We start from the raw sequence: 44843 nt of genomic DNA, 5'->3' as shown, positions 1-44843 counted from the left end.
TTGCGCTGTTCGATGACGGACGGCTACGACTGCTACCAGAATGCGCTGGCCGAGCGGGTCAACGGTATCCTCAAGGGGGAGTTCTTGCTGCAGCGTCCTGCTGATCTCGAGCAGGCCGCCAAGATGGTCGAACAGTCCGTGCACATCTACAACCATGAGCGGCCACACGCCGCCCTGGAATACAAAACGCCCGATGCGGTGCATCGGGCGTTCTAGCGTCTGGATACTGTCAACCTATTCCAGGACTTGACACTCGGCAAGCGCGGCCGAACCGGCTTGGGCCGCATGTGCGGCCCGCGTGCCGGTCAGATTTCGATCTTGGTGCCGAGCTCGACCACGCGGTTCGCCGGGATCGAGAAGAAGTCGGTGGGCTTCGCCGCGTTCTGATGCATCCATGCGAACACGCGTTCGCGCCAGATCGACATGCCGGGCAGATGCGTCGGCACGACCGTTTCGCGCGCGAGGAAAAACGACGTATCCATCAGTTCGAACGTCATGTCATGGGTGCGGCCGAATTCCTCGAGCACTGCCTTCACGTCCGGCGTCTCGTTGAAGCCGTATTCGGCCTTGACGATGTACAGGCCGCCGCCCGCGTCGCGCGCACTCAGGCGCTTGTCGTCGCGCACATACGGGATGTCACGCGTGACGAACGTCAGGAAAATGGTCCGCTCGTGCAGCACCTTGTTGTGCTTCAGGTTGTGCAGCAGGCTGACGGGCACGAGCTTGTCGTTACCGGTCAGGTAGATCGCGGTGCCCGACACACGGTGCGGCGGATGCGCGAGCAGCCCCTGCAGGAACGGCTCGAGCGGGATACCGTCGGCAGCCGTACGCTCCTTGACGATGTGGCGGCCCGTGTACCAGGTCATCAGCAGGAAGAACAACAGCGCGCCGATGCCGAGCGGCAGCCAGCCGCCCTGCGCGACCTTGAGCAGGTTCGCGCCGAAAAAGCCCAGGTCGACCGCGAGGAACACCGCGATGATCGCGCCGACGAGCAGCCGGTTCCACTTCCACACCTTCACCATCACGACGGCCGCGAGCACGGTCGTGATCACCATCGTCGCCGTCACCGCGATACCGTATGCTGCGGCGAGGTTGTCGGAGCTCTTGAAGCCTATCACGATGCAGAGGATCACGAACAGCAGCAGCCAGTTCACGACCGGCACGTAGATCTGGCCGATCGCCAATTCGGACGTATGCAGCACCTTCATGCGCGGCACGTAGCCGAGCTGGATCGCCTGCGACGTCAGCGAATACGCGCCCGAAATCACGGCCTGCGAAGCAATCACGGTCGCAACCGTCGACAGCACGACGAGCGGCAGCAGCGCCCATTCCGGCGCCAACAGGAAGAACGGGTTCTCGATCGCCTTCGGGTTCTGGATCAGCAGCGCGCCCTGGCCGAAGTAGTTCAGCACGAGCGACGGCATCACGAGCCCGTATGCGGCGAGGCGAATCGGCTTCGCACCGAAGTGGCCCATGTCCGCGTAGAGCGCTTCCGCGCCGGTCAGCACCAGCACGACCGAACCGAGCACGACATAGGCCTGCAGCACATGCTCCGACATGAACGACGCCGCGTAATACGGGTTGATCGCCGCGATGATGCCCGGCACGCGCACGATGTGATACACGCCGAGCGCCGCGATCGCGATGAACCACAGCACCATGATCGGCCCGAACAGCTTGCCGACCATCGCGGTGCCGTGACGCTGGATCCAGAACAGCGCGATCAGAATCACGATCGTGATCGGCATCACGAGATGGGACAGGTGCGGCGTCGCGATCTCCAGACCTTCGACCGCCGACATCACGGAAATCGCCGGCGTGATCACAGCGTCGCCGTAGAACATGCACGCGCCGAAGATCCCGAGCGCCATCAGCGCGCCCGCGACGCGGGTTTTCGAGTCGAGCGGCCGCAGCGACAGCGCCATCAGCGCGAGCACGCCACCCTCGCCGTTGTTGTCGGCCCGCATCACGAACAGCAGATACTTGATGCCGACCACCAGGATGATCGCCCAGAACAGCAGCGAGATCACCCCGAGAATCGAGCCTTCGGTGAGCGGAATGCCGTGTGCGGGGCTGAACGCCTCCTTCAGCGCATACAGCGGGCTCGTGCCGATGTCGCCGAACACGACGCCGATGGCCGCTATCGCAAGCGCCCGCATCGAGTGTTGGTGCGTCGAATGCGCATGGGCTGCGTCGGTCGCCTGGATCGTGTCGTTCATATGAAGCTTAATAATCGGGTCCGGTTCGGACAAAACGAGCGCTATTCTACTCGCGCCCCCCTGAAAAACCGTCCTGCCCTGTTGCCCTGAAGCCACGTGATCCACGCCGCGCATGCAATCCCGCGCAAGCTGTGGCAGGGCTGCCATCATAGCCGGGGCCGCGCCGTCTGCCTACCGCGAACACCGATTGTGGCGCTCACCGGCCCGCTGCTGCAATAAAAAACGGCGCCGCAAGCGGCGCCGTACAAGGCTTTCCTTCGATCGACCGGCCGCTCACGCGCCCGAGCCGTCGCGCTGCGCGCGACCGCGCTTGATCCACGCCTCGAGATTGTGAGGACGAACCGTGTCCCACTCTTCGAACGGCTGATGAATCCACGGATTCGTCGGCAGATACTGCGTGTGATAGTCAGGCTTGACCTTCGAGCAACCCTTGTACCAGAGCACCGCCGAGCGCACGGCCTTGACCGCCGGATAGCGCTCCTTCAGGTGCTCCTGCACGCGCGCGAGCGTAACGCCCGAATCGACGAGATCGTCGACCAGCAGCACGTTGCCCTCGAGGTTGCCACGGGTCATCGTGATGTACTGCGCGATGTCGAGCTCGCCCTGCTCGGTGCCGGCCGCTTCGCGATACGAACTCGTCGCGAGGATCGCGAGCGGGACGTCGTAGATGCGCGACAGTTGATCGCCGACGCGCAGACCGCCGCGCGCGAGGCACAGGATCTGGTCGAACTTCCAGCCCGATGCATGCACCTGGAGCGCAAGCAGCTCGATCAGACGATGGTATTCGTCCCAGCCTACCCACAGGTTCTTGTCGTCGTTGCGCGGATCGGTCATCAAGTCTGCCGCCGTCATCGTGATTTGCTGCGTCATGCTGAGAATTACACCTTGAACGGATGGCGAAGCAGGATCGTCTCGTCGCGATCCGGCCCCGTCGAAACCATGTCGACCGGCACGCCGGCCACTTCCTGGACATGGGTCAGGTATGCCTGAGCATTCGCCGGCAGCGCGTCCCACGTCTTGATGCCGACGGTGCTTTCCTTCCAGCCGGCGAACGTTTCGTACACGGGCTCGCAGCGCGCGACGTCGGCCGCACCGCGCGGCAGGATGTCCACATCCTTGCCGTCGATCTTGTAGCCGACGCACAGCTTGACTTCATCGAGGCCGTCGAGCACGTCGAGCTTCGTCATGCACAGGCCCGACACGCCGTTGATCTGGATCGAGCGGCGCAGTGCCGCTGCGTCGAGCCAGCCGGTGCGGCGCGGACGGCCGGTGACCGAGCCGAATTCCTTGCCGACGTTCGCCAGCGTAACGCCGATCTGGTCCTGGCGTTGCGGATTGTCCGCGTCGTACAACTCGCTCGGGAACGGGCCCGAGCCGACACGCGTGCAATACGCCTTCGTGATGCCGAGGATGTAGTTCAGCTTCTGCGGACCGACGCCGGCGCCCGCCGATGCCGCACCCGCGACGCAGTTGCTCGACGTGACGAACGGATAGGTGCCGTGGTCGATGTCGAGCAGCGTGCCTTGCGCGCCTTCGAACAGCAGGTTCTGACCGGCGTTGTTCGCGTCGTACAGGCGGCGCGACACGTCGGCCACCATCGGCTTCAGGCGATCGGCATAGCCGAGCATCGTGTCGAGCGTGGCCTGGAAATCGACGGCCGCGCCACCCAGGTACTGGGTCAGCACGAAGTTGTGGAAATCGAGGTTTTCGCGCAGGCGGTCGGCGAAGGTCTTCGCGTCGAACAGGTCCTGCACGCGCAGCGCGCGGCGGCCGACCTTGTCTTCGTACGCGGGGCCGATGCCGCGGCCGGTCGTACCGATCTTGCCGGCGCCCTTGCGCGCTTCGCGCGCCTGGTCGATTGCGATGTGGTACGGCAGGATCAGCGTCGTGGCTTCGGAGATGAACAGGCGATCGCGCACGTTCACGCCGGCCTCTTCCAGCTCGCCGATTTCCTTGAACAGTGCCTCGGGGGACAGGACGACGCCGTTGCCGATGTAGCAGGCGACGCCTTCACGCATGATGCCCGACGGAATGAGGCGCAAGATGGTTTTCTTGCCGCCGATGATGAGGGTGTGGCCGGCGTTGTGACCGCCCTGGAAACGCACGACGCCCTGAGCGTGGTCCGTCAGCCAGTCGACGATCTTGCCCTTGCCTTCATCACCCCATTGCGTTCCCACGACGACGACATTGCGCCCGGGAGTCACGTTCACTGCGCTGGCAGACATGTTGATTCGTTAGCTGGTTAAAAACGTATTCTACCTATGTTCGCGGGCGATTCCGAATTTTTCCGTTTCGCTTCAACGATATGCACGTCGAACGACGGCCCGCGAACCTCTGTTTAACGGGGTTCGACCACCCATGCGCCGTTACGCTCGACAAGCGAACGGTCGCAGGCGAACTCGTCGAGCACGTGGTCATGCCCCGGCAACGCCTGGATCACGACCTCGCCCGCATCGCGCAGCGCCGCAACGGCCGCGCTCAGCGCGTCGTCCTGTGCCCACGGCGCGAGAATCGCGGTACCGCGCGCCTCGATCGGCGAAATCCGCGCAAGCTCGCGCAGATCGAGCGAGAAGCCCGTCGCCGGGCGGGCGCGACCGTAGGCTTGGCCCACGTGGTCGTAACGGCCGCCGCGCGCGATCGCGTTCGGCACGCCGTCGATGTACGCCGTAAACATCGCGCCGCTGTGGTACGCGTAGCCACGCAGATCGGCGAGATCGATCGCCACCTCGACACCCTTCGCCTGCGCCGCGAGCTGCGCGAGATCGTCGAGCGCGCGCGTGATCTCGGGCAGCACCGGCAGGCGTGCACGTGCCTCGTCGAGCACGCTCGCGTCGCCGTACAGATGCGGCAGCGTCCGCAGCGCCGCGCGCGTATCGGCGCCGAGATCGTCGGTGAGTTCGTTCAGCATCGGCACGTCCTTGCCCGACAGCGCGTCGTACAGCGCCTCGCCGCGCTCGGCGGCCTGCGCGTCGCGTGCGAGCAGCGCCGCGAGCACGCCCGCGTGACACAGATCCAGACGGATCCGCGACAGCCCCGCGAGGTGCAGCGCGTCGAGCATCAGCTGCTGGATCTCGAGATCGGCTTCCAGTCCGGCATGTCCGTAGATTTCGGCGCCGATCTGGATCTGCTCGCGCGTCGCATGCAGGCCGCGCGGACGCGTATGCATCACGTGGCCCGCATAACAGAGACGCGTCACGCCCTGGCGGTTCAGCAGGTGCGCGTCGATACGCGCAACCTGCGGCGTGATGTCCGCGCGCAGGCCGAGCGTGCGGCCCGACAGCTGATCGACCAGCTTGAAAGTACGCAAGCGCAGGTCGGCGCCGCCGCTCGTCAGCAGCGACTCGAGATATTCGAGCAGCGGCGGCATCACCATTTCGTAGCCGTACGAACGGAAGCGATCGAGCAGCCTGCGGCGCAGCTCCTCGATCTTGCGCGCTTCCGACGGCAGTACGTCGGCGATATTCTCGGGAAGTAACCAGGTCGACATCGTTACGGTCCTACGACAGGAAACAGGGCGCGACACGCGCGCCGCGAGATGAATCGGAAATCGGAAATCGGGCGGAACGAACGGCGGGTGCGCCGTCCGGATCAGGTGGCGAGCAGCAGCAGGACGAGCCCGAGCGCCATCACGATGAGCCCGCCGATCCGGATATGATGCGGCGGCCGCTCCGCTATTCTACGAAACGTGTCGCGCCAGGCGACGGGAAACACGAAGGGGAACGCCCCCTCGATGATCAGCATCAGTGCTACCGCGAGCAACAACGAGCCAGCCAAATCCATGCGAGCGACGGCGCCGCTCGACGCGGCGCCCCAAGGTCAGTGTTTGCGGGGAGCGGGTGCCGCCGGTGCGGCACCGCCCGTCGGGCTGCGCATGAAACGGAAAAACTCGCTGTCGGGGTCGACGACGATGATGTCGTTGCGCTTGAAGGTATTCCGGTAAGCCTGCAGGCTCGCGTAGAACTGGTAGAACTGCGGATCGCGGCCGAACGCATCGGCGGCGATCGACGCGGCCTTCGCGTCGCCCTCGCCCTTGATCGTCTGCGCGGACTTGTACGCATTCGCGAGCACCGCCTGCTGTTCGCGTTCCGCGTCGGCCTTGATCTGCTCGACATCGGCGGCGCCATCCGCGCGCACCCGTGCGGCCTGGTCGCGCAGCGCGGCAATCATCCGCTGATAGACGGCATCCGTCTGCGCAGCCGGCAAGTCGACGCGCGTCAACTGCACGTCGACCACATCGACGCCAAAGCCCGACGCCTTCGCGCGCACCGCGTCGCGCGCCGCATTGGCGATGTCGCGCTGGCCGCCGAGCGCGTCGTCGAGCGCACGCTTGCCGAACGCGTCGCCGAGTGCGCTCTTCAGCGCGCCGGCCAGACGCTCGGTGGCGGCCGCCGGGTCGCCGCCCGTCGCCGTGAAATACTTCATCGGATCGCTGATCCGGTACTTGACCGCATACGCGACGAGCAGGTCGTGCTTGTCTTCGGTCGCCAGTTGCAGCGGATCCGACGACTCGAGCGATTGCAGGCGCGTGTCGATCAGCGTCGCCGTTTGCAGCGGCGGCGGCAGCTTGAAATGGATGCCGGGGCCCGCGAGTTCGGGTTGCGCGCCGTCGCGGCCCGACAGCACGGCAGTGTGGCGCGGGTCGACGGTCAGGACGGTCGACGACGCCGCGAAAGCGGCGATCACGATTGCGACGACGAGCGCAATGATTCGGTTCATGTTCTGCGCTCTCCGTTACTTCGTATCGTCTTCACGCGAGCGGCTGCGGAACGCTTCGCGCGACCGCAGCACGTCGCTGCCCGGTGCGGGCGCCGCTGCGCCCGAAGCCGCGCTCGCGGGTGCGCTCGACGCAGCGGCGGCCGGAGCCGAAGCCGTGACGGGCGCGGACGCACCGGCAGGCGTCGTGGCATTCGCGGCGTCTTGTCGCCCCTGCTCGACGAGCTTGTCGAGCGGCAGATACACGACGCTGTTGCCACCCTTGTTGCCGACGAACACTTTCGTCGCGTTCGAATAGATTTCCTGCATCGTCTCGAGGTACATCCGCTCGCGGATCACCGCGGGCGCCTTCGAATACTGTGCATAGACCTGCTTGAACCGGTCGGCGTCGCCCTCTGCCTCCGTGACCACGCGATCGGCATACGCCTTCGCTTCGTCGGCGAGTTTCGCGGCATTGCCCTGCGCCTTCGGCAGCAGGTCGTTCGCATAGGCCTGCGCGGCACGCTTCGCGGCCTCGCGATCTTCGCGCGCCTTCGCGACTTCGGCGTACGCGGCCTGCGTCTGCTCGGGCGCCGCGACGCTCTGCATCGTGACGGCCGTGATCTCGAGGCCCGACTGGTAGCGATCGAGATCGCGCTGGATCGCGGCGGACAATTGCTCGCGCAGTGCATCGCGATCCTGGTTCAGCATGTCGGCCGCGCTGCGCGTGCCGACGATCGCGCGCACCGCGGCCTGGGCGGCCTGCGACACACTGCGCTCCGGATCGACGCTGCGGAACAGGTAGTCGGTTGCGGAACGAATCCGATACTGGACGATGAAACGCACGTCGACGATGTCGGCGTCGCGCGTCAGCATCGCCGCTTCCTTCACGTTCGCGAGACGCACGACGTTGTTGCGGCCGATCTCGATCGAACGGACCTGCGACGTGTCGACGATCTCGTGCGACGCGAACGGATACGGCGCGCGCCAGTGCACGCCCTGGCCAACCGTGCCGGACAGCTTGCCGAACTGCAGCACGACGCCCGTCTGGCCGTCCTGCACGACGAACAGCCCGCTGCCCGCGTAGACCGCGACCAGCACGCCGATCACGATGCCGACGCCGACGCGCGCGGCCCGGCCATTGTCGGGCCGGAAGCCGTTGCCGCCCTTGCCGCCGAACAGGCCGCTCAGACGCCGGTTGAAGTTGCGCCACATCTCGTCGAGATCGGGCGGACCGTCACCGTCGCCACCGGGCGGACGCTTCGATTCATTCGCACGCGGACGGGATCCGTCGTTGCCCTTGCCTTCGCCGCGCCCCCAGCGGGGATCGTTGATCGACAGCAAGGCGCGTATCCGCCGCCAGGTACTCCGCTCGTTGTATTCGTTCACCAGAGTTTGTTCACCAGATTAGACGCCGGCGAACCGGCCGGGACCGGTTAGCGCCCGTGTTCGGAAATCGTGTGGTCTTCGTGTGGTTCAGCGGGTGCGCCGTCGAGCGCGCCGTTGGGTAACGTCGCGCCGGAAAGGTGTTCCGCGGAGGCGATCTCGGCGATGGCGGCACGCAACGCATCAAGACCCTGACCGGTGCGTGCGCTCAAAAAGACGCGCGAAATATTACCATACTCGTCCCGCTCGACCGCGTCGCCGCGGGCCGCCAGCTCGGGCACGGCGTCGATCTTGTTGAACACCAGCACCTGCCGGATCGTGTCCGCACCGATCTCGTGCAGCACGCCGTTCACCTGCTCGATCTGTTCGAGCCGCACCACGCTCGACGCGTCGACGACGTGCAGCAGCAGATCCGCATGGATTGTTTCCTCGAGGGTCGCGCGAAACGCGGCAACCAATTGGTGAGGCAGTTCGCGAATGAACCCGACCGTATCGGATACGACAATCTGACCTGCCTCGTCGCCGAGGTACACGCGCCGCGACGTCGTATCGAGGGTGGCGAACAGCTGGTCGGCCGCATAGGCCTGCGCCTTCGTCAGCGCATTGAACAGCGTCGACTTGCCCGCGTTCGTATAGCCGACGAGCGACACCGACATCGTGCCGCTGCGCGCGCGCTGACGACGCTGCGTGCTGTGCTGCCTGCGCAGCCGGTCGAGCCGCGACTTCAGCATCTTGATGCGCTCGCCGATCAACCGGCGGTCGGTTTCGAGCTGGGTTTCCCCGGGGCCGCGCAGGCCGATACCGCCCTTTTGCCGCTCCAGGTGGGTCCACGCGCGAATCAGGCGGGTCGACAGGTATTGCAGCTGCGCGAGCTCGACCTGCAGCTTGCCTTCGTGGCTGCGGGCACGCTGCGCGAAGATATCGAGGATGAGGCTCGTGCGATCGACCACCCGCCTGTTAAGCGCCTGCTCCAGATTGCGTTGCTGGGCCGGTGCCAGTGCGTGGTTGAAGATGACGATTTCGACGTTGTGCGCGTCGCAGGCAAGCCGCAATTCTTCGGCTTTGCCGCTGCCGATGAACATCTTGGCATCGGGACTGGCGCGACGACCTGTGAGGGTGACGGCGGGACGGGCCCCCGCACTGGAGGCGAGAAGACTGAGTTCTTCGAGGCTGGCTTCGAAATCGGTCTTGCCGAAGTCGATGCCGACGAGCGCTGCGTTGATCAAATTATCGGGTGTCAAGATAAGGCGGCTGGCATCGGTCGCTCGCGGCGACCGGACGCCGGCCGCTGCGATGGGTTAGGACGAGGCTTCCGCGTCCGGGTGGAAATTCACCGGGCGCGCCGGCACGACCGTCGAGATGGCGTGCTTGTAGACCATCTGGGTCACCGTATTACGGAGCAACACGACGTACTGGTCGAACGATTCAATGTTCCCTTGCAGCTTGATGCCGTTGACGAGATAGATCGAAACGGGAACGTGCTCTTTGCGCAGTGCGTTCAAAAACGGGTCTTGTAACAATTGCCCTTTGTTGCTCATGGCGTACTCCATCTTTTTTTGCAGGTTGATCTGGATTGGCGACGAAGAAAAAGAGATCCGGCGCCAATCGCTACACTATAGCCGATTTTGCATGCCCCGCCCGGGCGTAGGCCATGCGGCCTATCCCTTGCAGGACATGCTTCAGCCCTTGTCCGCGTACGGGTTGTTCGACGAACGGAACTCTATGCGCAATGGAGTCCCGGTCAGTGAGAAAGTTTCGCGGAATCGGTTTTCGAGGTAACGCTTGTAGGTTTCCGTCACGGCGTCGAGCGCGTTGCCGTGGATGACGATCAGCGGCGGATTCTGGCCGCCCTGGTGCGCGTAGCGCAGCTTCGGACGCACCGGACCGCGACGCCGCGGCTGCTGGAACTCGACCGCCTCGATCAGCGCGCGCGTGAGCTTCGGCGTCGGCAGTTTCGCCATCGCCGCCGCGTACGCGTCGTCGACCGAGCGCATCAGCGCGCCGATGCCGGTCTTCTTCGCGGCCGAAATGTAGTGCGATTTCGCGAAGTCGAGGAATTTCAGCTTGCGGGTCAAATCCGCTTTCGCGCGATCGCGTGCGTGATCGTCGAGACCGTCCCACTTGTTGACGCCGATCACGAGCGCGCGGCCCTGTTCGACGACGAAGCCGGCGATATGCGCATCCTGGTCGGAAATGTCCTGCTGCGCATCCAGCAGAAGAATGACGACGTTCGCGTCCGAGATCGACTGCAGCGTCTTCACGACCGAGAATTTCTCGATCGCCTCGAACACCTTGCCGCGGCGGCGCAGGCCCGCGGTGTCGATCAGCGTATATTTCTTGCCGTTACGCTCGAAGTCGACGTAGATCGAATCGCGCGTCGTGCCCGGCATGTCGAACGCGATCACGCGGTCCTCGCCGATCAGCGCGTTCACGAGCGTCGACTTGCCGACGTTCGGCCGGCCGACGATCGCGATCTTGATGCCGCGCGACGGATCGTCCTCGTCCGCTTCCTCGGGCTGGCCCGCGTATGCGACTTCCAGCGCCTCGTTGATCATGTCGGTCACGCCGTCGCCGTGCGCGGCCGAGATCGCGCGCGGATCGCCGAGCCCGAGCTCGTAGAAGTCCGTCGCGACCGCCGTGTACTTCATCCCCTCGGCCTTGTTGACGACCAGGAAGATCGGCCGGCCAGTCTTGCGCAGGTAGTCGGCGATCGACTTGTCCTGCGGCGCAAGGCCGTTACGGCCGTCGACGATGAACACGACGACGTCGGCTTCCTCGACGGCCTGGCGCGTCTGACGTGCCATCTCGTGCAGGATGCCGTCCTTCGCGACGGGCTCGAAGCCGCCGGTATCGACGACCAGATACGGCCGTGCACCGACCCGCCCTTCGCCATAATGGCGATCGCGCGTCAGGCCCGGCAAGTCGGCGACCAGCGCATCGCGCGAACGCGTGAGCCGGTTGAACAGCGTGGATTTCCCCACATTGGGGCGCCCAACGAGGGCAATGACCGGTTTCATCTGTGTTTTCTACGGTGATGCGCAGCAGCGGGAGGCCCGCTGCTGCGGGCGGCTGCGCTGAATGAAAATATCACGAATTCGCGCCGCGCCGGATGCGCGCGCCGGGCGCGCGTTGCGCGCCGTCGTCTTTCGTTTCGAACTGCCTTTCAAATACCGAGCGGCCGGGGACACCGGCCGCCTTCATGTCGCGCGACCGCGGCGCGCGGGACGAGCCCGCCGCGCCGCGGTCGCGCCTGTTACGTGCGCGTCAGCGCGGACGGAACCCGTACAGACCACCGTCCTTCGTCTGCACGACGAGCGTATTGCCCGCCAGGACCGGCGCCGCGGTGATCGCGCTGCCGTCGGTCTTCATTCGGGCGATGAAGCTGCCGTCCTCGCGCGACAGGAAGTGCACGAAGCCCTGATAATCGCCCATCACGACCGCACGGCCGAGCAGGTAGGGCACGCCGACGTCGCGGCTCTTCAGCTTGTCGTTACGCCAGAGCTGGTTGCCGCTCGCCGCGTCGTAGGCCGTCACGACCGACCAGTCGTCGCCGCCGGCGACGACCGAATCATCCTGCGCGAGACCGCTGCGGCTCGAGAACGCCTTTTCCCACAGCGGACGGCCCGAGTTCGCGTCGAAGCAGCCGAGCTGGCCCTGGAACGTGACCGCGCACGCTTCGGCACCCACGAGCGTCGGCGGACCGCTGACGTCGTTGATGCGCTCCACTTCGGTCACGCCCTTCGGGAACGATACGGGCGTCTGCCAGAACGGCTCGCCCGTCTGCAGGTTGATCGCGACGAGACCGCCGCCGGGGAAGCCCGCCAGCACGGCCGCATCGCCCGCGAACGTCATGCCGGCCGACACGCGCAGGTTCAGCGGCACCGCGCGGTTGCGGTAGTTCCACTTCTGCTCGCCCGTCTGCGCATTGAACGCGATCACCTGGCCGTCGATCGTGCGCACGATCACGAGACCGTTGCCGACCAGCGGCGGCGAGAAGATCTCGCCCTGCACGCTCGTCTTCCACAGCTGCTTGCCGTCGGGGCCCAGCACGAACACGCCGCCCTTCAACGCGCCGACCGCGGTCAGGTTGCCGTCGCTGCCGACCCCGGCCGACAGGTCCGAACCGACCTTCGCGCGCCACAGCGTCTGGCCCGTCTTCGCGTCGATCTTCTCGACCGAACCGTTCTCGCCCGCCGCGTAGACGGCGTCGCCAACGGCCACCGGCGAGAACAGGTAGCGCCCGCCCTTGCCGACGCTCGCCTTCCAGACCTGTTGCACGTCCATGACGGGCTTGAACTCGGTGAGCGGCGTCGGCACGCGGCGCGCGTCCTTCGACGACGAGCAGGCCGCCAATGCCAGGACAGCCGCCGCGCAGGCTACGGGCACAGCGTAACGTTTCAGCAAATTCATCGGTTAGCGAAGCAGAGTTAAGAGGTTGAGGGGGCCGGGATCAGCCGCCGAGCGCATCGAGCTTGAACTGCACGAGCTGACGCGCGGACTGGTCGTCCTGCGACAGGCCGGCGAGCGCGAGCTTGTACGCGGCGCGCGCATCGTCGGTCTTGCCTTGCGCCGCAAGCAGATCGCCACGGCGATCGGCCACGAGGCCCTTGAATGCATCGACCGGCGTGCCGGACAGCAGCGCGAGGCCCGCATCGTACGCCTTCTCGTCGAGCAGCAGCGATGCGAGACGCAGTTTCGCGATCTGCTTGTACTCGTCGTCCTTGGCGTGATCGACGGCCCATTGCAGCTGCGCCTTCGCGCCGGCGGCGTCGCCGGCCGCGTACAACGTCTTCGCCGCCGACAGTGCGGTCATTTGCGCATACGGCGTGCTGCCGAACTTGCTTTCCATGTCGGCGGCCGCGCGGGCCATCGTCGCCTTGTCATTCGCGGCGGCGGCCTTCTGCACCTGCTCGTACAACCCGGAAGCCTCGGCGGCCTGACGGCGCTGCCAGTAATTCCAGCCGTTGAAACCAGCCGCGACGACCAGCGCCGCGAGCACGATCCACGTGGTGAGGTTGCCCCAGCGGGCCCACCACGCCTTGAGACTTTCAATCGATTCTTGTTCGTCGTGATAACTCATCGGCGAGCGATTCCTTCCTTTTCAGGCTTTTCTTGTCGAGCGAATGCCAGCGCGATCAGTCGTCGCCGTCTTCGGCGGATGCAACCATCGCATTGATTAGGAATTCGGTCAAGCTTTCGACCGGTACGGTCTGCTGAACGTTCTTTTCTCCGTCCTCGCCCGCACCGCGCAACGCTTTCACGCCGACCGTGCCGTTCGCGACCTCTTCTTCGCCGAAGATCACCGCGAACGCGGCACCGCTCGCATCGGCCCGCTTCATCTGCGACTTGAAGCTTGCCGGGCCGCCGTCGGCGCTGCAGTGGAAAATCACGTCGAGGCCCGTATCGCGCAGACGCTCGGCCGCGATGAACGCCTGTTCGCGCGCCGTCTCGCCCTGGTGCACCACGTACACGTCGACACCCTCCTGCTCGGGCGCGAGATCCTCTTCCTTCAGCAGCTCGAGAATGCGCTCGATGCCCATCGCCCAGCCGCACGCGGCGGTCGGCTTGCCGCCGAGCTGCTCGATCAACGGATCGTAGCGGCCGCCGGCCGCGACCGTGCCCTGCGCGCCGAGCTTGTCGGTCACCCACTCGAACACGGTCAGATTGTAGTAGTCGAGGCCGCGCACGAGACGCGGGTTGATCTTGAACGGGATGTTGTTCGCGAGCAGCAGGCGCTGCAGCCCTTCGAAGTGGGCACGCGACTCGTCGCCCAGGAAGTCGATCAGCTTCGGCGCGTTCTGCGCGATTTCCTGCAGCGCGGGGTTCTTCGTATCGAGCACGCGCAGCGGGTTCGTATACAGGCGACGCTTGGCGTCCTCGTCCAGGACATCGGCGAACTGCTCGAGATACTTGATCAGTTCGACGCGGTGCGCGGCACGCTCTTCGGCGAGGCCGAGCGAATTGATCTCGAGCTTGATGCCGGTCAGGCCGAGGTCGTCCCACAGGCGCTGGCACATCATGATGATCTCGGCATCCGCATCCGGGCCCGCGAAGCCGAGCGCCTCGACGCCGACCTGGTGGAACTGGCGGTAGCGGCCGCGCTGCGGACGCTCGTGACGGAACATCGGGCCGATGTACCACAGGCGCTTCGGGCCGTCATACAGCATGTTGTGCTCGATCGACGCACGCACGACGGCCGCGGTGTTTTCCGGGCGCATCGTCAGGTTCTCGCCGTTCAGCGCGTCGGTGAAGCTGTACATCTCCTTCTCGACGATGTCCGTGACTTCGCCGATGCCGCGCGTGAAGAGCTGCGTATGTTCGACGATCGGCGTGCGGATGTTCTGATAGCCGTACGCGCGCAGCAGCGATTTCACGGTAGCTTCGAAGAACTCCCAGAGGCCGGCATCCTGCGGGAGGATGTCGTTCATGCCCTTGACGCCGGTGAGCTTCTCGATCTTGCGTTTCTGTTCAGTCATCGTTCGTGTGTGTGGACGAATTTAGTTCAGGGCCTCGGTGCGGCCATAATTGCGTGCGACGTAGTCGCTGACGATCTGCTGGAATTCCTCGGCGATCCGCTCACCGCGCAGCGTCTTGACCTTCTCGCCGTCGATGAAGACGGGCGCGGCCGGGTTTTCGCCCGAACCCGGCAGGCTGATGCCGATGTTCGCGTGCTTCGACTCGCCCGGGCCGTTGACGATGCAGCCCATCACCGCGACGTTCATCTTTTCGACACCCGGATATTCCTTGCGCCAGACCGGCATCTGCTCACGCAGATAGGTCTGGATCTGCATCGCGAGTTCCTGGAAAAGCGTGCTCGTCGTGCGGCCGCAGCCCGGGCACGCGATCACCATCGGCGCGAACGAGCGCAGGCCCATCGTCTGCAGGATTTCCTGGCCGACGATCACTTCGCCCGTGCGCGACGCGCCCGGCTCCGGCGTCAGCGAAATGCGGATCGTGTCGCCGATCCCTTCCTGCAGCAGCACGCCGAGCGCGGCCGTCGAAGCGACGATGCCCTTCGAGCCCATGCCGGCCTCGGTCAGACCGAGGTGCAGCGCGAAGCCGCAGCGGCGGCCGAGCTCACGGTACACGGCGATCAGGTCCTGCACGCCGCTGACCTTGCACGACAGCACGATGCGGTCACGGCCGAGACCCAGTTCGACCGCGCGCTCGGCCGAGCCGATCGCCGACTGGATCAGCGCTTCATACATCACGCTCTGCGCATCCCACGGCTGCGAACGCGCGCCGTTCTCGTCCATCATGCGCGCGAGCAGATCCTGGTCGAGGCTGCCCCAGTTCACGCCGATCCGCACCGGCTTGTCGTACTTCGCCGCGGCTTCGATCATCTGCGCGAACTGCGTGTCGCGCTTCGCGCCCTGACCGACGTTACCCGGGTTGATCCGGTACTTCGACAGCGACTCCGCGCAGCCCGGATAGTCGCGCAGCAGCAGGTGGCCGTTGTAGTGAAAATCCCCGACGAGCGGGACGGTCACACCCATCCGGTCGAGCTGCTCGCGGATCGCCGGCACGGCGGCCGCGGCCTCCGGCGTATTGACCGTGATACGCACCAGTTCGGAGCCCGCGTTCGCGAGTTCCTTGATCTGGATCGCCGTGCCGATCGCATCGGCCGTGTCGGTATTCGTCATCGACTGCACGCGCACCGGCGCATCGCCGCCGATCGTCACGAGCTGCCCGCCCCAACGAACATCCACCGCATGCGACACGCGACGCGGCTGATGCCCGCCGAACACCGGCTCGGTTGAACAAATCTGACTGCTGCGTGGGGATTGAGCTTCGGATTGCATCGATAGATCCATTTACGCGGAATGCGCCGCGAGGCGGCGCATGAATTGAAAAAGCGCCGTGCCCTCGCGGCCTGTCCAGGACAGACCTGCGTCACGGCGCTTGACGTCAGGGCAGCGTGAACCGCGCCACGTTACCCCGCGCTGCCGAATATTTCGCCGGATCGACAGGTTTTCCGTCGAACGCGACCGTATCAAGACCTGCCTTGTTGCCGATCGTCACCTTGAACGGCCCGTCACCGGCGACCTGCTTCGTCTCGCCGGCCCGCACCAGTGCCGAGAACAGCTCCTTGCCGCTCTTGTCGCGCACGCTGAACCAGCAATCCTGCTTGACCTTCAGTTCGACCATCGACTGGCCTGCCGCCACCACGACGCTCGCGGGCTGCGCCGGCACGGCCGCGCTGCTCGCCGCTGCCGTCGCGACGATCGGTTGTGACGCAGGCACGACGGCCGTCGGGGCCGGGGCTGAAGCAACCGGAGCAGCCGACGCAACGACCTGCGGTGCCGCGGCGGATGCTGCAACCTGCGCCGGGACGTCGTTGCCGACTGCCGTCGACGCGCCGCCCGCGGCCGCCTCTTCGGCGGAAGACGCCGCCGGCGCGCTCGCCGCCGACGCATGTTCGGTGTCGCCGCCGCCCTTGAAGCGCGCGAGCCAGCTCGACGAATCGCCGCCAGTGTGCCACATGAGCACCGCGATCACCGCGACGACAACGATCGCCGTTCCCCACAGCCACGGATGATGGCGCGACGAGCCGCCGAGCGGAATCGACACGCGACCACGCGGCAGATCCGTCCCCGACGACGCAGGCATCGACAGATCGACCTCCGGCACGCCCCGCTCGCGGCGCAATGCCTGTGCAAACGGCTCGGGATCGACGCCGAGCATTTTCGCGTAGCTGCGCACGACGCCGAGCGCGAACGTCACGCCGGGCAAATGGCTGATGTCGCCCGCCTCGAGCGCACGCAGCTTCTGCGGGGCGACCTTGAGCCGCGCCGACACGTCGTCGACCGTCCAACCCTTGGCTTCCCGGAGCTGCGCCAGCCGGCTGCCGACGGCTGCCAGCGTTTCAAGCCCTGCCTGCGCCGGCTTCGCGGCATTCGTCTCTGCGCCGTTTGTCGGCTGCGGCTCACTCATCCTTGTCCTCGCGTCGATTCTTCTTCACTGGCGGGCGCCGCCGGCCCCCGCAACCGTCCATATCATGCGCGGCGCCGAGGCGCCGCGACCGATCGCTATTCGCGTGTTGTACCGCCAAAAGGTTCGGGCATCCCCGTCAAACCGCCCGAACTTCGATGATTTTTGCTGCTGCGCCCGTTCGCTCCGCCAGTCGCGTGCGATCCTTCACGGCGCCGGCCAGCTGGCCGCACGCGGCGTCAATGTCGTCGCCGCGCGTCTTGCGCACGGTCGTGACGACACCCGCGTCGATGAGGACCTGTGCGAAACGCTTGATCTGCTCCGGCTTCGAGCGGATGAGGCCCGATTCCGGAAACGGATTGAACGGGATCAGATTGAACTTGCAGGGCACGTCGCGCGTGACGGCCAGCAGTTCGCGCGCATGCGCTTCGGTGTCGTTGACGCCGTCGAGCATGCAGTATTCGAAAGTAATGAAGTCGCGTGGCGCAACTTTCAGATAACGCTGGCACGCCGCCATCAGCTCGCGAAGCGGATGCTTCTTGTTGAGCGGCACCAGCTCGTCGCGCAGCGCGTCGTTCGGCGCGTGCAGCGAAACAGCGAGCGCGACCGGCAGTTCGGCGCCGAGGCGGTCCATCATCGGCACCACGCCGGACGTCGACAACGTGACGCGGCGGCGCGACAGGCCGTAGGCGTTGTCGTCGAGCATCAGCCGCATCGCGGGCACGACCGCGCTGTAGTTCAGCAGCGGCTCGCCCATGCCCATCATCACCACGTTGGTGACGACCCGTTCGGCCTTGCCGTTCGGACCGGGCGCACGACCAAGCGACGCACGCAATGCAAATTCGGCCATCCGGAGCTGGCCGATGATTTCGGCTGTCGACAGATTGCGGGAGAAACCCTGCTTGCCCGTCGAGCAGAAGCGGCAGTTGACCGCACACCCGGCCTGCGACGACACGCACAGCGTGCCGCGCGTCTCTTCCGGGATGAAAACGGTTTCGACCGCATTGCCGTTTCCGACGTCGATCAGCCACTTGCGCGTGCCGTCGGTGGAAACGTGATCACTGACGATATCGGGCATCACGATCGACGCGCGGCCCTTGAGCTTTTCTCTCAGGGACTTCGCAAGGTCGGTCATGCCGTCGAAATCGCCGGCGTTGTACTGATGGATCCAGCGCTGCAACTGCTTGGCGCGGAACGGCTTCTCGCCGAGGCTGCCGCAGTACGCGACAAGACCCTCGGCATCGAAGTCGAGAAGATTGACGGAAGTTTCGCTCGTCATGATGTGCTGCCTTGCCGCGTGCGCTGAATCCTGCCTACTTGTTGCCAGCCAGGGCTTAGCGCGAGTAGACGTTCATTTCCGGGAAGAAGAACGCGATTTCGACCGCGGCCGTTTCGGCAGCGTCCGAGCCGTGCACGGCGTTCGCGTCGATGCTGTCGGCGAAGTCGGCGCGGATCGTGCCCTTTTCCGCCTTCTTCGGATCCGTCGCGCCCATCAGGTCGCGGTTCTTCAGGATCGCGCCTTCACCTTCCAGAACCTGGATCATCACCGGGCCCGAGATCATGAAATCGACGAGATCCTTGAAGAACGGACGTGCTGCGTGAACTGCGTAGAACTTCTCTGCGTCCGCACGCGACAGGTGTGCCATGCGCGATGCGACGATCTTCAGGCCGGCGCCTTCGAAACGGCTGTAGATCTGGCCGATCACGTTCTTTGCCACCGCATCCGGCTTGATGATCGACAGGGTGCGCTCGATTGCCATAAAAACTCCAAGAAATTAAGAAGTTACAGGTTCAAATGAATCCGCTATTGTAGCACGATCCCGTGTATCATTGCGATTGAACCCTTACACGAGTGAAAGGTTCAGAATCCATATGTTTTTGCGCCGCCGGCCATTGAAACCTCGCGGCGCGGAACGTATCTTAGCCATAGCTGCTCCGGTTTGCTGCGCCGCACACCGCGTGTGCCTGAACCGGCCCCGGGACGCCCACGCGTTCAATGTTAGGAGAAACCATGAACGACTATCCGTACAATTTCGGCCGCGGCGGCTCCGTCAGCACCGCAGAGGTTCGCAATCGCGTGCTGCGGAACACGTACTGGCTGCTCGCGCTGTCGATGGTGCCGACGGTGCTGGGCGCATGGGTCGGTGTCGCGACGGGCTTCTCGCTGTTCGCGGCCACGAGCCCGATGATGAGCCTGCTTGCGTTCTTCGCGATCGCGTTCGGCTTCATGTTCGCGATCGAGCGGACGAAAAACAGCGCGGCCGGCGTGTTCGTGCTGCTCGGCTTCACGTTCTTCATGGGCCTGATGCTGTCGCGCCTGCTGAGCTTCATCCTCGGCTTCTCGAACGGCCCGTCGCTGATCATGCTCGCGTTCGGCGGCACCGGCATCATCTTCGCCGCGATGGCGACGATCGCCACGGTCAGCAAGCGTGACTTCTCGGGGCTCGGCAAGTGGCTGTTCATGGGCGTGATCGTGATCCTGCTTGCCTCGGTCGCGAACATCTTCCTGCAACTGCCGGCGCTGATGCTCACCGTGTCCGTGCTCGCGATCGCGATCTTCTCGGCCTACATGCTGTTCGACGTCCAGCGCGTCGTGAACGGCGGCGAGACGAACTACATCTCGGCTACGCTTGCGATCTACCTCGATCTGTACAACGTGTTCACGAACCTGCTCGCGCTTCTGGGCATCTTCGGCGGCAACCGCAACTGACGGTCGCTGCACACCATGAAAAAACCGGCCTCGAGGGCCGGTTTTTTTACGTCCGCCGCCCGTCCGCTCAATCGCGCTCGAACAGCGCGATCGATTCGACGTGCGACGTATTCGGGAACATGTTCACGACCCCGGCACCCTTCAGCCGATAGCCGGCCTCGTGCACGAGCAGGCCCGCGTCGCGCGCGAGCGTCGACGGGTTGCACGACACGTAGACGATGCGCTTCGGCAGCGGGCCTTCGCCACTCTGCGCGATTTCGGCCAGCGCCTTCGACACCGCGAGCGCGCCTTCGCGCGGCGGATCGATCAGGAACTTGTCGAACGCGCCGAGCGCACGGAGGTCGTCGCCCGTGACCTCGAACAGGTTCCGGCACGCGAAGGTCGTGTGCCCGTCGACACCGTTCTCGCGCGCATTCGCCAGCGCGCGCGTCGTCAGCGTCTCGCTGCCTTCGATGCCCATCACCTCGCGCGACAGCCGCGCCAGCGGCAGCGTGAAGTTGCCGATTCCGCAGAACAGGTCGAGCACGCGATCGTCGCGCGACGGCGCGAGCAGGCGCAGTGCGCGGCCCACCAGCACGCGGTTGATCTGATGGTTGACCTGCGTGAAGTCGGTCGGCTTGAACGGCATGCGGATGCCGAACTCCGGCAGCGTGTAGTCGAGCGGCACGTCGAGCGGATAGAACGGCGTGACCGTGTCCGGGCCCTTCGGCTGAAGCCAGAATTGCACCTTGTGCTCGTCCGCGAACGCGCGCAGCAGCGCTTCGTCGTCCGCATTGATCGGCTCCAGCACGCGCAGCACCAGCGCCGTGACTTGCGAACCGACCGCGAGCTCGATCTGCGGCATCCGGTCACGGATCGACAGCCCCTCCACCAGCCGACGCAGCGGCACGAGCATCGCCGACACGTGCGGCGGCAGCACTTCGCAGCTCGTCATGTCGGCGACATAGCTGCTCTTCTTTTCATGGAATCCAACCAGCACGCCGCCCTTCTTCGCGACGTTGCGCACGGTCAGGCGCGCACGGTAGCGGTAGCCCCACGACGGGCCGTGGATCGGCGCGAACACCGTCTCGGCGCGCAGCTTCGACAGGTGCCACAGGTTGTCCTCGAGCACTCGCTGCTTGATCGCCACCTGCGCACGCATGTCGAGGTGCTGCATCGAGCAGCCGCCGCAGGTGCCGAAGAATTTGCACTTCGGCTGCGTGCGCAGCACGCTCGGGCGCAGAATATCGACAACGGTCGCCTGCTCATAGCTCGGCTTGCGACGATAGCTCGAATAGGTCACGCGCTCGCCGGGCAGCGCGCCCTCGACGAAGATGACCTTGCCCGGCGAGCCGTCCTCGGTCGTCGTGCGGCCGACACCGCGCGCTTCCATGTCGAGCGATTCGATCTCGAGAACCGGGGCAGGCCCGGGCGCGACGGGCGCATTTTTCGATTTGCGCGCAGAAGTGGGGACGGCTTCGGACACCAGCTTTTCCTGACAAAACGTTGAAGAAGGCGAGATTGTAGACGACGAAAGCCCGCATCGCCTGCTTTCATGGCGCAAGCCTCCAGATGGATGCATCTACGGTGCCGCGTCATGCAGGAACGGACTACCGCCGGCCCGCATGCGCCGCGTCCCGCGCCCGGCCATGGGCGGCACAGGTTCTGCTCGCGGAAAACTCAGGAGACTCGACCATGCGACTGATCGACTGGAATGTTCAATGGGGTCGGGACGCGGACGGCGTCGTCGACCTCGCCCGCACCATCGCCGCCGCCCACGGGCTCGGCGACTTCGACGTGTTGTGTCTGCAGGAAATGACGCGCGGCTTCGGCGCCCTGCCCGGCCGGCCGGGCCCCGACCAGTTCGCCGAACTGGCGGCTTTGCTGCCCGGCTATACGATCGTCGACGCGATCGGCGCCGACTTGCCGGCGCTCGAACCCGGCGCGCCGCGCCGCCAGTTCGGCAATGCGATCGCATCCCGGCTACCCGTCCGGCGCGTGCTGCGCCACCTGCTGCCGTGGCCGGCCGACGCGGGCGCGCCGTCAATGCCGCGTGTCGCGCTGGACGTCGAGCTGGTGACGCCGTCGGGCCCGCTGCGGGTCGTCACGACGCACCTCGAATTCTATTCGGCGCGCCAGCGACTCGCGCAGGTCGATGCGTTGCGTGATCGGCATCGCGAAGCCTGCGCCCACGCGGACCGGCCCGCGCCGGCGGAAAATGCGACGGGGCCGTTCAGCGCGACCGGCCAGCCGCGCGACGCGATCGTCTGCGGCGATTTCAACAGCGCGTTCGACAGCGATGCGTACCGGCGCATGCTGGCGCCGATCGACGACGCGCCGCCGTTCGTCGATGCGTGGATTGCCCGCCACCCGGGCTGCACGCCGCCGCCGACTGCCGGCGTCTACGATACGGCGCAATGGTCGGAAGGACCGCTCGCATGCGATTTCGTGTTCGTGACCGATACGCTGCTGCCACGCATCACGCGCTGCGAGATCGACGGCGACCTGCGCGCGTCGGATCACCAGCCTGTCGTGCTCGAATTCGATTGATCGCTGCCGCGGCGCGAGCCGCCCGCATCACACCTCGAAACCGGCTAGGTATTCGGCCCAATGCGACGCGGGCTCCTGTGCCAGCGCGTTCTTCACGAGCAGGATCTCGTCAGCATATTCGCTCGGCGTCAGGCCACCGCGCATCAACTGGAACCGGCAATACAGCAGGTAAGTATTAACGACGTCGGTTTCGCAATAGTTGCGGATTTCCTCGATCCGGCCGTCCTGGAACGCGGGCCACACCTGGCTGCCGTCCATCCCGAGCTTGCCCGGAAAACCGCACAGCTTCGCAAGCGCGTCGAGCGGCGCATTCGCGCGCGCCTGATACATCGCGAGCACGTCCATCAGATCGGTGTGTCGCGAGTGATAGCGCGAGATGTAGTTGTTCCACTTGAAGTCGCGGTCGTCCTCGCCCAGATCCCAGTAGCGCGTCGCGGGGATCCCGTGCACGAGCGCACGGTAATGGAGCACCGGCAGATCGAAGCCGCCGCCGTTCCACGACACGAGCTGCGGCGTGTATTTCTCGATCACGCGATAGAACGACTGGACCAGCGTCGCCTCGTTGTCCTGGGGCGTGCCCAGCGAGCGCACGCGAAATCCGTTGTTGTCGCGGAACACGCAGGAGATCGCCGCGATGCGCTGCAGGTGATGCGGCAGGAAATCGCTGCCGGTCTTCTCGCGGCGCGCGGCGAACGCATGTTCGGCCACCGCGGCATCGTCGAGCGTCGCGGGCAGGTCTTCCAGACGGCGAATGCCGTCGACATCGGGAATGGTCTCGATGTCAAAAACGAGAATCGGAGTCATCGGTTACAGAACGGCGTCCTTGCGCACGCCGTTGGAGGCAAAGAACCGCTTGAGGCGCACCAGCGCTTCCTGCTGGATCTGCCGCACGCGCTCGCGCGTGAGCCCCATCTCGTCGGCCAGTTCCTCGAGCGTGGCCGGTTCGATGTGGTTCAGGCCGAAGCGGCGCTCGATCACGTGCCGATGCTTGTCGGACAGCCGCGACAGCCACGCGCGCGTCAGCGTCTCGAGTTCGCGGTGCTGCACCTCGGCGTCGGGCGACTGGCTTTGGTCGTCGGGCAGCAGGTCGAGCAGGCTGCTCGCGGGATCGAGATCGAGCGGCGCGTCGAGCGACGCGGTGTGCTCGTTGAGCGCGAGGATGTCGGTAACTTCCTCGGCGGTCTTGCCGGTGAGATAGGCGATGTCGTCGATGCTGGCTTCGCGGCGCTCGGCCGCCTCGCCCGTCGACATCGAATTCTTTTCAAGGTGGCGCTTCGCACGCAGCACCTGGTTCAGTTCGCGGATCACGTGCACGGGCAGGCGCACGGTGCGAGCCTGGTTCATGATCGCCCGTTCGATGCTCTGACGGATCCACCACGTCGCGTAGGTCGAGAAACGAAAGCCGCGCGTCGGGTCGAATTTCTCGATCGCGTGCATCAGTCCGAGGTTGCCTTCCTCGATCAGGTCGAGCAACGGGACGCCGCGGTTCAGGTAACCCTTCGCGATGCTGACGACGAGACGCAGGTTGCGCTCGATCATCACCTGCCGCGCCTCGAATTCGCCAGCCTTCGCGAGACGCGAATAGCGCTGCTCCTCCTCGACTGTCAGGAGCGGCTTCACGCTGATGCGATTCAGGTAATGCTGGATCGTGTCGGCCGTGAGTTCGGCCTGCAGCAATGCGCGGAAATCGTCGACGTCGGGCGCCGCTTCCGCACGGCCTTCGCGCTCGTCGTCGCCGTCCGTTTCGGCGTCGCGCGCCTCGAGATCACGTTCGTTTTCCGCGACATCGTCTTCGTCGTCCGTCGAAGCGCCAGCTCGCTCCGCCGATGCTTGCGTGGCACGACTGATCTTCTCAGACTCGGCTTGCGGCTCGTGGCGCTTCGATTTCGGCATGGTCGTCTCGGTTATTGAGGCGGCAAATACTTCAGCGGATCGACAGGTTTACCCTGCCGGCGAACCTCGAAATGCAGCATCACGCGGTCGGCATCGCTGTTACCCATCTCGGCGATCTTTTGCCCCTTCGTCACCGCGTCCCCCTCTTTTACCATCAAAGCGCGATTGTGTGCATACGCTGTGAGGTAAGTTGCATCGTGCTTGATGATAATGAGGTTGCCGTAACCACGCAGGCCGTTGCCCGAGTAGACGACGCGGCCGTCGGCCGCCGCCTTCACGGCCTCGCCGGACGTGCCGCCGATATTGACGCCCTTGTTCTTCGCGTCGTCGAAACCGTTCAGCACCGGGCCGCGCACGGGCCATGCAAACGTCACGGGGCCGCTGGGCGCTGCGGCCGTATCGCTCGATGCGGCGGCAGCCGGCGGCGTGCTCGCGGACGACGAGCCCGCGGCCGACGTCGCGGGACCGCTGCTGAGCGGTGCGGTCGCGACGGCAGCGCCGGCGATCGGCGCGGCAGCCGGCGAGCCGGCAACCGCGGCACCGCCCGGCGGCGCGACGCGCAGCAATTGGTCGACTTCGATCTGGTTCGGGTTCGCCAGGTTGTTCCACGTGGCGATGTCGCGATAATTCTGCCCGTTTTCGAGCGCGATCCGGTACAGCGTATCGCCCGGTTTCACACGGTAGAAGCCGGGCGGCGGCGGGCCGAGCGGCACCGCCGGCTGCGCGGCGGCGGTCGTGCCGAGCGTTCCGGAGCGGTCGACGACGGGCGCGTTGTCGAGCCGCGTCGCACAGGCGGCCAGTAGCGTGGAGAACGCAGCCACACAGATCGCGCGCTGGGCGAACGTGAGCGGTTCCCTGGTTCGGTTGTTTTGCATCACGCGCAACATACTCATCGGTTTCAAATCACTCCGGATTTTAAAGGGACAAAGAAAACGCGATCAAGCCGCGACTCCCGCCATTGCGCGTGCGCGACGCGCTCGACGAGCGTAAGCACCTGGGGCTGCCCGCTCTGCGCGCCGACCGGCGCGACGAGCCGCCCGCCGATCGCGAGTTGCTCGAGCAGCGCCTGCGGCACGTCGAGCCCCGCCGCCGCGATCACGATCGCGTCGAACGGGCCCGCAGCCGGCAGGCCGACACGCCCGTCGCCGTAATGCAGACGGATGTTCGGCACGCGCAGCGGCCGCAGGTTCAGCTTCGCGCGCTCGTAGAGCGGCTTGATGCGTTCAATCGAATACACGTCGCGCGCCACGTGACTCAGCACCGCGGCCTGGTAGCCGCAACCGGTGCCGATCTCAAGGACGCGCTCGAGCGTGCGGCCGGCCATCGCGAGCTCGATCATGCGCGCGACGACCGACGGCTTTGAAATCGTTTGCTGGTGGCCGATCGGCAGCGCGGCATCCTCATAGGCCTGCGTCGCGAGCCCCGGATCCACGAACATGTGGCGCGGCACCGCCGCCATCGCATCCAGCACGCGCGCGTCGGTCACGCCGTTCGCGCGCAGGCGTTCGACCATGCGCTCGCGCACACGTTCCGACGTCAGCGCGAACGCACCGGCCGGCGCGACACTCGGCGCAGCCGGCTTGGGCATCGCGGGCTTCGGCACGGTCGGTTTCGGCGCGGTCGCCGGCTTCGCAGCGGTCGTGCCGTGCACCGGGCGGGCGACGCCCGTCTTCACCGCCACCGGCTTCAGCACGGCGGCGGACTTGTCGACGGCCTTCGCCACCGCGCCCGCCGCATGGCGTTCGCCGGCCCGGCCTTCCGATTTGCGTGGCGCTCGCTTGAGATCTTCGAGCGCGAGCGGAAACCGCTTCGCGCGCTCGCCGCTCATGAAGCCCGCCCTCCTGCGCGCACCCATTCGCGCGTCGCAGGCAGCATTTGCGTATGCGTGAGATCGAGCTGCAGCGGCGTGATCGATACGAAACCGTTTGCGACGGCGTGGAAATCGGTGCCTTCGCTCGCGTCCAGCGCCGCACCCGCGGCACCGATCCAGTAGACCGGTTCGCCGCGCGGGTCGGTCTGGCGAATCACCGGCTGGGACGGGTGACGCTTGCCGAGGCGCGTGACCTGCCAGCCTTTCAGTTCGTCGTACGGCAGATTCGGAATATTGACGTTCAGCAGCGGCTGACCGGGCAGCGGATGCGCGAGATAGTGTTCGACGATTTCCGCGGCGACGCGCGCCGCGTCCGCCAGGTGCGCCCAGCCCTTCTCGGCCAGCGAAAACGCGATGGCCGGCACGCCGAACATGATGCCTTCGGTGGCGGCCGCAACTGTCCCTGAATAGAGCGTGTCTTCGCCCATGTTCTGGCCGTTGTTGATCCCGGACACGACGAGGTCGGGCCTCGCGTCGGCCATCCCCGTCAACGCGACGTGCACCGAATCGGTCGGCGTGCCGTTCACGTAGAAGAAACCCGTATTCGTCGCGCGCTGCACCGACAGCGGCCGCGACAGCGTGAGGGAATTCGATGCGCCGCTGCAGTTCTGCTCGGGCGCGATCACCGTGAGGTCGGCAAGCGGCTGCAGCGCGTCGCTGAGCGCGGCGAGACCGGGGGCGAGATAGCCGTCGTCGTTGCTGAGTAGGATTCGCATCCGGCGATTGTAACCGAGGAAAGATGGCGCGAGAGCGACAGTCAGGCGGCTGCGGACGGGCCTGCGTGCACGGTGCGCCGCCGCATTGCGCGGCAGCGTTCCGCAGGCGCGAGACAACGTTATGCCGCCTAGCGCTTTCCGCCCTGAAGGGTGCCCGTCGGGAGAGGCTGCCCTCGCGGAGGCCCGACGCGAAGCGCCCGGTCTTGGGGCGCTCAGATCGCGCCGGCCTCGCGCAGCGCGGCGATCGCCTGTGCGTCGTAGCCGAGGCCGCGCAGCACCTCGTCCGTATGCTCGCCGAGTTCGGGCCCGAGCCAGCGCGTTTCGCCCGGCGTGTCGGACAGCTTCGGCGTGATGTTCGGCAGCGGAATGTCGGTGCCGTCGGCCAGCTTGAAACGCTGGATCATCTGCCGCGCGACGAATTGCGGATCGGTGAACATGTCGGCGGCGCTATAGATACGCCCGGCCGGCACGTCGGCCGCGTTGAGCACGACGAGCGCCTCGTCGATCGTGCGCGGCGCGAGCCACGCGGCGATCGCATCGTCGATCTCCTGCGTGCGCGGCACGCGTCCGTCGTTCCGTGCAAGCGCCGGATCGTCGGCGAGATCGTCGCGTTCGATCGCCTTCATCAGTCGCTTGAAGATCGGGTCGCTGTTGCCGCCGATCACGATGCTGCCGTCGCGGCACGCATAGGTGTTCGACGGCACGATGCCCGGCAGCGACGCGCCGGTGCGCTCGCGCACCATCCCGTACACGCCGTACTCGGGCACCACGCTTTCCATCATGTTGAACACCGCTTCATACAGCGCAACGTCGACCACCTGCCCCGCGCCGCCGTTCACCTTGCGGTGGTGAAGTGCCATCAGCGCGCCGATCACGCCGTGCAGCGCGGCGATCGAGTCGCCGATCGAGATGCCGATGCGCGGCGGCGGCAGGTCCGGATAGCCGGTGATGTGGCGCAACCCGCCCATCGATTCGGCGATCGCGCCGAAGCCGGGCCGGTCGCGGTACGGGCCCGTCTGCCCGTAGCCGGACAGGCGCACCATCACGAGACCGGGGTTGTCGGCCGACAGCACGTCGTAGCCGAGCCCGAGCTTCTCGAGCAGGCCCGGGCGGAAGTTTTCGATCACGATGTCGGCCTCGCGTGCGAGCTGCCGCGCGATCGTCTTGCCGGCATCGGATTTCAGGTTGAGGGTGACCGATTTCTTGTTGCGTGCCTGGACCGACCACCACAACGACGTGCCGCCCTGCTCCGGATGCAGCTTGCGCCACTTGCGCAGCGGGTCGCCGCCGTTCGGATCCTCGATCTTGATCACTTCCGCGCCGAATTCAGCAAAGAGGCGCGACGCGAACGGCCCCGCGATCAGCGTCCCGAATTCGAGCACTTTGACGCCCGCGAGGGGGCCCTGGCTGGTGCTCATGTGTCTCCCTGACATGAGAAACGGCGCCGCCGGCCGGCGGCGCCCGGCTTACATCGTGCGGCGGTCGAGCATCGCGCGGGCGATCGTGCCCGCGTCGACGTATTCGAGCTCGCCGCCCACCGGCACGCCGCGCGCGAGGCGCGTGACCGCGAGCCCGCGCGCCTTCAGCGTCTGGCCGAGGTAGTGCGCGGTGGCTTCGCCCTCGTTCGTGAAGTTGGTCGCGAGCACGACCTCCTTGACGATCCCGTCGGACGCGCGCCGCACGAGGCGGTCGAAATGGATTTCCTTCGGGCCGATCCCGTCGAGCGGGCTCAGCCGCCCCATCAGCACGAAATACAGCCCGCGATACGTCATCGTCTGCTCGAGCATGATCTGGTCGGCCGGCGTCTCGACGACACACAGCAGCGTCGGATCACGCTCCTCGTCGCTGCACACCTCGCAGATCTGCGCTTCCGTGAACGTATTGCACTTCTCGCAGTGCTGCAGGTGCTCGGTCGCGAACAGCAGCGACCGGCCGAGCCGCTCCGCGCCCTCCCGATCGTGCTGCATCAGGTGGTACGCCATGCGCTGCGCGGATTTCGGCCCGACGCCGGGCAATACGCGCAACGCTTCGACGAGCGCGGACAGGGCGGACGGCTGTTTCATACGGCGGCTGAAAGCTGAACGGACGCTGCGCTCAGAACGGCAGCTTGAAGCCCGGGGGCAGCGGCAGGCCCGACGTCATGCCGCTCATCTTTTCCTGCGACGTCGCCTCGGCCTTGCGCACAGCATCGTTGAACGCGGCCGCGACCAGATCCTCGAGCATGTCCTTGTCGTCCGCGAGCAGGCTCGGGTCGATCGCCACGCGACGCACTTCGTTGCGGCAGGTCATCGTCACCTTGACGAGGCCGGCACCCGACTGTCCTTCGACTTCGATCTGCGCAAGCTGCTCCTGCATCTTCTTCATGTTTTCCTGCATTTGCTGCGCTTGCTTCATCAGTCCGGCGAGGTTGCCTTTCAACATGGGAATACTCCTTCTTGATCGTGTGAAAACCGGCACGCGGCGCGTGCCGGTCAATGTGTGCGGGCGTGATTGTGCCTGTCGCGGTGCGATTCGTTCAATGCAGCGTCGGGGGCGTGCCGTCCGGCGCCGAATCGGCGAGCGGCCGCACCGAGCCTTCAACGATACGCGCGCCGAAGTCACGCACGAGCTGCTGAACGAACGGATCGCCATGGATGTCCTGCTCGGCCTCGCGCTGGCGTGCCGCACGCGCAGCCGCATCCAGCGCCGCCGCGGTGCGCCGTGCGGGCCCGACCTCGACCGCGACCTCGACGGGCTTGCCGAGCGCGTCGGCCAGGGCGGCCTTCAGCTTCGCGACCTGGGCGGCGTCCGCATACTGCGGCACCGGCACGGACAGTTTCAACGTCGTCGCGTCGACGGCCGTCAGCTCGCTGTTGAACGCGAGCTGATATGCGACGCCCTTCAGCGGCAGCCGTGCGGCCAGCGCCGGCCATTCGCCGTCGAAACCGACCGGATCGAGCGCGATCGCGGGCGGCAGCGGGCGCGTGTCGACCGGTGCCGACGGACGGGCCTCAGCCGGCTTCGGCGCAATGCGCACGTCGTCGGGGCCGCTGTCGAACACCGGCACGAAGCCGTCGTCCGCCGCACCGCCGAACATCTCGTCGGCGCTGAGCGGCACGTATTCGTCCGGCGGAATGTCTTCCCACGGCGGCGGGGCCTGACGCGTGTCGGCCGGCTGCGGCGCGCGTGCCGCCGCGCGCGGCGTCGGCACCTGCACGGCAGGTCGCGATGCCGCCGGTTTCTCCGGGGCCGGTTGGGCCGGCGCCGGTTTCGACGCGCCGCCCGTCCGCGAGCGTTCGGACGACACGCGCATGCCGGCATTGCGCAGCACGTCGAGTGCGGCGGCCGCACCCCCGCGGGCCGACGGGCGCGCGGCGGACTCGGCCGGCACTGCACGCGGCGCCGGTTCGGCAGCCGGCGCCGGTTCGTCGTTGCGCTTGGCGCCAGCAGGCAATTCGGGTTCGTTGCGGACCGCGGGCAACGCATCGCTCGTCGGCGTCGCTTGCGGTGCCGCGTTCGCTTCCGGCTGCGGCGCGACCGGAGCCGCGGCCGCTGCCGGCGTCGAAACAGGCTTCACGGCAGGCGGAGTCACGGGATCGTCAGACCGGGGCGGCGACGGACGCGCAGCAGGCGCAGCAGGCGCGACCGGAGCGGCCGCTTGCGGGCGCGCTGCGTCCGCGGCGGCTGCCGGTACCGAAGACGGCTTGGGCGCCGCCGACGCGGCGGCAGCCACACGCGGCGACGCGGGCGCGGATACGGCACGCGGCACGGCCGGCTGACCGCCCGGCGCACTGCCGGCGCCGACGGCCGGCTCGAACGCGAGCATCCGCAGCAACGTCATCGTGAAGCCGGCGTATTCGTCCGGCGCGAGGCCGAGCTCCGCGCGCCCGACCGTCGCGATCTGATAGAACAGTTGAACCTGCTCGGGGCTCAGCGTCTCCGCGAAGCGGCGCAGGTCGGCCGCTTCCGGCCATTCGTCGAGGACCGAGCCCGGCGCGAACTGCGCCCATGCGATCCGATGCAGCAGGCTCGCAAGATCCTGCAGCGCGGTGGAAAAGGACAGGCTGCGCAGCGACATCTCGTCGGCGATCGCGAGAATCTCCGGGCCGTTGCCGGCCGCGAGCGCATCGAGCAGGCGCACCATGTAGGTCTGGTCGAGCGCGCCGAGCATGCCCGACACGGCCGATTCGGTCACTTCGTTCGCCGAATAGGCGATCGCCTGATCGGTCAGCGACAGCGCATCGCGCATGCTGCCCTGCGCGGCACGCGCGAGCAGGCGCAGCGCCTGCTGCTCGAACGAGATGCGCTCTTCGCCGAGGATCCGTTCGAGATGCGACACGATGTGCCCGGCCGGCATCTGCTTCAGGTTGAACTGCAGGCAGCGCGACAGCACGGTGACGGGAATCTTCTGCGGATCGGTCGTCGCGAGGATGAACTTGACGTGCGGCGGCGGCTCCTCGAGCGTCTTCAGCATCGCGTTGAACGCATGATTCGTCAGCATGTGCACTTCGTCGATCATGTAGACCTTGAAGCGCGCATCGACGGGCGCGTACACCGCGCGCTCGAGCAGCGCGGCCATTTCGTCGACGCCGCGGTTGCTCGCCGCGTCCATTTCGACGTAATCGACGAAGCGGCCTTCGTCGATCTCGCGGCACGCGCGGCACACACCGCACGGCTGCGACGTGACGCCGGTTTCGCAGTTGAGCGCCTTCGCGAAGATCCGCGACAGCGTCGTCTTGCCGACGCCGCGGGTTCCGGTAAACAGATAGGCGTGATGGAGACGCCCGCCGTCGAGCGCGTGCGTGAGCGCCCTGACGACGTGCTCCTGGCCGACGAGCGAAGCGAAATCCTTCGGACGCCACTTGCGTGCGAGAACTTGATAGGTCATCGGGAAATTGTATCAGTAACGCTGCGTTGCGCCGACACGCGAAACGGTGCGGAAAACGGGCAACACGCAGGTAAAACGGAGAATGACGCAGAAATAAAAAACGCCCGGCGAACGGGGCGAGAGGAAAGGTGACGAGCCCGACCCTCGGCACTGGCGGAAAACGATTGTGGCTGCTTCGTTCCCGACCTGACCAGGTTCACCGCCCCACCATGCGAGGAGGCCCGTCACGGCATATTCTATCACCGCTTCCTGCCGAATGCGACCGTTTGTTCGCAACAAAGCGAAAGATCGAGCAAACCGACGCGCGTACGGGCGCGCCACTCCAGCGCGGGCTTGCGAATATATATCGTGACGCTTCGTGACTCTTGTATTTTGCACGCCGGCCTCCACCTTCGGGACACAACGGTCGAACGGCGCGTCGTACCCCTACTCGCGTAGCGGCTACTATCGCTGCCCGCAGCAGATAGCAATTTAGGCTAATATGACGCCCGAACGACCCGCGAGCCGCGCCATGCAGCGCTTACGCCCTTCCTTCGGAGAGCGGAGTGACCTGCCGCAGCGGCCGGTAGCCAATAAGGCCGCCGGAGCGCCGCAACGCGCCGAGCAGGCAGTCCCCGAACCGTAAGAGGTATTGACCCAATGAGCGAACAGATCAAACACATCAGCGACGCATCGTTCGAACAGGACGTCGTCAAATCCGACAAGCCCGTGCTCGTCGACTTCTGGGCCGAATGGTGCGGCCCGTGCAAGATGATCGCCCCGATCCTCGACGAAGTCGCGAAGGATTACGGCGACAAGCTGCAGATCGCGAAGATCAACGTCGACGACAACCAGGCAACGCCCGCGAAGTTCGGCGTGCGCGGCATCCCGACGCTGATCCTGTTCAAGAACGGCGCGGCCGCCGCGCAGAAGGTCGGCGCGCTGTCTAAGTCGCAGCTCACCGCATTCCTGGACAGCCACCTGTAATACCGGCCGTTCCGCGGACGTGTTGTCAACCGACAACACGTCCGCCGTCAAGCCGCCGATCGGCCGCTCAGGCGCGAATCGGCGTATGCTAGAATCAAAAAACGTCTACAAGACGCATTAAGTCTCAGAGCGCTTCCGCTCGCCCTCCTCCCTTATTCCTTTTCGTCGCTTCTCCTCCCTGGCGGGTTCTCCGTATGCATTTATCCGAGCTCAAGTCTCTGCACGTGTCCGAACTGATCGAAATGGCCAATGGCCTGGAGATCGAAAACGCGAACCGCCTGCGCAAGCAGGAGCTGATGTTCGCCATTCTCAAAAAGCGCGCCAAGACGGGAGAGACGATCTTCGGCGACGGCACGCTCGAAGTGCTGCCGGACGGTTTCGGCTTCCTGCGCTCGCCGGAAATGTCGTACCTCGCGAGCACCGACGACATCTATATCAGCCCGTCGCAGATCCGCCGCTTCAACCTGCACACCGGCGACACCATCGAAGGTGAAGTCCGCACGCCGAAGGACGGCGAGCGCTACTTCGCGCTGGTGAAGGTCGACAAAGTCAACGGGCAGCCGCCCGAGGCCTCGAAACACAAGATCATGTTCGAGAACCTCACGCCGCTGCACCCGAACAAGCCGCTGTCGCTCGAACGCGAAATGCGCGGCGAAGAGAACGTCACGGGCCGTATCATCGACATGATCGCGCCGATCGGCAAGGGCCAGCGCGGCCTGCTCGTCGCGTCGCCGAAGTCGGGCAAGACCGTGATGCTCCAGCACATCGCACACGCGATCAAGCAGAACCATCCGGACGTCATCCTGTTCGTGCTGCTGATCGACGAGCGCCCCGAAGAAGTGACCGAAATGCAGCGCTCCGTCGCCGGCGAAGTGATCGCCTCGACGTTCGACGAACCGGCCACGCGTCACGTGCAGGTCGCCGAAATGGTGATCGAGAAGGCCAAGCGCCTCGTCGAAATGAAGCATGACGTCGTGATCCTGCTCGACTCGATCACGCGTCTCGCACGCGCATACAACACCGTGATCCCGGCGTCGGGCAAGGTGCTGACGGGCGGTGTCGACGCGAACGCGCTGCAGCGCCCGAAGCGCTTCTTCGGCGCGGCGCGCAACATCGAGGAAGGCGGCTCGCTGACGATCATCGGCACCGCGCTGATCGAAACCGGCAGCCGCATGGACGACGTGATCTACGAAGAATTCAAGGGCACCGGCAACATGGAAGTGCACCTCGAGCGTCGTCTCGCGGAAAAGCGCGTCTATCCGTCGATCAACCTGAACAAGTCGGGCACGCGCCGCGAAGAAATGCTGATCAAGCCCGAGATCCTTCAAAAGATCTGGGTGCTGCGCAAGTTCATCCACGACATGGACGAAGTCGAGGCGATGGAATTCCTGCTCGACAAGATCCGCCAGACGAAGAGCAACTCCGAGTTCTTCGACCTGATGCGCCGCGGCGGCTGATCGCCCCCGCCCCGCAACGAACGGCCGCCCGCGCGTTTCGCCCGGCGGCCGTTTTTTCATGCCAACCTGAACGTGAACGTACAGGTTGATCTATAATCGCGCCATTGCCCCGACCCAGGCCCCGCCATCCCGATGCCGAACGACACTTCCCCCTCGCTGCTGACCGTGAGCGACGCGGCGTCGCGGCTCGGCGTCACACCGCGCACACTGAAGTATTACGAAGAGCGCGGGCTCATCACGCCGTCACGCAGCGGCGGCCGCTATCGCCTTTACGACGAAGCCGATCTCGAACGCTTCGCCCGCATCCTGCGGCTGCGCGCGCTCGGCTTTTCGCTACACGGCATCACCGAGATGCTCAAGCGCCCACTGGAAGAAACGGGCGACGGCCGGCGCCGTTATTCGGACGCGTCGTTGCGCGACATCCGCTCGGGGCTCGCCGGGCAAATCGACACGCTCGACCGGCGGATCGCGGCCGTCCAGCGCGAGTTGAAGGAAGCCGTCGCGCTGCGCAAGGAACTGCAGCACGACATCGACTACATCGAACGTCGCCTCGCCGGCGAAAACCCCGACATGCTGATCGCGCAGCGGCAAGCCGAAGCCGGCACGCGGCGCGCGCGCAAGGACCGGGAATGAACGTCGCGCCAGGTCGCCCGCCTCTGTGGAGCCGCGCGAACCTGCGCGCGGACCTGTTCCCGTGGGCGCTCGCGCTCGTCACCGGCATCGACTACTTCGACAACGCGGCCTTCTCGTTCTTCGCGAGCTATATCGCGGGTGGCATCAACGCATCGCCCGACGAACTCGTGTGGTCGTCGAGCGCGTATGCGGTCACGGCCGTGCTCGGCATCCTGCAGCAGCAATGGTGGGTCGATCGGCTCGGGCATCGCCGCTACGTCGCCGGCTGCATGCTGATGTTCTCGTTCGGCGCGATCGCGGCGGCGCTTGCCGACACGTCGCTCGAGCTCGCGTTCGCGCGCGGCTTCCAGGGCTACTTCATCGGCCCGATGATGGGTGCATGCCGGATCCTGATCCAGATCAGCTTCAAGCCGCAGGAGCGGCCGCCCGCCACGCGCGCGTTCCTGATCATGATCCTGCTCGGCAGCGCGCTTGCACCGATCGTCGGCGGGCTGCTCGTCGCGCATTCGACGTGGCGCGCGCTGTTCGCGTGCACCGCGCCCGCGGGCATCGCGTTCGCGATTCTCGCGCTCGTCACGCTGCCCGATTCGGGCAGGACGCCCGACGACGAACGCGGCTCCGGGCATTTCTGGCCGTACGTCGTGTTCGCGCTCGCGCAAGGCGCCCTGCAGATCGTGCTGCAGCAGGTGCACTACCAGCTCTACAGCGGCTCGCCGATGCTGATCCTGCTGACGATCGCGGGCCTCGGCGCGCTCGCGTGGTTCGCGTATCACCAGTGGAACCATCCGACGCCGCTCGTGCGACTGCATGCGTTTCGCGAGCGCACGTTCCAGGTCGGGCTGCTGCTGTACATGTTCTATTACTACGAGTCGACGGGCTTCAGCTACCTGACCTCCCGCCTGCTCGAAGGCGGGCTCGGCTATCCGGTCGAGAACGCCGGGCGCCTGGTCGGCACGATGTCGCTGATCTCGGCCACCGCGCTGTTCGCCTACCTGCGCCATGCGAAGCGCGTCACGCACAAGAAATGGTTCGTCGTGCCGGGGTTCGCGATCGCAATCGTCGCCGCGCTGTGGATGACGCGCATGACGCCCCAGGTCGGCGAGGCCGCGCTGATCGTCCCGTTGCTGCTGCGCGGGCTGTTGCTGCTGTTCATCGTGCTGCCGGTCGCGAACCTGACGTTCCGCATCTTCGCGATCGACGAATACACGCATGGCTACCGGCTGAAGAACATCGTGCGGCAACTGACGATCTCGTTCGCGACGTCGTCGGTGATCATCGTCGAGCAGCACCGGCTGGCGGTACATCAGACGCGGCTCGTGGAGCGCGCGAACGTGTTCGATCCGCTGTTCCAGCAAACCGTCGACACACTCACGCACAGCTATGCGGCCGCCGGCCATGCACTGAGCGAGGCGCACGCCCTCGCGATCGCATCTGTCGCCCGGATGGTCGCGCAACAGGCGTCGTTTCTCGCGTCGCTCGACGGTTTCTATTTCCTCGCGGGCGTCGCGCTCGTCGGCGGCCTCTTCGCGGCATGGCAAAAAGAGATCGATTGAGTTAAAAGACAGGCTTTGGATTCTCCCGCGCTGCCTCCATGCTCTCGAAACTGACCCGCTGGTTCGACGACCGCCGCCGCGACCGCGCGCTGCGCAGCCATCCGATTCCCGATGCGCTGTGGCAGGACACCGTCGCACGCCTGCCGTTCCTCGACGCGCTGTCGCCCGGCGACCTGGGCCGGCTGCGCGAGCTGACGAGCCTGTTCATCGCGAAGAAATCGTTCTCGACCGCGCATGGGCTCGAGCTGACCGACGAGATGATCGTCGCGATCGCCGCGCAGGCGTGCCTGCCGGTGCTGAACCTCGATCTGTCGCTGTACGACGGCTGGGTCGGCGTCGTCGTGTATCCGGGCGAATTCGTCATCCGCAAGACCGTGCAGGACGAGGACGGTGTCGTCCATGAAGTCGAGCAGGATGCGAGCGGCGAAGCGTGGGAAGGCGGCCCGGTGATCCTGTCGTGGGAAGACGCGCAGATGACGGACGGCCGCGACGCGTACAACGTCGTGATCCACGAGTTCGCGCACAAGATCGACATGGTCAACGGCGAGGCCGACGGGTATCCGCCCCTTTTTCGCCGCTGGCACGCGCCGCACCTCGACGCGCAGGCGTGGGCCGACGTGTTCGAGCATGCGTACGACCAGTTCTGCGCGCGCGTCGATGCGGTGCCGGATCGCGCGTGGGCGCGCTTCGAGCGCGACTCGCTGATCGATCCCTATGCCGCCGATCACCCGTCGGAGTTCTTCGCGGTGTGCAGCGAGGCGCTGTTCGTGCGACCGCGTGCGTTCGAGTCCGAATTTCCGGAACTCTACCGGCTGCTCGCCCGCTACTATCGACAGGATCCGGCCCGGACGGGCGCCCTCGACGCGCGGTGAAAATTATTCGTCAACCGTCTGATTTTCTGGCATAATCGCCGTTTTTCGACCTTAGGCAAGTGGCTCGCGCCGGGCTTGACGTCGGCTGAATCGCGCAAATGCGCGCGGTCCGGCACGGCAAGCGGCGGGTTGGCTACCGCTCTCACCAAGGAACATCATGAAACCTGGCATTCACCCGGACTACCGCGAAGTCGTCTTCCAAGACATGTCGAACGGCTTCAAGTTCATCACGCGCTCGACGATCCAGACGCGTGAAACCATCGAACACGAAGGCAAGACCTACCCGCTCGCCAAGATCGAAGTGTCGTCGGAATCGCACTCGTTCTACACGGGTCAGCAAAAGATCATGGACACGGCAGGCCGTGTCGAGAAGTTCAAGAACAAGTTCGGCGCACGCGCCAGCGGCAAGGTCGCGAAGTAAGCTTCGCACCGATCCGGTGGTTGCAACGCACCGGTACCGCACGAAAGGGCAGCCCAGGCTGCCCTTTTTTGTCTCCGCTCGCCGGGAAAACACCGCTCGCAGGCCGGTGCCGGGGCAATCGTCCGACGCGCAACGGCCGGCGCGTCTACAATGCCGGATGCTCGAATCCGGCGCCGTCGGCGGGCGCATGACCGCGCCGGCCGCCCGCCCATAACAAATCGCTCATCTGCATGAAGCCAGTCGTTCGTCTCACCGCCTCCGCCACGCGCGCGCTGCCGCGCTGGCTGCTGCTCACGCTCTGCCTCGTCTACGCGGCGTTCGGCCTGTTCGGCCGCGACCCGTGGAAGAACGAGGACGCGGCAGGTTTCGGCGTGATGTGGACGATGGCCACCGGCGGCTGGCACGACTGGCTGCTGCCGAATCTCGTCGGCAAGTTCATCACGACCGACGGGCCGCTCGGCTACTGGCTCGGCGCGCTGTCGATCCGCGCGCTGGCGCCGTGGGTCGACGCGAGCAACGCGTCGCGCGTCGACACCGGCGTGCTGTTCTGCGTCGCGTGCGCGTTCGTCTGGTACGCCGCCTACCTGCTCGGCCGGCGCGCCGAGGTCCAGCCGTTCAAGTACGCATTCGGCGGCGAGCCGGAGCCGCGCGACTACGGCCGCACGCTCGCCGACGGCGCGCTGCTGGTCCTCGTCGCGTGCTTCGGGCTCGCAGAGCGCGGCCACGAAACGACGCCGCAACTCGCGCAGTTCGCGTGGATCGCGATGTTCGTGTACGGCATCGTGCGCGGCATCGACAAGCCGATGCAGGGTGCGCTGTGGTGGGGCATCGCAATCGGTCTCGTCGCGCTGTCCGGCAACCCGGTGCTCGTCGTCGCGCTGCTCGCCGGCACCGCCGCGCTGTGGCTCGTCACGCCGGAGATGCGCAACCTGCGCCTGCCGCTGATCGGCCTGCCGCTCGCGGTCGCGATCTTCGCGCTGTGGCCGCTCGCCGCGTTCCACGCGGCACCCGACGACGCCGCGTGGTTCTTCAACCAGTGGATCCATGGCAGCCTGATGCGCTTCTCGGGCCCGCCGACCGCGGTGCTCGCCTACGCGGCGAAGAACCTGCCGCTGTTCACGTGGCCCGCGTGGCCGCTCGCGATCTGGGCCTGGTGGAGCTGGGCCGGCATGCGCCGCCGCGCGCACATCGCGATTCCGCTGTCGGTCGTGGTGCCGCTCGTCGCACTCGTGATCCTGCAGAGCCAGCAGTCGAACCGCATGTACATGCTGCTGCTGCCGCCGCTCGCGGTGCTCGCCACCTTCGCGCTGCCGACGCTCAAGCGCGGCGCGATCAACGCATTCGACTGGTTCGCGGTGCTGAGCTTCACGATTCTCGGCACCTTCGTGTGGCTCGTATGGCTCGCGTCGCTCACCGGCTTCCCGCACCCGCTCGCGCGCAACCTCGCGCGCCTCGTGCCGGGCTACGAACCGCACTTCAAGATCCTGTCGTTCATCTGCGCGGTGATCGTCACCGTGTGCTGGTGCCTGCTGGCGCGCTGGCGCATCTCGCGCCAGCCAAAGGTGCTGTGGCGCAGCGTCGTGCTGTCGGGCGCGGGCACCACGCTGATGTGGGTGCTGCTGATGACGCTGTGGCTGCCGATCGTCAACTACGGCCGGACCTACAGCGACGTCGCGCAGCAGATCGCGTCGCATCTGCCGAAAGACTACGAGTGCATCTCGCCCGTGCGGCTCGGCGATGCGCAGATCGCGACCTTCGCATACTTCGGCGACATGCACTTCGAGTTCTCGGGCGACTGCGACGTGATCCTGCGCCAGGATCGCGCGGACTTCGGCGAGCCGAGCGCGATGTCGCAATACGTATGGCGTCTCGTGTGGGAAGGCCGCCGCGTCGCCGACCGCGACGAACGCTTCCGCCTCTACGAGCGCATCGAGCGGCCGACGGCGCCCGTCAAGCGCCGCGGCGCGCGCCACCGGACGGTCGATTGACGATGTTCGCCGACATCCGCCGGATCGTCGGTCTCGCATGGCCGGTGCTCGTCGGCCAGCTCGCGATCATCGCGTTCGGCGTGATCGACACGGCAATGGTCGGCCGCTATTCGGCCATCGACCTGGCCGCACTCGGGCTCGGTTCGTCGATCTACGTGTCGGTCTACATCGGGATGACGGGCATCCTGTCCGCGCTGCAGCCGATCACCGGGCAGCTGTACGGCGCGCGGCGCTACGCGGAAATCGGCGAAGAGGTCCGCCAGGCGCTGTGGCTCGCGCTGATGCTCGCGGTGCCCGGCTTCCTGCTGCTGCATTTTCCCGAACCGCTGCTGCACATCGCCCACGCGCCGCCCGCGCTGCACGACCGCACGGTCGATTACCTGCGGATCCTGTCGTACGGCCTGCCGGCGAGCCTCGTGTTCCGGATCTACAACGCGCTGACCAACGCAGCCGGCAAGCCGCGCCTCGCGATGATCCTGCAGGTCGGCGCGCTGCTGCTCAAGTTTCCGCTCAACGTGTGGTTCATCTTCGGCGGCCTCGGCGTGCCGGCCCTCGGCGGCCCCGGCTGCGGGCTCGCCAGCACGCTGATCAACTGGGCGCTCGCGCTGATCGGCTTCACGCTGCTCGCGAAGCTCGACGTGTTCTCGCCGCTTTCGATCTTCTCGCGCTTTTGCTGGCCCGTCTGGGCACGCCAGAAGGCGATCCTGAAGCTCGGCGTGCCGATGGGCCTGTCGTACCTGATCGAGGTCACGTCGTACACGTGCATGGCGCTCTTCATCGCGCAATTCGGCACGACGACGCTCGCCGGCCACCAGATCGCCGGCAACATCGGCGCGGTGCTGTACATGACGCCGCTGTCGATCGGCGTCGCGGCGTCGACGCTGGTGGCGCGCGCACTCGGCGCCGGCCGCCCGGACGAGGCACGCCTGCTCGGCCGGCACAGCGTGATGCTCGCGTGCGGGATCGCAGCCGCGTACGGCGTGCTCGTGTTCACGCTGCGTCCGCTGATCGTCGGCGGCTACACACCGAACCCGGCCGTGGCCGCCGCCGCGCTGCCGCTGGTCGCAATCGTCACCTGCTACCACTTCTTCGACGCGCTGCAGATCACGTCGGCCTTCGTGCTGCGCGCGTACAAGGTCGCGGTCGTGCCGACCGTGATCTATGCGGTCGCGCTGTGGGGCGTCGGGCTCGGCGGCGGCTACGTGCTCGGCTTCGACGTCGGCGGCATCGCACCGGCCTGGCTGACCGGCGCGCGCGGCTTCTGGTTCGCGAACACGATCAGCCTGATGCTCGCGGGCGCGGGCCTCGCGCTCTACCTGCGCCACGTCAGCCGCGCGCAACCGGCCGTCAGCGCATACAGCGCATGACGCACGGCGCGCGGCCTACGCGTCCTCCAGCACGTCGGCCGCGTGGTACGAGGACCGCACGAGCGGGCCTGCAACGACTTCCCTGAAACCGAGCGCCAACCCCTCGTCGCGCCACGCGGCGAACGCGTCGGGGCTCACGTAGCGGCGCACCGGCAGATGATGCGCGGACGGCGCGAGATACTGGCCGAGCGTCAGCACGTCGACCTCGTGCGCGCGCAGGTCGCGCAGCGTGTCCCGCACCTCGTCGTCGCGCTCGCCGAGCCCGAGCATCAAACCCGATTTCGTCACGAGCGTCGGCCGCGCGGCCTTCGCCTGCGCGAGCAGGTCGAGCGAACCGCGATAATCGGCGCCCGGCCGCGCCGCCCGATACAGCGACGGCACCGTTTCGACGTTGTGATTGAACACGTCCGGCCACGCCGACGACAACGCATCGAGCGCCCGCGCGACGCGGCCACGGAAGTCGGGTGTCAGCACCTCGACGCCGATGCCCGGCACGCTCGCGCGCACCGCCGCGATGCAGGCCGCAAAATGCGCGGCGCCGCCGTCGCGCAGGTCGTCGCGATCGACCGACGTGATCACGACGTAGCGCAGCCCGAGCGCCGCGACCGCGTCGGCAAGCCGCGCGGGCTCGTCGGGATCCAGCGGCTCGGGGCGGCCGTGCGCGACGTCGCAGAACGGGCAGCGCCGCGTGCACAGCCCGCCCATGATCATGAACGTCGCGGTGCGCTGCGCGAAGCATTCGCCGATGTTCGGGCACATCGCCTCCTCGCAGACGGAATGCAGCCGGTGATCGCGCAGCACGGCCGCCATGTCGGCGACCGCCCCGCTCATCATCGGCCGCGCCCGCAGCCACGGCGGCTTCGGCAGCGCCGCGCCGGCCGCGGGCTCGACGCGCACCGGGATGCGCGCGAGCTTGTCGCGGCTCCTCGCGCCCGGCTGGCCGAGCGCGGTGAGGCTGGGTCGTTCGAGCGCGGCGGCCATCGTCAGTCTCCGAGAAACGCGACGATCAGGCGGTTCACGTCGGCAGCCGCCTCCATCTGCACCATGTGACCGCTGCCGGCGATCACCTCGGCCCGCACGCCGTCCGGCAAACCCTGCGCATGCTGCGCCGGAATCACCTGGTCGCGCTCGCCCCAGATCACGAGCGTGCGCGGCGCGAGCGCCCCAACGCGGTCGCGGAACACGCGCCGCTGGGACGCGCCGTCGAACGCGGCGTTCGCGATCTTCTCCAGCGCGGCCTGCACGCCTTCGAGCCGCTTGTACTTGACGAGATCCTCGACCAGTTGCCGCGTGACGAGCGCGTTGTCGGCGAACAACGCACCGAGGTGCGGCTTGAGCGTATTGCGGCTGTTGCCGGCGACGAAGCCGTCGATGTAGCCGCGGTTGATATCGACGCCAAGCCCGGCGCTCGCGATCAGCGTCAGCGAGGCCACGCGTTGCGGCGCGCGCTCCGCCGCCGCCATCGCGACCGCGCCGCCCATCGAATGCCCGATCAGGTGCGCACGATCGATGTGCTGCGCGTCGAGCAGCGCGAGCACCGCGTCGGCCAGTTCGTCGAGACTGCCGGTGTCGACCGCCTTGCCCGACTCGCCGTGCCCGGGCAGGTCGAGCGCCCATACGGGCCGATGCGCGGCGAGCTCCGCGTGGTTGAACAACCAGTTGTTCAGGTCGCCGCCGAAGCCGTGGATCAGCACCGCTGGCGTGCCCGACCCGTCGCCGAGCTTCAGGAACCGGACCGTGCGTCCACCGATCTGCGCCTTCTCGGGTTGCGGGCCGGCCGCGTCGTCGGCGGCCGCGGTCGGCACGAAGTCGCGCTGGAATTCGGCGATCGCCGCGTCGATGTCGGCATCGCTTGCCTCGGCCGCAGCCACCACGCCGAGCAGCGCACCGACCGGCAGCGTCTCGCCTTCCTGCGCGACTTGACGGCGCAGCGTGCCGTCGAACGCGCATTCGACGCCCGATGAGATCTTGTCGGTCTCGACGTCGAGCACTTCGTCGCCCTTCGTCACGCGTTCGCCGATCGCCTTCAGCCAGCCGTTGACCTGCCCCTGCTCCATCGACAGCCCCCACTTGGGCATCGTGATCATGTGAATCGACATCGTGTCAGCTCCTCGTCTTGAGTACCGCCTGCGCGATCGCATCGGCGGACGGGATGTAAAGGTCTTCCAGCACGCCGGCGAACGGCGCGGGCGTGTGCGGTGCGGTCACGAGCTCGATCGGTGCCTTGAGCGATCGGAACGCGCGCCGTGCGACGAGCGCGGCGATGTCGGTCGCGATCGAGCAGCGCGGGTTCGCTTCATCGACCACCACCACGCGTCCGGTGCGCTCCGCGCTTTCGAGGATCGTTTCCTCGTCGAGCGGCGACGTCGTGCGCAGGTCGATCACGTCGACCTGAATGCCGTCCTTCGCGAGCTTCGCGGCCGCGTCGGTCGCGAGATGCACCATGCGTCCGTACGTGACGATCGTCGCGTCGTCGCCGTCGCGCACGACGTTCGCCTCGCCGAACGGAATCGCATAGGATTCCTCAGGCACATCGCCTTCGCGGGTGTAAAGCAGCTTGTGTTCGAGGAAGATCACGGGATCGTTGTCGCGGATCGACTGGATCAGCAGCCCCTTCGCGTCGTAAGGCGTCGACGGACACACGACCTTCAGCCCCGGGATGTGCGTAAACAGCGACGTGAGCATCTGCGAATGCTGCGCGGCCGCGCGCAGGCCGGCGCCGTACATCGCGCGGATCACGACCGGCGTCACGGCCTTGCCGCCGAACATGTAGCGGAATTTCGCGGCCTGGTTGAAGATCTGGTCGAAGCACACGCCCATGAAATCGATGAACATCAGCTCCGCGACGGGCCGCATCCCGCACGCGGCCGCGCCGACCGCCGCGCCGATGTAGCCGCCTTCCGACAGCGGCGTATCGAGCACGCGGCCCGGAAACTTGTGGAACAACCCCTTCGTCACGCCGAGCACGCCGCCCCATGCGTCGTCTTCGCCCGGCGCGCCCGCGCCGCCCGCGTTGTCCTCGCCCATCACGATCACGCTGTCGTCGCGCGCCATTTCCTGCGCGAGCGCCTCGTTGATCGCCTGCGAATAAGTGATCTTCCTTGCCATGTCCGTCTCCTGGAATATTGGGTTCGCCGTGCCGGCTTCGGGCCGGTGGCCGCTGTGTCACATCGCGCTCACGGGTACGACACGTACACGTCGGTCAGCAGGTCGGCCGCGTCGGGCAGCGGCGCGGCCTTCGCCTGCGCGACCGCGTCGTCGATCAATGCCTTCACCTGCGCATCGACCGCGCGCAGTTCGTCGGTCGTCAGCGCCTCGGCACGCACGACGCGCGCTTCGAAATGCTTCAGGCAGTCCTTCTCGTCGCGCAGCTTCTGCACTTCGCCCGGCGCGCGATAGGTCTGCGCATCGCCTTCGAAGTGACCGAAATAGCGCGTGAACTTCACTTCGACGAGCGTCGGGCCGCCACCGTTGCGTGCCCGCGCGACGGCTTCACCGAGCGCCTCGTGCACCGCGAAGAAATCGAAACCGTCGACGATCACGCCCGGCATCCCGAAGCCGTTCGCGCGATCGGCGATGTTGTCGGTCGCGACCGACCAGCTCGACGACGTCGCTTCCGCATAACCGTTGTTTTCGGCCACGAAGATCGCCGGCAGCCGCCACACCGACGCGAGGTTCATCGATTCGAAGATCACGCCCTGGTTCGACGCGCCGTCGCCGAAGAAGCACACGCCGACGCCGCCCGTCTTCTTGTGCTTGGCCGCGAGCGCCGC

At 66.4% G+C, this 44843-nt stretch carries 42 protein-coding genes and 1 other RNA gene (1 of these 43 only partly in view); 11 read left to right on the top strand and 32 right to left on the bottom strand.

The features are described 5' to 3' along the window. On the top strand, nt 1-216 hold a 216-nt coding region (locus tag WS49_RS15355), incomplete at its 5' end, for an integrase core domain-containing protein (RefSeq protein ID WP_156441396.1). Nucleotides 217-305: 89 nt separating this feature from the next. On the opposite strand, the gene WS49_RS15350 is transcribed toward WS49_RS15355, so the two are convergent. The 17 genes from WS49_RS15350 to ndk all read right to left on the bottom strand — a co-directional run bounded on the left by WS49_RS15350 (nt 306) and on the right by ndk (nt 18988). Then, nucleotides 306-2219, bottom strand: a complete 1914-nt coding sequence (locus tag WS49_RS15350) for a potassium transporter Kup (protein ID WP_059529950.1) — start codon at nt 2217-2219, stop codon at nt 306-308. 273 nt (nt 2220-2492) lie between these two features. Continuing rightward, nucleotides 2493-3089, bottom strand: a complete 597-nt coding sequence (locus WS49_RS15345) for a phosphoribosyltransferase (RefSeq protein WP_059464415.1) — start codon at nt 3087-3089, stop codon at nt 2493-2495. Nucleotides 3090-3097: 8 nt separating this feature from the next. Then, nucleotides 3098-4444 carry an adenylosuccinate synthase gene (locus tag WS49_RS15340; RefSeq protein ID WP_059529948.1) on the bottom strand — a complete coding sequence of 449 codons (1347 nt, stop codon included), beginning with the start codon at nt 4442-4444 and terminating at the stop codon, nt 3098-3100. Nucleotides 4445-4557: 113 nt separating this feature from the next. Next, on the bottom strand, nt 4558-5706 hold the full coding sequence (locus WS49_RS15335) for an ATP phosphoribosyltransferase regulatory subunit (protein ID WP_059529944.1): 1149 nt from the start codon (nt 5704-5706) through the stop codon (nt 4558-4560). A 101-nt stretch (nt 5707-5807) separates the two neighbouring features. After that, the gene (locus WS49_RS15330; RefSeq protein ID WP_009687995.1) at nt 5808-5999 is read right to left on the bottom strand and encodes a DUF2065 domain-containing protein; all 192 of its coding nucleotides are present in this window, start codon (nt 5997-5999) and stop codon (nt 5808-5810) included. Nucleotides 6000-6035: 36 nt separating this feature from the next. After that, on the bottom strand, nt 6036-6935 hold the full coding sequence (gene hflC, locus WS49_RS15325) for a protease modulator HflC (protein ID WP_059529941.1): 900 nt from the start codon (nt 6933-6935) through the stop codon (nt 6036-6038). Between the two features lie 15 nt (nt 6936-6950). Next, complete coding sequence (gene hflK, locus WS49_RS15320) at nt 6951-8300, bottom strand: FtsH protease activity modulator HflK (protein ID WP_059529939.1); 1350 nt, start codon at nt 8298-8300, stop codon at nt 6951-6953. Between the two features lie 47 nt (nt 8301-8347). Next, entirely contained in the window at nt 8348-9523 is a 1176-nt protein-coding gene (hflX, locus tag WS49_RS15315) for a GTPase HflX (protein WP_179949254.1), read from the bottom strand. 72 nt (nt 9524-9595) lie between these two features. Further along, nucleotides 9596-9835, bottom strand: a complete 240-nt coding sequence (hfq, locus tag WS49_RS15310) for an RNA chaperone Hfq (protein WP_006399927.1) — start codon at nt 9833-9835, stop codon at nt 9596-9598. A gap of 141 nt (nt 9836-9976) precedes the next feature. Further along, the gene (der, locus tag WS49_RS15305) at nt 9977-11314 is read right to left on the bottom strand and encodes a ribosome biogenesis GTPase Der (protein WP_044848985.1); all 1338 of its coding nucleotides are present in this window, start codon (nt 11312-11314) and stop codon (nt 9977-9979) included. Nucleotides 11315-11561: 247 nt separating this feature from the next. Next, complete coding sequence (bamB, locus tag WS49_RS15300; RefSeq protein WP_059529933.1) at nt 11562-12707, bottom strand: outer membrane protein assembly factor BamB; 1146 nt, start codon at nt 12705-12707, stop codon at nt 11562-11564. Between the two features lie 40 nt (nt 12708-12747). Beyond that, the gene (locus WS49_RS15295) at nt 12748-13377 is read right to left on the bottom strand and encodes a tetratricopeptide repeat protein (RefSeq protein WP_059529930.1); all 630 of its coding nucleotides are present in this window, start codon (nt 13375-13377) and stop codon (nt 12748-12750) included. A gap of 55 nt (nt 13378-13432) precedes the next feature. After that, nucleotides 13433-14773: a histidine--tRNA ligase gene (hisS, locus tag WS49_RS15290; protein WP_044848982.1), complete on the bottom strand. Its 1341-nt coding sequence runs from the start codon at nt 14771-14773 to the stop codon at nt 13433-13435. A 21-nt stretch (nt 14774-14794) separates the two neighbouring features. Further along, on the bottom strand, nt 14795-16099 hold the full coding sequence (gene ispG, locus WS49_RS15285; protein WP_027787235.1) for a flavodoxin-dependent (E)-4-hydroxy-3-methylbut-2-enyl-diphosphate synthase: 1305 nt from the start codon (nt 16097-16099) through the stop codon (nt 14795-14797). A gap of 106 nt (nt 16100-16205) precedes the next feature. Further along, a complete protein-coding gene (locus tag WS49_RS15280) occupies nt 16206-17231 on the bottom strand; it encodes a helix-turn-helix domain-containing protein (RefSeq protein WP_059529926.1) in 1026 nt (341 codons plus the stop codon). A 136-nt stretch (nt 17232-17367) separates the two neighbouring features. Beyond that, the gene (rlmN, locus tag WS49_RS15275) at nt 17368-18507 is read right to left on the bottom strand and encodes a 23S rRNA (adenine(2503)-C(2))-methyltransferase RlmN (protein ID WP_014896906.1); all 1140 of its coding nucleotides are present in this window, start codon (nt 18505-18507) and stop codon (nt 17368-17370) included. A gap of 55 nt (nt 18508-18562) precedes the next feature. Further along, nucleotides 18563-18988, bottom strand: coding sequence for a nucleoside-diphosphate kinase (gene ndk / locus WS49_RS15270; RefSeq protein WP_006478674.1), 426 nt, complete (start codon nt 18986-18988; stop codon nt 18563-18565). A gap of 251 nt (nt 18989-19239) precedes the next feature. Between ndk and WS49_RS15265 the strand changes: the two genes are divergently transcribed. After that, nucleotides 19240-19938: a Bax inhibitor-1/YccA family protein gene (locus WS49_RS15265; RefSeq protein ID WP_006761414.1), complete on the top strand. Its 699-nt coding sequence runs from the start codon at nt 19240-19242 to the stop codon at nt 19936-19938. A 67-nt stretch (nt 19939-20005) separates the two neighbouring features. Here the strand turns inward: WS49_RS15265 and rlmD are convergent, their stop codons facing one another. After that, nucleotides 20006-21403, bottom strand: a complete 1398-nt coding sequence (rlmD, locus tag WS49_RS15260; protein WP_082721843.1) for a 23S rRNA (uracil(1939)-C(5))-methyltransferase RlmD — start codon at nt 21401-21403, stop codon at nt 20006-20008. A gap of 209 nt (nt 21404-21612) precedes the next feature. On the opposite strand from rlmD, the gene WS49_RS15255 reads away from it, so the two are divergent. Beyond that, complete coding sequence (locus WS49_RS15255; protein ID WP_059529920.1) at nt 21613-22467, top strand: endonuclease/exonuclease/phosphatase family protein; 855 nt, start codon at nt 21613-21615, stop codon at nt 22465-22467. Between the two features lie 27 nt (nt 22468-22494). Here the strand turns inward: WS49_RS15255 and WS49_RS15250 are convergent, their stop codons facing one another. From WS49_RS15250 to ffs, 10 genes are all read right to left on the bottom strand, one after another. Then, nucleotides 22495-23271 (bottom strand): 3'-5' exonuclease, encoded by a 777-nt coding sequence (locus WS49_RS15250; RefSeq protein ID WP_059529916.1) that lies wholly within the window; start codon nt 23269-23271, stop codon nt 22495-22497. 3 nt (nt 23272-23274) lie between these two features. Next, nucleotides 23275-24360, bottom strand: coding sequence for an RNA polymerase sigma factor RpoS (gene rpoS / locus WS49_RS15245; protein WP_059529914.1), 1086 nt, complete (start codon nt 24358-24360; stop codon nt 23275-23277). An 11-nt stretch (nt 24361-24371) separates the two neighbouring features. After that, entirely contained in the window at nt 24372-25253 is an 882-nt protein-coding gene (locus WS49_RS15240) for a peptidoglycan DD-metalloendopeptidase family protein (RefSeq protein WP_059529911.1), read from the bottom strand. Nucleotides 25254-25258: 5 nt separating this feature from the next. Beyond that, a complete protein-coding gene (locus tag WS49_RS15235; RefSeq protein WP_059529908.1) occupies nt 25259-26188 on the bottom strand; it encodes a protein-L-isoaspartate(D-aspartate) O-methyltransferase in 930 nt (309 codons plus the stop codon). Then, a complete protein-coding gene (gene surE, locus WS49_RS15230; protein WP_059529905.1) occupies nt 26185-26946 on the bottom strand; it encodes a 5'/3'-nucleotidase SurE in 762 nt (253 codons plus the stop codon). Before surE ends, WS49_RS15235 begins: the two co-directional genes overlap by 4 nt. Nucleotides 26947-27158: 212 nt before the next feature. Further along, nucleotides 27159-28364 (bottom strand): CaiB/BaiF CoA transferase family protein, encoded by a 1206-nt coding sequence (locus WS49_RS15225; RefSeq protein WP_059529902.1) that lies wholly within the window; start codon nt 28362-28364, stop codon nt 27159-27161. Nucleotides 28365-28412: 48 nt separating this feature from the next. Then, nucleotides 28413-29009 (bottom strand): recombination mediator RecR, encoded by a 597-nt coding sequence (gene recR, locus WS49_RS15220; protein ID WP_014896897.1) that lies wholly within the window; start codon nt 29007-29009, stop codon nt 28413-28415. Nucleotides 29010-29040: 31 nt separating this feature from the next. Next, entirely contained in the window at nt 29041-29367 is a 327-nt protein-coding gene (locus WS49_RS15215; RefSeq protein WP_006755698.1) for a YbaB/EbfC family nucleoid-associated protein, read from the bottom strand. A 94-nt stretch (nt 29368-29461) separates the two neighbouring features. Further along, complete coding sequence (locus WS49_RS15210) at nt 29462-31813, bottom strand: DNA polymerase III subunit gamma/tau (RefSeq protein ID WP_059529899.1); 2352 nt, start codon at nt 31811-31813, stop codon at nt 29462-29464. Nucleotides 31814-31940: 127 nt separating this feature from the next. Beyond that, nucleotides 31941-32039, bottom strand: an RNA gene (gene ffs, locus WS49_RS15205) — signal recognition particle sRNA small type. Nucleotides 32040-32452: 413 nt separating this feature from the next. Here ffs and trxA point away from each other — a divergent pair. The 8 genes from trxA (at nt 32453) to WS49_RS15165 (ending at nt 41070) form a co-directional block, all read left to right on the top strand. Then, complete coding sequence (trxA, locus tag WS49_RS15200; RefSeq protein WP_006402348.1) at nt 32453-32779, top strand: thioredoxin TrxA; 327 nt, start codon at nt 32453-32455, stop codon at nt 32777-32779. Nucleotides 32780-32973: 194 nt separating this feature from the next. Then, nucleotides 32974-34236, top strand: coding sequence for a transcription termination factor Rho (gene rho, locus WS49_RS15195; RefSeq protein WP_006478662.1), 1263 nt, complete (start codon nt 32974-32976; stop codon nt 34234-34236). A 132-nt stretch (nt 34237-34368) separates the two neighbouring features. Further along, on the top strand, nt 34369-34869 hold the full coding sequence (locus tag WS49_RS15190; RefSeq protein WP_059529896.1) for a MerR family transcriptional regulator: 501 nt from the start codon (nt 34369-34371) through the stop codon (nt 34867-34869). After that, nucleotides 34866-36422, top strand: a complete 1557-nt coding sequence (locus WS49_RS15185; protein ID WP_059529893.1) for an MFS transporter — start codon at nt 34866-34868, stop codon at nt 36420-36422. The genes WS49_RS15190 and WS49_RS15185 overlap by 4 nt, the downstream gene beginning before the upstream one ends. Nucleotides 36423-36460: 38 nt before the next feature. Then, complete coding sequence (locus tag WS49_RS15180) at nt 36461-37294, top strand: zinc-dependent peptidase (RefSeq protein WP_059529890.1); 834 nt, start codon at nt 36461-36463, stop codon at nt 37292-37294. A 157-nt stretch (nt 37295-37451) separates the two neighbouring features. Then, nucleotides 37452-37715 (top strand): type B 50S ribosomal protein L31, encoded by a 264-nt coding sequence (locus WS49_RS15175; protein WP_040144297.1) that lies wholly within the window; start codon nt 37452-37454, stop codon nt 37713-37715. Between the two features lie 230 nt (nt 37716-37945). Continuing rightward, nucleotides 37946-39703 carry an ArnT family glycosyltransferase gene (locus WS49_RS15170; protein WP_059529887.1) on the top strand — a complete coding sequence of 586 codons (1758 nt, stop codon included), beginning with the start codon at nt 37946-37948 and terminating at the stop codon, nt 39701-39703. Nucleotides 39704-39705: 2 nt separating this feature from the next. Then, nucleotides 39706-41070, top strand: a complete 1365-nt coding sequence (locus WS49_RS15165; protein ID WP_059529884.1) for an MATE family efflux transporter — start codon at nt 39706-39708, stop codon at nt 41068-41070. A 15-nt stretch (nt 41071-41085) separates the two neighbouring features. Here WS49_RS15165 and lipA read toward each other — a convergent pair whose 3' ends face one another. The 4 genes from lipA to WS49_RS15145 all read right to left on the bottom strand — a co-directional run. Then, nucleotides 41086-42051: a lipoyl synthase gene (gene lipA, locus WS49_RS15160; RefSeq protein WP_059529881.1), complete on the bottom strand. Its 966-nt coding sequence runs from the start codon at nt 42049-42051 to the stop codon at nt 41086-41088. Nucleotides 42052-42053: 2 nt separating this feature from the next. Continuing rightward, the gene (locus WS49_RS15155) at nt 42054-43169 is read right to left on the bottom strand and encodes an acetoin dehydrogenase dihydrolipoyllysine-residue acetyltransferase subunit (RefSeq protein ID WP_059529878.1); all 1116 of its coding nucleotides are present in this window, start codon (nt 43167-43169) and stop codon (nt 42054-42056) included. Between the two features lie 4 nt (nt 43170-43173). Continuing rightward, the gene (locus tag WS49_RS15150; RefSeq protein WP_059529875.1) at nt 43174-44178 is read right to left on the bottom strand and encodes an alpha-ketoacid dehydrogenase subunit beta; all 1005 of its coding nucleotides are present in this window, start codon (nt 44176-44178) and stop codon (nt 43174-43176) included. 68 nt (nt 44179-44246) lie between these two features. Beyond that, nucleotides 44247-44843, bottom strand: partial view of a thiamine pyrophosphate-dependent dehydrogenase E1 component subunit alpha gene (locus WS49_RS15145; RefSeq protein ID WP_059529873.1) — the 3' portion only. 387 nt of this gene lie beyond the right edge of the window; only the last 597 of its 984 coding nucleotides appear in the window; the start codon falls outside the window, past its right edge — the gene reads right to left on this strand; the stop codon is at nt 44247-44249.

The sequence above is a fragment of the Burkholderia sp. RF7-non_BP4 genome (assembly GCF_001521935.1).
GTDB lineage: Bacteria > Pseudomonadota > Gammaproteobacteria > Burkholderiales > Burkholderiaceae > Burkholderia > Burkholderia diffusa.
This window is presented reverse-complemented; position numbering and strand designations above follow the sequence as displayed.

Bases quoted from the DNA above. Each gene is read 5' to 3' on its own strand.
- WS49_RS15350 (WP_059529950.1), bottom strand. From the start codon at position 2,219: ATGAACGACACGATCCAGGCGACCGACGCAGCCCATGCGCATTCGACG.
- WS49_RS15345 (WP_059464415.1), bottom strand. From the start codon at position 3,089: ATGACGCAGCAAATCACGATGACGGCGGCAGACTTGATGACCGATCCG.
- WS49_RS15340 (WP_059529948.1), bottom strand. From the start codon at position 4,444: ATGTCTGCCAGCGCAGTGAACGTGACTCCCGGGCGCAATGTCGTCGTC.
- WS49_RS15335 (WP_059529944.1), bottom strand. From the start codon at position 5,706: ATGTCGACCTGGTTACTTCCCGAGAATATCGCCGACGTACTGCCGTCG.
- WS49_RS15330 (WP_009687995.1), bottom strand. From the start codon at position 5,999: ATGGATTTGGCTGGCTCGTTGTTGCTCGCGGTAGCACTGATGCTGATC.
- hflC (WP_059529941.1), bottom strand. From the start codon at position 6,935: ATGAACCGAATCATTGCGCTCGTCGTCGCAATCGTGATCGCCGCTTTC.
- hfq (WP_006399927.1), bottom strand. From the start codon at position 9,835: ATGAGCAACAAAGGGCAATTGTTACAAGACCCGTTTTTGAACGCACTG.
- der (WP_044848985.1), bottom strand. From the start codon at position 11,314: ATGAAACCGGTCATTGCCCTCGTTGGGCGCCCCAATGTGGGGAAATCC.
- bamB (WP_059529933.1), bottom strand. From the start codon at position 12,707: ATGAATTTGCTGAAACGTTACGCTGTGCCCGTAGCCTGCGCGGCGGCT.
- WS49_RS15295 (WP_059529930.1), bottom strand. From the start codon at position 13,377: ATGAGTTATCACGACGAACAAGAATCGATTGAAAGTCTCAAGGCGTGG.
- hisS (WP_044848982.1), bottom strand. From the start codon at position 14,773: ATGACTGAACAGAAACGCAAGATCGAGAAGCTCACCGGCGTCAAGGGC.
- ispG (WP_027787235.1), bottom strand. From the start codon at position 16,099: ATGCAATCCGAAGCTCAATCCCCACGCAGCAGTCAGATTTGTTCAACC.
- WS49_RS15280 (WP_059529926.1), bottom strand. From the start codon at position 17,231: ATGAGTGAGCCGCAGCCGACAAACGGCGCAGAGACGAATGCCGCGAAG.
- rlmN (WP_014896906.1), bottom strand. From the start codon at position 18,507: ATGACGAGCGAAACTTCCGTCAATCTTCTCGACTTCGATGCCGAGGGT.
- ndk (WP_006478674.1), bottom strand. From the start codon at position 18,988: ATGGCAATCGAGCGCACCCTGTCGATCATCAAGCCGGATGCGGTGGCA.
- WS49_RS15265 (WP_006761414.1), top strand. From the start codon at position 19,240: ATGAACGACTATCCGTACAATTTCGGCCGCGGCGGCTCCGTCAGCACC.
- WS49_RS15255 (WP_059529920.1), top strand. From the start codon at position 21,613: ATGCGACTGATCGACTGGAATGTTCAATGGGGTCGGGACGCGGACGGC.
- WS49_RS15250 (WP_059529916.1), bottom strand. From the start codon at position 23,271: ATGACTCCGATTCTCGTTTTTGACATCGAGACCATTCCCGATGTCGAC.
- rpoS (WP_059529914.1), bottom strand. From the start codon at position 24,360: ATGCCGAAATCGAAGCGCCACGAGCCGCAAGCCGAGTCTGAGAAGATC.
- WS49_RS15240 (WP_059529911.1), bottom strand. From the start codon at position 25,253: ATGAGTATGTTGCGCGTGATGCAAAACAACCGAACCAGGGAACCGCTC.
- WS49_RS15235 (WP_059529908.1), bottom strand. From the start codon at position 26,188: ATGAGCGGCGAGCGCGCGAAGCGGTTTCCGCTCGCGCTCGAAGATCTC.
- surE (WP_059529905.1), bottom strand. From the start codon at position 26,946: ATGCGAATCCTACTCAGCAACGACGACGGCTATCTCGCCCCCGGTCTC.
- WS49_RS15225 (WP_059529902.1), bottom strand. From the start codon at position 28,364: ATGAGCACCAGCCAGGGCCCCCTCGCGGGCGTCAAAGTGCTCGAATTC.
- recR (WP_014896897.1), bottom strand. From the start codon at position 29,009: ATGAAACAGCCGTCCGCCCTGTCCGCGCTCGTCGAAGCGTTGCGCGTA.
- WS49_RS15215 (WP_006755698.1), bottom strand. From the start codon at position 29,367: ATGTTGAAAGGCAACCTCGCCGGACTGATGAAGCAAGCGCAGCAAATG.
- WS49_RS15210 (WP_059529899.1), bottom strand. From the start codon at position 31,813: ATGACCTATCAAGTTCTCGCACGCAAGTGGCGTCCGAAGGATTTCGCT.
- trxA (WP_006402348.1), top strand. From the start codon at position 32,453: ATGAGCGAACAGATCAAACACATCAGCGACGCATCGTTCGAACAGGAC.
- rho (WP_006478662.1), top strand. From the start codon at position 32,974: ATGCATTTATCCGAGCTCAAGTCTCTGCACGTGTCCGAACTGATCGAA.
- WS49_RS15190 (WP_059529896.1), top strand. From the start codon at position 34,369: ATGCCGAACGACACTTCCCCCTCGCTGCTGACCGTGAGCGACGCGGCG.
- WS49_RS15185 (WP_059529893.1), top strand. From the start codon at position 34,866: ATGAACGTCGCGCCAGGTCGCCCGCCTCTGTGGAGCCGCGCGAACCTG.
- WS49_RS15180 (WP_059529890.1), top strand. From the start codon at position 36,461: ATGCTCTCGAAACTGACCCGCTGGTTCGACGACCGCCGCCGCGACCGC.
- WS49_RS15175 (WP_040144297.1), top strand. From the start codon at position 37,452: ATGAAACCTGGCATTCACCCGGACTACCGCGAAGTCGTCTTCCAAGAC.
- WS49_RS15170 (WP_059529887.1), top strand. From the start codon at position 37,946: ATGAAGCCAGTCGTTCGTCTCACCGCCTCCGCCACGCGCGCGCTGCCG.
- WS49_RS15165 (WP_059529884.1), top strand. From the start codon at position 39,706: ATGTTCGCCGACATCCGCCGGATCGTCGGTCTCGCATGGCCGGTGCTC.
- lipA (WP_059529881.1), bottom strand. From the start codon at position 42,051: ATGGCCGCCGCGCTCGAACGACCCAGCCTCACCGCGCTCGGCCAGCCG.
- WS49_RS15155 (WP_059529878.1), bottom strand. From the start codon at position 43,169: ATGTCGATTCACATGATCACGATGCCCAAGTGGGGGCTGTCGATGGAG.
- WS49_RS15150 (WP_059529875.1), bottom strand. From the start codon at position 44,178: ATGGCAAGGAAGATCACTTATTCGCAGGCGATCAACGAGGCGCTCGCG.